Raw genomic sequence first — 56,531 nt, 5'->3', positions numbered from 1 at the left:
GCTTGCCGCCGACGAGATCACCTGCGCATGGGCGGCGTTGGCCGACGCATCGATGTCGACGCCAAGCCAGCCGAGAGAAGCGCAGATCCGCTCGCGCAATGCGGCCGAATGTTCGCCGATGCCGGCCGTGAACACGAGCATGTCGAGGCCGCCGAGTACGGCGGCCAGCGCCCCCGCTTCGCGCACGATGCGGTGGACGTACAGCGCCAGCGCCTCGCGCGCCAGCGTGTCGCCGTCCGCCTCGCGGGCGAGGAGCACGCGCGGATCGCCGGACGCACCCGAGACGCCCTTGAGCCCCGACTCGTGATACAGGATCCGGCCGAGCGCGTCGCGCGACAGATGCTCGACGTCGAGCAGGTGCAGCACGACGCCGGGATCGAGCGTGCCGCACCGGGTACTCATCATCAGGCCGTCGAGCGCCGAGAAGCCCATCGTCGTCGCGACGCTGCGCAGCTCGCGCAGCGCGCACAGGCTCGCGCCGCTGCCGAGATGCGCGGCGATCACGCGGCCCCGCGCCCGCGCGCCGAACGATTCGTCGAGCGCGACGGCCAGGTATTCGTATGACAGTCCGTGAAAGCCATAGCGGCGCACGCCCTTGTCGAACCACGCGTGGGGCAGCGGCAGCAACTGCTCGGTGCGTGGCAGCGTGCGATGAAACGCGGTATCGAATACGGCGACCTGCGGAATCGTCGGAAACGCGGCGCGCAGCACGTCGATCGCGTCCAGGCTGTGCGGCTGGTGCAGCGGCGCGAGCGGTGTCAGCGTCCGCAATGCATCCAGCACCGCGTCGTCGATCCGCACCGGTTCCTGGTAACGCGCGCCGCCGTGCACGACCCGGTGCGCGACGGCGCCCAGCGCAACATGCGGCAGTTGCTCGCGGATCCACAGCGCGATCCGCGACAGGACGGCGCGATAGGGGTCGCCCGGCGCCGCCGGCAACACGAGCGCGGGCTCGGCGTCGAAGCGGATCGACATGCCGTTGCCGGTATCGACCGCTTCGCCTTCGTGCAGCGGCCTGCGCGCGGGATCGTCGTGCGGCGGATACGCGAACACCGCGAACTTGACGCTCGACGAACCGGTATTGACGACGAGCAGCGCGAGCGTACGCATCGGCGCGCTCGGCTCAGTGCGACATCAGTACCGGCAGCGTCATCGACGCCAGCACCGTGCGCGTGGCGCCGCCCATCAGCAGTTCGTGCCAGCGCGGATGGCCGTACGCGCCCATCACGAGCAGGTCGCTGCCCGTTTCGTACGCGCGCGACAGCAGCGTGTCGCCGACGGACCCGCCGGCGCCGCTATCGATGTCGAGTACGTTGACGTCCGGCGCGTGGCGCGCAAGCATCAGCGCGGCATCCGCGGCCGGAACGCGGGTGGTCGCCGCTTCGGAATCGCCGGCGACCACCGCGACGACCGTCGTGCGTTTCGCGTGCTCGAGAAAGGGCAGCGCGTCGTGCGCGGCGCGCGTGGCCTCGCGGCTGCCGTCCCACGCCACCAGCGCGCGTTCGCCGATCGACGGGAATTCCCCCGCATACGGCACGAACAGCACCGGACGCCCCGCCGACATCACGAGCGTTTCCGCAAACTGGTCGTCGATATAGGTTTCGGGATCGTTCGGATCGCTCTGGCCCGCGATCACGAGATCCGCGAGACGCGCGAGACACGGCACCGCGACGTTGGCGCGCTCATCGGCGCGAATCCAGGCCGCCGATACGCCGGCCCGTGCCGTTTCGGCATGAAACAGGCGCTCGAGCGCGGCGAGACGTTCGTCGCGCTGGTCGCGCTGCTCGCGAAAGTAATCGGCGGAACCGGCCATCACGTAGAACGAAGTCGGCTCCGGTGTGTAGATCGCGAACACCCCGGTCAGGTGCGCCTTGAAGCGCCGCGCGAGACGCAACGCAAACTCGAGGCGCGAATGCGCGCGAACGCTCGTATCGAGATGCACGACCATGCTCTTGTAGCTCATCTGGATCGCTCCATCGACGGTGTATCCGCCATTGCAATTCAGTCTACGAAGCGGGCTTCCCGCGCGCTTGACGCAGATCAACGGCCTACGTGCCGCACAGCCGCACAGTGAGGCGGTCGCGGCCGGTACCGACCGGACAGGCGGCGCGAAATGGGTGCAGACCCGGGGGCACCCCGGCGGCAGCCTGGGTGCAGGCCCTTCGACCGAATCGACAGAGGGAAGACGATGACCACCGACGCTTTGACGACACCGAACGGCGCGTGCCGGGCAGCCTGCGACATCGCGCTGCGCCTGTTCGCGCTGAATCGCGACTGGCAGCACGAATGGCATGCGCTGACGGGTCGGCGCATCGAGCGGGATCGCGACGCGGCGCGGCAGTTGCAGCAGGCGCTCGCGGACACGCGGGAATGGGCCGAGTTCGGCGCGGCGGCACAGCGCGTGATGCGCGATTACGCGCTCGCGAGCGCCGCGATCTGGCAGGACACCATCGAATGGGGCATGCGCACGCAATACGAGGAGGCGGGCGTCTGGCGCACCTGGCTGCGCGAGTACGGCGCGGACATGCTGTCGCGCGGCCAGACCGACTGGCTGCCCGACGTGAGCCGGCTGGCCGCGGTCAACGAGGCGAGCATGCCGTGGCACGAATGGATGGCGGCGTTCGGACGCGGCATGACGGACATGGCCGGTGCGAATGCGACGCGGGAGCACGATCATGTGCGCTGACCGCGTCGCCTTCGTGACGGGCGGCACGGGCGGCCTGGGCGCCGCGATCAGCCGTCGCCTGCATGCCGCGGGCATGACCGTCGCCGTGTCGCACACGGAGCACAACGACCATATCGCGACCTGGCTGGCGCACGAACGCGAGGCAGGGCGCACCTTCCATGCGTTCGAGGTCGACGTCGCCGACTACGACTCGTGCCAGCACTGCGCGGCGCGCGTGCTCGCGCAGTTCGGGCATGTCGACGTGCTCGTCAACAACGCCGGCATCACGCGCGACGCCAGCTTCGTGAAGATGACCAAGAGCATGTGGGACGCGGTGCTGCGCACCAATCTCGACAGCATGTTCAACATGACGAAGCCGTTCGTGCCCGGCATGATCGAAGCCGGCTTCGGCCGCATCGTCAACGTCGGCTCGGTGAACGGCTCGAGAGGCGCGTACGGGCAGGCCAACTATGCGGCCGCCAAGGCGGGCATTCACGGTTTCACGAAGGCGCTCGCGCTCGAACTCGCGCGACACGGCGTGACGGTCAACACGGTGTCGCCCGGCTATCTCGCGACCGCGATGGTCGAGTCGGTGCCGAAGGACGTGCTCGACACGAAGATCCTGCCGCAGATTCCGCTGGGGCGCCTCGGCAATCCCGACGAGATCGCCGCGCTGGTCGCGTGGCTGTGCTCGGACGCGGGCGCATTCGCGACCGGCGCGGAATTCGACGTCAACGGCGGCATGCACATGCGATGAATGATTCCGTCATCCGCGTGCCGGTCACGCGCCGTCCGTCCGCCGCCGCCGGTGAGCTCGCGCAGGCCCCGCGTCCGTGCGCGGGCGCGCGGCCCGACGTGTCGCCGGCCGAACAATGGGATCGCGCGGCGCGGGCGAGCCTGGCCGCGATGACACTCGGCCTGTCGCCCGTGTCGCTGGCGCTGGCCATGATCGACTGGGGCGCGCATCTCGCCGTGTCGCCCGGAAAGTGCTTCGAACTGGCGTGGCAGGCGTGGCTCGCGGCCGGTCCGTTGCCGGCGGCGAACGGCGCGTCCGACGACACGGACGAGGACGGGCTGACGGTGCATGCCGGGCAGGCCGATCCGCGTTTCGCCGCACCGGCGTGGTCGAACTGGCCGTTTTGCGCGTATCGCGACGGCTTCCTGTCGATCCAGCGCTGGTGGCGCGATGCGACGCACGGCGTGCGGGGCGTCGGGCGGCATCACGAGGCACTCGTCGGGTTCGCCGCGCGGCAATGGCTCGACGCATGCTCGCCGGGCAATTTCATCGCGACCAATCCGGTCGTGCTCGACGCGACGATACGCAGCGGCGGTGCCAATCTCGCGGCCGGCGCGCGGCACTGGCTGGACGATCTCGGCGCGCTGATCGATCGTGCCGGCGGCGCCCGTCCGCGCGAGGCGCGGGCCTATCTGCCCGGGCACGACGTCGCGATCACGCCGGGTCGGGTCGTATGGCGCAACGCGCTGTGCGAATTGCTGCAGTACGAACCGACGACGGCCGGCGTCGCACGCGAGCCGATCCTGATCGTGCCGTCGTGGATCATGAAGTACTACATCCTCGACCTGCAGCCGCACAATTCGCTGATCCGCTTCCTGGTCGACGCGGGCTACACCGTGTTCGCGATCTCGTGGCGCAATCCGGGCGCGGAGTCGCGCGATCTCGGGCTCGACGATTACCTGCGCGACGGCTGCCTCGCCGCGCTCGACGCCGTTCGCGAGCGATGCGGCGAAGCCGTCCACGCGGTCGGGTACTGCCTCGGCGGCACGCTGCTGGCGATCGGCGCGGCGGCGCTCGCGCGCGACGGGCGGCAGCACGACACGTTGCGTTCCGTCACGCTGCTGGCGGCCCAGACCGATTTCAGCGAACCCGGCGAACTCGGCCTGTTCATCGACGCGAGCGAGCTGTCCGCGCTCGACGCGCTGATGTGGCGGCAAGGCTACCTGGACGGCTCGCAGATGTCCGCCGCGTTCGAGTTGCTGAATGCGCGCGACCTGATCTGGTCGCGCATGATGAGCGAGTATCTGCTCGGCAAGCGCACGAAGCCGAACGACCTGATGTCGTGGAACGCGGACGTCACGCGCATGCCGTACCGCATGCACACCGAATACCTGACGCGGCTGTTCCTCCACAACGACCTCGCGGCCGGCCGCTACTGCGTGGACGGCCGGCCGGTCGCGCTGTCGGATATCGACGTGCCGATGTTCGTGGTCGGGACCGAGCGCGATCACGTGTCGCCGTGGCGCTCGGTCTACAAGCTCCACCTGCTCACGCACAACGCGCTGACTTTCGTGCTGACCTCGGGCGGCCATAACGCAGGCATCGTGTCGGAACCCGGCCATCCGGGCCGCCACTATCGCTGCGCGAGCCGCGAACCGGGCGCGCCTTACCGCAGCCGGTACGACTTCGTGAACGAAACGCGCGCCGTCGACGGGTCGTGGTGGACGTGCTGGCGCGACTGGTTGCGCGCGCACGCGTCGGTCGACGTGCCGGCACGCACGCCGGACGCCGGCCTGGGGGCGGCACCCGGCACTTACGTGCTCGAAACATGAAGAACGTGACCGGCGACGCCCTCGATCGCGCGAACGACGGGGTTTGCCTGCCGGGCCTGCTGTCGCCGCCGGGCGGGGGATTGCCCGCGCTGATCGCGCGGGCGCGGGGCATGCCGCCGCTTGCCGTCGCCGTCGTCCATCCGTGCGATGCGGCAAGCCTGACCGCGCTCGCCGCGCTCCACGATTCGCCGCTGGGTGCGTCGATCGCGCCGCTCATCGTCGCGCCGCGCGCGAAGGTGCAGCGCGCGGCGGCCGAAGCGGGCGTCGATCTCGCCCGCTGGCCGATCGAGGACGTGCCGCACAGCCATGCGGCGGCGAGCCGGGCCGTCGAACTCGCGGCGGCCGGCCGCGTCGGTGCGCTGATGAAGGGCAGCCTGCACACCGACGAACTGATGGGCGCGGTCGTCGCGGCGGGGTCGGGCCTGCGTACCGACAAGCGCATCTCCCATTGCTTCCTGATCGAGACGCCGGCCTATCCGCGCCCGTTCCTGCTGACCGACGCGGCGATCAACATCGCGCCGGACCTCGCGCAGAAGGCGGCGATCACGCAGAACGCGATCGACGTCGCGCACGCGCTGGGCGTTGCGTGCCCGCGAGTCGCCGTGCTGTGCGCGGTCGAGACCGTCAATCCGGCGATGCGCTCGACGCTCGATGCGGCCGCGCTGGCAAAGATGGCCGAACGCGGCCAGATCGTGGGCGCCATCGTCGACGGCCCGCTCGCGTTCGACAACGCGGTGTCGCTGCGCGCCGCGCTCGACAAGGGCATCGATTCGCCGGTCGCGGGCCGCGCGGACATCCTGGTCGTGCCCGACATCGAGGCCGGCAACATGCTCGCCAAACAACTCGAATACCTGAGCGGCGCCGCCAGCGCGGGCGTCGTCGTGGGCGCGCGCGTGCCGGTCGTGCTGACGAGCCGCGCCGACAGCGTCGCCGTCCGGGTCGCCTCCTGCGCATTGGCCGCGCTGCTGGCGCACGCCGGCCATGCGCCGCTTGAACCGCTTGAACCGCTTGAGCCGGTTCCGCCAGGCGACGCACGCGACACCGGCCCGCAGCGCGCACGCCGGGCTTGAGCAACGCCAGAACATCCCTTTCGACGGAGATAACGCGATGAAAGCACTCGTATACCAGGGGCCGCGGCGCAGGGCGCTCGAACGGCGGCCGATGCCCGAACTGCAGGCGCCGACCGACGCGATCGTCCGCGTGACGCGCACGACGATCTGCGGCACCGACCTGCACATCCTGAAGGGCGACGTGCCGTCGTGCGAGCCCGGCCGCGTGCTCGGCCACGAAGGCGTGGGGATCGTCGAGCAGGTCGGCGCGGCGGTCGACACGCTGCAGCCGGGCGATCACGTGCTGATCTCGTGCATCACGTCGTGCGGCCGGTGCGAATACTGCCGGCGCGGCCTGTACTCGCATTGCACGACGGGCGGCTGGATCCTCGGCAACCGGATCGACGGCACGCAGGCCGAGTACGTGCGCATCCCGCACGCACAGACGAGCCTGTACCGGCTTCCGCCCGGCGCGGACGAGGATGCGCTCGTGATGCTGTCCGACATCCTGCCCACCGGATTCGAATGCGGCGTGCTGAACGGCAAGGTGCAGCCGGGCTGTACGGTCGCGATCGTCGGCGCGGGCCCGATCGGGCTGGCGGCGTTGCTGACCGCGCAGTTTTACTCGCCCGCGCAGATCATCATGATCGACCCGGACCGCAACCGGCTCGACGTCGCGCGGCGCTTCGGCGCGACCGACTGCTTCGACGGCGCCAGTGGCGACCCTGTCGCGGACGTGATGAAGCTGACCGACGGCGTCGGCGTCGATTGCGCGATCGAGGCGGTCGGGATTCCGGCGACGTTCGAGATGTGCACGTCGCTCGTCGCGCCGGGCGGCGTCGTCGCGAACGTCGGCGTGCACGGCGTGAAGGCCGACCTGCATCTCGAGAAGCTGTGGGATCGCAACATCGCGATCACGACCCGGCTCGTCGACACGGTCAGCACGCCGATGCTGCTGAAGACCGTGCGCGCGGGGCGGCTCGATCCGAAGCGTCTGATCACGCACCGTTTTTCGCTCGACGACGTCGAGCGCGCGTACGACACGTTCGGCCGCGCCGCGGAAACGCATGCGCTGAAGGTCATCATCGAAGTGGCGTGATGGCGGCGCGCGGCTCGGCGGGAGCGGGCGCCCGCCGAGCCGGATGACGCGGCAACGCGCGGCGTTCGTGCGCCGCGCGTTGCCGTCAGGATGACAGCGCCGCCGATTCGCGCGTGTCGCCGCGCTCGGCTTCGTCGAGATCGACGGTCTGCCCGTAGGTCGGCACCTCGCACGGCCAGTGCAGGGTCTCGGCGATGCGCCGCCGCAATGCATCGGCCGCCGCCGGCTCGCCGTGCGTGACGAAGGTCCGGAACGGCGCGCGCTGCATCGTGCCGAGCCACCGCAGGATTTCCTCGTAGTCGGCATGCGCGGACAACGACGCGATCGACTCGACCCGGGCACGCACGCGCACGTACTCCCCGTGAATCTTCAGCGTCGGCTCATGGGCCGCCAGCGCCGCGCCGCGCGTGCCCGCGGCCTGGTAGCCCACCAGCACGATCGTGTTGCGCGGATCGGGCGCATAGCGGGTCAGGTGATGCAGCACGCGTCCGCCCGTGGCCATGCCGCTTCCCGCAATGATGACCATCGGCCCCTGGTGGTCGGAGATCGCCTTCGACTGGTCGACCGTGCGGATCATCGTCGCCGCGTGGCCGAGCGCGTTCGCTTCCGACAGGGTCAGCCGGTGCTCGAGGATGTGATGGCGATAGATCTCCGTCACGTCCGTCGCCATCGGGCTGTCGAGAAACACCGGCACGCGCGCCATGCGGCCGGCCGCCTTCAGGCGCGCGATGTAGTGCAGGAGCTCCTGCGCGCGGCCGACGGTGAAGCTGGGGATCACCACCACGCCGCCGCGCGAGAAGGTGTTTTCGAACAGCTCCGCCAGCTCGGTCTCGGGGTCCGATGCCGGATGCAGCCGGTCGCCGTACGTCGACTCGACGACCAGGTAATCCGCATGCGCCGGCGGCGTCGGCGGCTGCATGATCGGGTCGTGATAGCGGCCGAGATCGCCGGAGAACGCCAGCACCTTGTGATCCCAGTGCATCACGGCACTGGCCGCGCCGAGGATGTGACCGGCCGGCAGCAGGCGGAACGACAGGCTGTCGCCCAGTGCGACGCATTCGTCGAATGCGGCGGGTTTCATCAGGTGCAGCGCGCGTTGCGCGTCGTCGGTCGTGTAGAGCGGCTGGGCCGGGTGGTGCTTCGAATAACCGTGCCGGTTCGCGAAATCGGCTTCTTCCTCCTGCAGCCGCGCGCTGTCGCGCAGCATGATGTCGCAGAGTTCGGCCGTGGCCTGCGTGCAGTACACCGGGCCGCGAAACCCGTCGCGCGCGAGCACCGGCAGGTAGCCGGTGTGGTCGAGGTGCGCATGCGTGAGGACCACCGCATCCAGCGTGTCGGGCGCGATCGGCAGCGGGTTCCAGTTGCGCAGCCGCAGGTTCTTCGTGCCCTGGAACAGGCCGCAATCGACCAGGATGCGCCGGTCGCGATGCTCGACCAGATACTTCGATCCGGTCACGGTTTCGGTCGCACCGAGAAAAGTCAGCTTCATGGCTTGCCTCGCCGGGAGTTGTGTAGTTCGGTGTTCCGATTACATCGCGTGTGCGCGCAATCGCGTTGATGGAAGTCAGGGATTGCCGTATCCGCATGCGAGCCGGTGGCGATTCGACGGACGAATGGCGGCGAGCGGCCGGTTGGCATGCGGGGCGCTCCGCTTCGCTTCGCGGGCTTGATGCCGGTCAACGTGCGGGCATGACGTCGGTACGATAGTGGTTTCATCCGCGATGGCGCCGCCGCGGCCCGGCAATCCGGGCGGGCGCCTCGCGCGAGGTGAGATGCGTGTCGGTACGACGAGATTTTCAGGACGAAACCCATCATGACGCTGATCGCGAATCTGGACGGCGCGCGGGCCGGCTACCGGCTGTGCTTCGTCCGCCGCCCGTGGGCGTGGTTCACCTGCCTGCCGCTTGACGAGCAATGCGGCGAAGGCTGGGCGGACGTACCGTATCAGGACTTTGCGAAACCGCCTTACAGCGATTCGCGCACCCAGCTGCTGCGGGTCGCGTTCGACGCACCGCGCCTGCTGGCGCCCGAGACGGGGCTGCATGCGCATGCCTGCAGCGTCGAGCAGATCAACCGCGGGGCCGCGCCCTGGCTGCGCAGCGAGGATTTCGTCGACGGCACGACGCTCGTCGTGCCGGGCTGGATCACGCTCGGCGCGTTCGTCGAGCGGATCGAGGCGGCCGGCGGCACCGTGTACGCGCCGCTCGGCTGGGCCGAACTGCCGCCGTGGCGCAGGCCCGACGTCGCGGCGCCCGCGGGCTGAACCGCCGCCGTGCCGCGTCAGCCCGCTTCCCCCCAGCCGCCGCCGAGCGCGACGTAGAACGCGACCGTATCCTGCAGCCGCTGCGCCACGGCCTGCAGCCACGCGAGGCGCGCCTGATGGTATTGCGTGTCGGCGACGAGCAGCGGGATGTAGCCGGTGATGCCGCCGTCGTAACCGGCCTGCGTGAGCGTCAGTGCGTCGCGGGCCGCCGCCATCGCGCGCGCCTGCGCATCGAGCGCCGCCGCATCGTTCGCCAGCGCACGCAGCGTGTCGGCGACCTGCGAAAACGCCGACAGCACGACCTGCCGATACGCGGCGTCCGCTTCGTCATACGCGTCCTGCGCGGCGCGCCGCTGGTTCAACAGCGTTCCGCCATGAAACAGCGGCGCGGTGAGCCCCGCGCCGACGCTCCACACGCGTCCGGCCGGAGCGAACAAGCGGCCGGCGACGACGCTGTCGAATCCGCTTGACGCAGACAGCGTGATGTTCGGGTACAGCGCCGCCGTCGCGACGCCGACCTGCGCGCTGGCGACATGCAATTGCGCTTGCGCCTGCAGGATGTCCGGCCGCCGCCGCACCAGCGACGACGGCGCCGTGTCCGGCAGGTTCGCGGGCAGCGCGATCGCGTCGAGCGACACGTCGGGCGCCGCCCCGTCGGCAGGGTAGCGGCCCGCCAGCAGCGCGAGCAAGTCGTCGGCCTGGCCGCGCTTCTGTTCGAGCGCGGGCAGCGTCGCCGCGAGCGACGCCCGCTGCGCTTCCAGCGTCAGCACCGCGACATAGGCGGTCGTGCCCGCCGTCACCTGCGCGCGGGTGAGGCGGATCTGCTCGTCGAGCAGGCCGATCATTTCACGCGTCGCGGCAGCCTCGTCGCGATACGCGGCACGCGCGATCATCGTATTGACGACGTTCGCCGTCAGCATCAGGTACGCGCCGGCGAGCGCCTGGCGCTGCGCATCGACATCGGCCGCCAGCGCCTCGACCTGGCGCCGTTCGCCGCCCCACAGGTCGAGCGTGTAGCTGACCGTCGCGGACAGCGTGTACAGGTTGAAGATCGTCGCCGGCAGCGCCTGGCCGGTGCGCAGCGGCGCATAGCGCTGGCGCGACGCGCCGGCCTGCGCGTCCGCCTGCGGGAAAAAGATCCCTTCTCCGGCCCGCAGCGCGTGCTCGCTGCGCCGCAGCGTCGCCTGCGCGCCCGCGAGCGTCGGGCTGCCGGTCAGCGCGTCGTCGACGGCCGAATCGATCGCGCGGCTGCCGAAGCGCGTCCACCAGTCGCGCGTGAGCGGTTCGCCGGCCGACAGCGCCTGCGTCTGGCCGCCGCCGGCCCAGGTGCCGGCCGCAGCGCCCGCGTCGTCGGGCGGCATGAAGCGCGCCACGCGCGGCGCGGGCGGGGGCACGAAGTTCGGCCCGACCGTGCATCCGGCCAGCAGCGCCGCGACGGCGAGCGTGCCCGTCGCGCGTCACGCTCGGTTATTTGCCGGCCACGTAGACATCGACGATCTGCCCGGGAAACAGCCGGACATCCTTGTTCGGCACGATACGGAAGATGATCGGCAGCACGCGCACGTCGACGCGTTCGGTGCGCTGGTCGGACAGTTCGATCTTCGGCGTCACGTACGGCTGGACGCGCACGAACTGGAGATCGGCCTCGACCGACGTGCCGCGCACGAACATGTGCGCCTTCAGCGCGTGCAGGTCGGGCAACTGGTGGATCAGGATCTCGTCGATATAACAACGCACCTGCAGGCGGTCGCTCGGCGTGCCGAGCACGACGACCGGCGAATTGCCCTGCGCGTAGGTGTTGTATAGCCCTTGCGACGTCAGGTAGGAGCCGACCGCCGCGTTCATCGCGAGCACCATCCCGTCGGCCGGCGCGCGCAGCGTGTAGCGCGCGAGCAGCGCGGCGGCCGCGTCCGCGGCGCGCCGCAGCGCGACCACCTGCGCTTCCTGGTTGAGCACGTCGTAGCGCCAGGCACCGGCTTTCGTCAGCCGAAACTGACGCGTGACGACATCGAGGTTCGCGACCGCGACGCGCACGCCGTTCGCGGCGGTGTCGAGTGCGTCGCGGCTGACGGCTTTCGGATCGATGTCGTATGCATGGCGCTGCTTGTCGTACTGGTCCTGCGCGAGCTTGAGGCTGGCCTGGGCGGCCGCCGCCTGCGCGCTGGCGACGTCGAGCACCTCGCGGCGCGGCTGCGCCTTCAATTCGTCGAGCAGCGCGGCGGCCGCGTCGGCCTGCGCGGCGAGCTGTGCGGCGGTCGCACGCTGCACCGAGTCGTCGATCGTCAGCAGCGGATCGCCGGCCTTCACCGGGTCGCCGTCATGCACCATCACGCGTGTCACGGCGCCCGATACGTCCGGATACACGTTCACGTTCGCGCCCGCGGGCTGCTCGCTTTCGACGATGCCGTTCGCGTAGACGCCTTGCGCATACGGGTTTGCGGCCGGCTTGAATACCGGCGGCTGCGGCGGTTCCTGGCGGCTGTACAGCCAGGCGGCGGTGACGCTCGCGAGAAAACCGAGCAGGGCGGCCGCGAACACGAACTTGTGCTTCATCGCGCGCCTCCGCGGTCGATGCCGTTCAGCCTGCCGTCCTCCATCCGCAGGATGCGATCCGCGTACTCGAAGATCCGCGCGTCGTGCGTGACGATCACGATGCAGCGCGTGTCGTTCAGCACCTTGTGCTTGACGAAGTCGATGATCATGCGCCCGGTGTCGCCGTCGAGCGATGCGGTCGGCTCGTCGAGAATCAGCAGGTCGGGCTGGCTGACGATCGCGCGCGCGATCGCGACGCGTTGCTGCTCGCCGCCGGACAGCTTGACGGGCGGCAGCTGCGCGCGATTTTTCAGCCCGACCACGTCGAGGTAGACGAGCGCTTCCTTCATCGCGTCATCCCACGGCCGACGTTTCAGGATCAGCGGGATCGCGACGTTCTCCGCCGTCGTGAGCCTCGGAAACAGGTGATAGTCCTGGAACACGAAGCCGATCCGGTTCAGCCGGAAATCGGCGATCGCGTCGTTCGGCTGCGTCCACAGGTCGACCCCGTCGATCGATACCGAGCCGCCTTCCGGCCGCAGGATCCCGGAGATCACGCTGAGCAGTGTCGTCTTGCCGCTGCCGGACGGCCCGACGATCAGCAGCATTTCGCCGAAGCGCGCCTGCATCGACACCTCGCGCAGTGCCTGCGTGCGGGCGTCGCCTTCGCCGAACCACTTGCTGACGCCGCGCGCGTCGATCGCGATGCCTGCCATCGTCAGCCCCGGAAGATGTCGAACGGCTCGATGCGCAGCACGCGCCGCACGCCGAGATAGCTCGAGATCGTCGCGATCACGACCACCATGCCGAACGCGAGCGCCAGGTTGCCGAACGTGACGAGCGCCGCATAGTCGGGGATCCGCAGCTTCGCGAGACTGATCAGCAGCACGCACAGGCCGACACCGATCCCGTAGCCGGTGAGCGCGGTGAAGGTCGCCTGGAACAGGATCATCGCGACGAGCTCGTGGCTCTTCGCGCCGATCGCCTTCAGCGCGCCGAATTTGTCCAGGTTCTCGAGGATGAACGCGTAGAAGGTCTGCCCGGAAATCGACAGCCCGATGATGAAGCTGATGATCGTCATCAGCATGATGTTGGTGCCGAGGCCCGTCTTGTATTTGTAGAAGCGGGAGATCTGCGCGATGAATTCGTCGCGCGTATACGCGAGGTAGCCGAGCGAGTGGACGACCGCCTTGATGTGTGCGATGTCCGCATCCGACTTCGGCTCGACGAGGATGTACGACGTCGTGAAGCGCGGCGATGGAATGTACTGGATCGCACGCGCGTATGTCGTGTACAGCGTGGGCGTGCCGAACAGCCCGCTCGCCGCGACCTTCGCGATGCCGACGATCACGCCGCGATGGTCGTTCAGTTCGAAATCGGTGCCGATCGACGGATTCTCGAGCTTGGGAAACTCCGGATCCTGGATCGCGATGAAGCCGTTCTCCGCGTAGATGTCCTCGATACGGCCCTTCAGCATCGTCGGGCGCCCCAGCAGGCTCGCGTCGTCGAGGCCGACGACCGTCACCGCCTGGTAGGTGCCCGAGCGCAGCCTGACGAGCGCCGCGCCGGAGTAGAGCGGCACCGCATACTTGACGCCGTCGATGCTGCGCACCGCGTCGAGCACGTAGCCGGGCATGCCGATGCTGTTCGCGATCGTCTGCACGGCCGGGTCCATCACCCACACCTTCGCACCGATGTTGATGACGGACGCCGACGACTTGTTCAGGATGCCGGCGAACAGCGACGTCATCTCGATCATCAGCAGTACCGAAAACGTGATGCCGACGGTCAGCGCGGTGAATTTCGCGCTGTCGTTGACGAGCAGCTTGAAGGCAAGGCGGAGGATGCCGTTCATGGTGCCGGATGCCGCGAGGCCCGAAGCGTCACGGCCGGTCGTTGACGGTGGGGTTCAGCAGCGCGACGAACGCGAGGATGCTCGAGACCAGCGCGACGATCGCATAGCGAAAGATCTGCCCGTCGTCGAACAGCAGCGCGTGCACCACGCCGGCGAGCGAAGCGAGCGTGATGAACACGCAGAGCGTCGCAAGAACGATCCGGTATTGCTTGCGAATCATGACGGTCTCCCGGGAAGCGGCCCGCGGCCGCACGCGCTCGGTCTTGCGGATTCGATCCACCCATGTCGCCAGGGCTGGCGCATGGCCAGGCTTCATGATCGCGTCGCGGGCGCCGGCGCGATTGATCTGCATCAACGGACAAATCGGCAGGCCACGCTAAACGGCACATTGCCGCGACGCGTTCCGATGCCGGGAGCTTGCACGGGGCATCGCCGCGTGCAGCTTGCCGGCCATGACGGTGGCGACCAGCAGCACGGCGACCGCTATCCCGTGCGCCGGGTTGCGCAGACAGGCTTCCACCTGTTCGCTGCGCGCCGCGCCGAACAGGCACCACCGGCAGAAGTGTTCGCAGTTGTTCGTGAGCAGCCGGTAACGGCATTCGCCGAGGCGCGACGCCGCGCGGCGGGCGACTTCCGATCCGCTGTACGCGGCGGCCGCATGCCGGATGATCGCCAGTTCGAAACCGGCCGCGAAACGGTCGACGGAGATGATTTCGACCGGGCCGCCGCTGAGCCGGCGTGACAGCCCCGCATAGTGGATCACCTGGCCGTCGCCGATGTAGATCCCGTGATGCGCATAACCTGGGCGCCGGGTCATGAGGTGCGCGCCGACGGGCCATTCGTTGCGAGCCGCGGTGCCGCCGGACTGCGCTGAAGTCGGGTTGTTCATTGGCTTCTCCTGAATCCCGCGGCGCAGGCCGGCCCGGAGCCGGCCCCGGCATGACGGAATGCGCCGCCCGGCCGCTGAATACGTGACGCCTTGTCACGCTTTCAGTATTGGCAGCGGGGCGGGATGCGGCAATCAGCGCGGTCTGAACTTGTTGTCCGACGTGCGGCCGTGATGTCGGAAATTTCCGACGCGGCAGCGGACGATGGCTGACAGGCGACACGGCCGGATGCCGACCGGGCGGCGCGTCCGGGCACGGCAAAGGCGGCAAGGGCAGGTACGACGGCGATGGCGGCCCGGGCCGGCAATCGGACGGTTGCGCGACGCAGATCGCCGAGATGGAGGAGGGCTTCCGCTCGCTCGACGATCCGTCGTCCGCGCCGCGCCGGAAACGCCCGCCCGGCCGGTGGCGCCGCCGCGATAGCGCGCCGCTCCGCTCGCCGGGCCGCTCACGTCATCTGGCCGATCGTCTTGCGGAACCGCATCAGCGACAGCAGGAACAGCGCGCATCCGATCGCGAACAGCACCGCGAACTGTATCCAGACCGCATCGAGGCCGGCGCCGCGATAGAGGATGCGCTGCGCGAGCTCGACGAAATGGGTGGTCGGCGCGGCCAGCATGATGTCCTGCACGGCCAGCGGCATGCTTTCGCGCGGCGTCAACCCGCCCGACAGCAACTGCAGCGGCAGCAACACGAGCACGAGCAGCATCCCGAACTGCGGCATGCTGCGCACGAGCGTCGCGAGAAAGATCCCCATCGACGTCGTCGCGAACAGGTGCAACGCCATCCCGGCGACGAACAGCGGCACGGAGCCCGGAATCGGTACGTGCAACGCGCCGCCCACCACGAACATCAGCGATGCGACGGCCGCAACCGTGACGACGAGCCCCATCGACCAGACCTTCGCGAGCATGATTTCCGCCGCGGTCACCGGCATGACCAGCAGATGCTCGATCGTGCCGTGCTCGCGCTCGCGGATCAGTGCCGCCCCGGTCAGGATCATCGACAGCATCGTCACGTTGTTGATCAGTTCCATCAGCGCGCCGAACCATACCTCGTCGAGATTCGGGTTGAAGCGCATCCGCATCGCGAGATCGACGGGCGGCAGCGGCGTGCCGCGATAGCGCCGCACGAACGCGTCGATCTCGCCGGACACGATCTGCTGCACATAGCCGCTGCCGGTGAATGCCTGGGTCATGCGCGTCGCATCGACGTTGAGCTGAATCGTCGCATGGCGGCCGGCCAGCACGTCGCGCTGGAAGTCCGGTGGAATGTCGAGCGAGAACGTGTAGTCGCCGTTGTCGAGACCGCGATCGGCCGCGACGGCGTCGATCATCGGCGGCGTTGCGAACTGCGGCGGGAAGAACGCCGCGGCGATGCGCGCCGACAGCGGCGACGCGTCCTCGTCGACGATCGCGATCGGCACCTTGTGCAGCGTTTCCGGGCGAGCGGTGGCGGCGACGTAGATCGACGCGCTGAACGTGTAGACGATCAGCGCGAGCAGGATCGGGTCGCGGGCGAGGCTCCAGAGTTCCTTGATGCCGAGCCGGTAGATGGCGAGCAGGCGCGACATGGTCAGCGCTCCTGTTTGCGCAGCAGCAGACCGGTCATGATCAGGATGACCGGTGCCGCCGCGAGCAACGGCCAGAACTGCGACGACAGGTCGGCCAGCCCGAGCGCCTTGTTGTAGACGCCGCGGCTGATCGCGAGCATGTAGGTGGCCGGGTAGACCGTACCGATCCACTTGCCGCTGCCTTCGAGCGACGACAGCGGCGTGAGCAGGCCCGAGAATTGCACGACGGGGATCAGCGTGCCGATGATCGTCATGAAGATCGCGGCGATCTGGCTGCGGGTGAAGGTCGACGCGAACAGCCCGATGCCCGTGGCCACGACGTTGAATATCAGCACCGCGGCCGCCAGCGTCGCGAAACTTCCCTTGATCCGCACGCCGAACACGACGTCGGCCAGCACGACCATCAGCAGGAAATTCAGCATCGCCAGCATCACGTAGGGCGCCTGCTTGCCGAGCAGGAATTCGGCCCGCGTGACCGGCGTCACGTACAGGTTGACGATCGACCCGAGCTCCCGTTCCCGCACGACCGCGAGCGCCGTGAGCATCGCGGGCAGCATCAGCAGCAGCATCGGCATGATCGCCGGGATCATCGCCGGCAGGCTCTTGACGTCCGGGTTGTAGCGATAACGAACGGCGACGTCGACCGCGGGGACGAGCGACGCGCCGAGCCGGCGCTTCGCCTGGTCGCGCAGCCAGTTCTCGTGCATGCCGGCGACATAACCGCGGATCGTCTCCGCGCGCATCGGCATCGCGCCGTCGATCCATGCGCCGATCTCGACGCGCCGGCCGCGCGCGACATCGCGTGCGAACCCGGGCGGGATCTCGATCGCGAGCGACAGGTGGCCGTTGCGCATGCGGCGATCGATGTCGCGATCGTCCGCCAGCGCTGCGCGCGGCACGAAATAGCGCGAGCCGGCAAGGTTCTGCGCATAGTCCTGGCTCAGGATCGACTGGTCGCGGTCGAGTACCGCGAACGTCAGGTTGTCGACGTCGAGGCTGATGCCGATGCTGATCACGCACATCAGCACGAGCGAACCGAACAGCGCGAGCGTCGCGCGCAGCGGGTCGCGGCGCAGCTCCAGCACCTCGCGCCACAGATAACTGCCGGCGCGCGCCGGGCTGAACCACGTGGCCCCGCGGCTTGTACCGGCCGCCTCGGGCGGCACGGCAAGCCAGCCGGCGTCGGACGGTGCCTCGGTCAACGCGCCGTCCGCTTGCTGCGCATCGGTCAGGTATCCGATGAACGCCTCCTCGAGCGTACCGGCGCCGCGCATGCGAACCAGCTCGTCGGGCGCGGCGCTCGCGAGCACGCGGCCCGCGTGCATCAGCGAGATGCGATCGCAGCGCTCGGCCTCGTTCATGAAGTGCGTCGAAATGAAGATCGTCACGCGATCGTGCCGCGCGAGCTCGATCATCAGTCGCCAGAAATCGTCCCGGGCGACGGGATCCACGCCCGACGTCGGCTCGTCGAGGATCAGCAGTTCGGGCTTGTGCACCATCGCCACCGCGAGGGACAGCCGCTGCCGCATGCCGAGCGGCAGGCGCTCGGGCAGCGCGTCGAGCGCGTCGGCGAGCCCGAAGCGTTCGACCATTTCGGCGACCCGTCCGGACACCCCCGGTTCCGGTACGCCGAACAGGCGCGCATGCAGCACGAGGTTCTGCCGGACGGTCAGCTCGCCGTACAGCGAAAACCCTTGCGACATGTAGCCGACTCGCCGACGGGTGTCGATGTCGTCCGCGGCGACCGGTCGGCCGAACAGCGTCGCGGTGCCTTCGGATGCCGGGAGCAGCCCCGTGAGCATCTTCATGGTCGTCGATTTGCCGCAGCCGTTCGAGCCGAGGAAACCGAAGATTTCGCCACGGCGGATTCGCAAGCTCACGTGATCGACCGCGACGAAATCGCCGAACCGCATCGTCAGCGCCTCGGCCTCGATTGCATAACCGGCGGAAGCATCGGGCTGAAAGGGCGCGATCCGGATCGGCTGGTGCCCGCGCCGGCGCGCGTCCGGGAGCAACGCGACGAACGCGGCCTCCAGCGTGTCGCAACCGGTATGCGCGAGCAGTTCGCCGGGGCTGCCCGTCGCCAGCACGCGGCCGGCGTCCATCGCGATCAGCCAGTCGAAACGGCGGGCCTCGTCCATGTACGCGGTGGCGACCAGTACGCTCATCGCCGGGCGAGCGGCGCGAATGCGCCCGATCAGGTCCCAGAACTGCGCGCGCGAGAGCGGATCCACGCCGGTCGTCGGCTCGTCGAGGATCAGCAGGTCCGGATCGTGGATCAACGCGCAGCACAGGCCGAGCTTCTGCTTCATGCCGCCGGACAGTTTGCCGGCGGGACGGTCGAGAAACGGGTGGAGGCCGGTGCTGTGCGTGAGCGCGTCGATCCGGCGGCGGCGCTCCGCCGCATCGTGGCCGAACAGTCTCGCGAAGAACTGCAGGTTTTCCTCGACCGACAGCGTCGCATACAGGTTCCGGCCGAGGCCTTGCGGCATGTACGCGATCCGCCGGCAGACGCGTTCGCGGTGGCGTCGCGACGACAGATCCCCGTCGAGGGTCCAGACCTGACCCTGCTGGACCTCGCGCGCGCCGGAAGCGAGCGCGAGCAGGCTCGACTTGCCGACGCCGTCCGGCCCGATCAGCCCGACCATGCGGCCGGCCGGGATCTCGAGCGTCACGTCGTCGAGCGCGTACTTGCCGCCGTATCGCAACGACACGCCCGACAGCCGTACGACCGTGCCGGGTGCGCCCGCAACAGGCGGGCCTTCGGTCGATCCCGCGTCGACGCCGGCCGGCGACATCGATTTCATTGCGGCACCCTGATCGCGAGGCGCTCGGGCCACGCCATGTTCGGATCGGCCTTCAGCCACGCGACACCCGGCAGCCCGGTCTTGACGAGCTTCAGATGGCGCTGCAGCAGGTCGCGGTCGATGCGCGCCTTCACGCGAAACATCAGCTTCTGCCGCTCGGTGGCCGTCTCGACCGTCTTCGGCGTGAACTGCGCGGTGCTCGATACGTACGACACGCGTGCCGGAATCACGTATTCCGGCGCGGCGTCGAGCACGATCCGCACGTCGGCGCCGAGCGGCACTCGGCCGACGACCGTTTCGGGCAGGAAGAACGTCATGTAGACGTCCGACAGGTCGACGACGTTGAGCACCTTGCCGCCTGCCGGCAGCACCTCGCCCGATTCGGCCACGCGATACTGGACGCGCCCGTCGCGCGGCGACGTCAGATCGCTGTCCGAGATGTCGGCCTGCACGCGTGCGACGGTCGCCTGCGCGGCCGTCACGGCGGAACGCGCTGCGACCAGCTGCGCCTTCGTGGCGTCGATCGCGGCCTGCGCGGCTTCCACCTGCGCGCGCGCGGCGCTCACGGTTGCCCGCAGGCTGCCGGCTCGTGCGCGATCGTCGTCGAGCTCCTGCAGCGACGACGCCCCGTCGCGCGACAGGGTTTCCGAACGCGCGAGCCGCCGCGTCGCCGCGTCGAGTTCGCTTTCCCGCTGCACGACCACGGCCGCCGCCGCAGCCTTGTCGCTGCGCCGCTGCGCGACCTGCGCGTCGACGCTCGCCGCGGTGTTCACCGCCTGCTGCTCCCTGGCGCGCGCCTCGTCGAGCTGCGCCTGCAGCACGACGACGTCCATGTGCGCGAGCGGCTGCCCGGCCTTCACGAAGTCGCCTTCGTCGACGAGCATCGCGGCGACGCGCCCCGGCAGCTTGGTCGCGACGTCGATCTCGGTCGCCTCGATCCGGCCGTTGCCGCTCACCAGGCCGGCATCCGCGTGTCCGTCGCGCCAGCGTGTCCACCCGTAGTACATCAGGCCGATCGCGAGCACGGCGGCGCCGGCACCGATCAGAAGAGGGCGCTTGATGGTTTTCATCGTGTGGAATCCGGATCGGTCGAAGTGTTGATCGGCGACGCGGCGGCCTCGTCGTCCTCATGCGTCGCGCCACCGAGCGCGCCGTACAGCGCGACGCGGCTCGACAGCAGCGCGCGGCGCGCCATCACCCATTGCTGCTCCGCGGTCATCAGGTCCCGTTGCGCGTCGAGCACTTCGAGAAACCGTGTGGCGCCGCTGTCGTAGCGCAGCTTCGCGAGGCGCGCCCGTTCGGCCTGGGAGGCCAGCGTGGCGCGCTCGATGCGTACCTGGTCGGCCAGCCAGTAGCGGGACGCGAGCGCGTCGGACACGTCGCGGAAGGCGCCTTGCAGCGTCTTTTCGTACTTCGCGAGCGCCTCGTCGCGCTGCGCATGCGCAAGGGCGAGATTCGAGCGATTTCGGCCACCGTCGAAAAGCGGCAGCGTCACGGTGGGGACGATCGACCATACGCCGGCGCCGGACGACAGCAGATCATGCAGCGCGCTGCTGCCCGAGCCGATGGAGCTCGTCAATGCGATGCGGGGAAAGAACGCGGCGCGCGCCGCGCCGATGTTCGCGCGCGTCGCCTGCAGCTCGTGCTCGGCCGCGATCACGTCCGGACGGTTGGCGAGCAGCGACGAGGGCAGGCCGGGGGCGAGCGACGGCGTCACGGCGCCGTCGTCGAGCGCGAGCGGCGCGTCGGGCAGATCCGGTGGCCCGCCGACGAGCAGCGCCAGCGCATCGGCCGCCGACGCGCGTGCCCGCTGCAACTGGACCCCGAGGGATTCCGCCTGCTGCAGCAGGATCTCCGATTGCGTCAGGTCGAGTCGCGAGATCGCGCCGGCCGCCTGGCGAAGCCGGAAAATCCGCAGCGATTCGCGCCGCGTGTCGATCGTCGCGCGGGTCAGCGCAATGCGTTCGTCGAGCTCGCACAGGGTCAGGTACGCGTCCGCGACCGCGGTGATCACGCTCAGCGTCGCGGCTCGCCGGGCCGCATCGCTCGCCAGGTAGCGCTGGAGCGCCGCGTCTTTCAGGTTGCGCACACGGCCCCAGAAATCGATCTCCCATTGCGTCTCGGCCAACCGAACCTCGTAGACCTGGCCGATCATCGGCGTCGGAGACAGGAAGCCGCCCGGTGTGCGAAACCGTGCGTAGGCCGCGCCCGCATCGATCGACGGCCACTGGTCCGCGCGGCGGATGCCGTAGACGGCGCGTGCCTGCTCGGCGCGCGCGACGGCCGCGCGCAGATCGCGATTGTCGGTCAGCGCCTGCGCGATCAGCGCGCGAAGACGCGCATCGACGAAGTACCGCTGCCACGCCGGCACCTGCGCCGCGGCGGTGGCCGTGGCCGTGGCGTTGGCGGAGGGATCCGGAAATGCGGCAGGAATCGGTGCGGCGGGGCGCTCGTCGGGCGGCGCAAGCGACAGGCATCCCGAAAGCAGTCCCGTGCCCGTTGTCAGCGCAACGAAACGCACGCACCGCGCAACGGCGATGTGGAAGTCAGCGGGAAGCGCGATGGCGCGCATGGAATGCCTCGGCGAATTCGGGAATACAGGATGGCGCCGCCTCATGGCGTCGCCGCTTCGGGGTCATTTATATCCGACGATTGCGGTTCTAACCCTTGATCTGAGTCACTTCGGCGGGGATGCGTTTCGAGCGGCGCCTCGCTTGACATCTGCGCCGGGCATGTATCAAACCCACGGGTCGCTGCGTGCGCCGGGTATAAGCAAGCCTCGCGGCAGCGGCGTGTGGGAAGCGATATCGGCAAACGTCCGATCTTCACGAAAGCCCAGCACACGCGCCGTGACGCGCGTCGGAAAGGTATGCAGCCTGGCGTTGTAGACGGCGACGGCGTTGTCGTATTGCTCACGGGCGATGCCGATCCGCAGCTCGATGGACCGGAGACGGACTTTCAATGCGCGGTAACGCTTGTCGGCCAGCATTTTGCGGTCTGAATCCGACACGGCCAGCAAACGCGAGACCGCGATTTCGAGTTTGAATTGCGCGTCGTCGTAGTAGCGCAGGGTGTCGCCCTGCCGAAGCGACGCAGCCGCGGCGGGCGTGGCTGCCACCGTCGCGTAAGCGTTGCGCACGGCTGCCAGCCGCGGATCCGGAGCCTTCGTTCCGCGCGATTCCACCTGCAGGAGATCGGCGACGATCGCGGCGCGCTCGTCGTACGTGCCGACGACGCCATTCAGCGCCAGCGCGACCTTGTTGTCGCCGTCTCGCAATAGCGACAGGCTGCCGCTGGTCGGCGCCAGCGCAAGGGCAATAAGCGCTACCGAAAGCGTCTTCATGTCGATTCCCGATGTACGGTCGCGTTTGTCTCGGACAGCTGGACTCGATTGTGGGTACCGAATGCCGGTTTTCGGTTGATTCCCGTCAACCCGGCCGTTCATGTCGGGAACCGGAAAGCCATGCTTGAGCGGCCGATCCGGCGACATGAGCCGCCCGATGCGCGATTTCGGTGCTGCACGCGGTTTCGAAAGCGTTCTCACGGCTTGCTTCTTGCGCGATGCGTCGGCGGTTTGTATATAGTGTCAGGCACCGTATGGCAGCCGAGAATTCGTATCCTGGCCGGCAGAATGCCGTCATCATTTCTCAGAAGACTGTGGACGTATCGGAACTGCCGGCCAACCCTGGCCCGGCCCCGGACGGTCCAACCAGGAAGGAGCATTGCGCGTGGAAACGATTGCTCGATTCTTTGTGGCTTCAGGCTTCGCCCCGCACGGTTATTGCCTCCAGTGGTCGCCCGGGCTGATCTGGACATACGTGGTTGCGGACGCAATCATCGCGCTTTCCTACTATTCGATACCCGTCGCGCTGTGGATATTCGCGCGTCGTCGCACGGACCTGCCGTTCAGCTGGCTGTTCCTGATGTTCGCCGTATTCATTCTGGCGTGCGGCACCACGCATCTGATTTCGATTCTCGATATCTGGCAGCCGGTGTACTGGCTGGACGCGAGCGTCAAGACCATCACCGCGGCGGCATCGCTCGCCACCGCCATCGTGATATGGCCCCTGATACCGAAGGCGCTCGCGCTGCCGAGCCCGATGCAGCTGGATCGGGCGAACCGCGACCTGGTGCGAGAGATCGCGGCCCGCCAGGCAGCCGAGAGCCAGCTGCGGGCGCTCACCCACGAGCTCGAACAACGGGTTGCGACGCGCACCGCGGAATTCGAAAGCGTCAACGAAGCGCTGCGTCGCAAGGTAGCCGAACACGAGCGCGCGGAGCTGGCGATACGCGATAGTCAACAGCAGCTGCAATCCATCGTCGACAATGCGACGACGGTAATCAGCGTCAAGCAAGCGGATCGTCGCTACGCACTGGTGAACCGGCGCTTTGAAGACCTATTTCATATCCGCCGGCAGGATGCATCCGGCAAGACCGACGATCAGCTTTTCCCGGCGGAGCGTGCGGCCAGGTATCGAGAAGCCGATGACCGGGTGCTGGCCGGCGAGGTCGTCTAAACCGAGGAAACCGTGATCGTCGACGGACAGCTGCATACGTTTCTGTCGGTCGGTTTTCCGATCAAGGATTCCGGCGGCAGGATCGTGTCGATCGGCGGCATTTCCACGGACATCAGCGAACGCAAGCGGGCGGAAGAACGCCTGCGGCTGGTCGTCGAGGCCGCTCCGAATGCGATGGTCATGGTGAACCGCGGCGGCCAGATCGTGCTCGTCAATTCGCAGACGGAGCGCGTATTCGGCTACTCGCGCGACGAGCTGGTCGGTCAGAGCATCGAGCGGCTGGTGCCGGCCCGGTTCCGCGACCAGCATCCCGGCCACCGCACGGCCTTCCTCGCCGCGCCGAAGAGTCGCCCCATGGGGGCGGGCAGGCATCTGACCGGGTTGCGCCGCGACGGTACCGAACTGCCGGTCGAGATCGGGCTCAATCCGATCGAAACGGACGAGGGCATGTTCGTGCTGGCGGCGATCGTCGACATTACGGAACGCATCCGTGCCGAACAAGCGTTGCGCGAACGCACCGACGAACTGGCCCGTTCCAATCGCGATCTGGAGCAGTTCGCGTACGTGGCGTCGCACGACCTGCAGGAACCGCTGCGCGCCGTGGCCGGGCCGCTGCAGTTGCTGCAGCGTCGCTACCAGGGGCAACTGGATGCGCGTGCCGACGAATACATCGGCCATGCCGTCGAAGGCGCCACCCGCATGCAGGCGCTGATCGAGGATCTTCTCGCGTATTCGCGCGTGGGCCGATCCGACAATCCGTTCCAGTCGATGCAGTGCGCCGCCGCGCTCGACAATGCGTTGAACAATCTCGCCGTGGCATTGGAGGAGGCCGGAGCCGAAGTTCACCGCGGTTTCCTCCCGACCGTGCAGGCCATTCCGTCGCAGCTCACGCTGCTGTTTCAGAATCTGGTGGGAAATGCGGTCAAGTTCCGCCGCAACGACGGGCCGCTGCAGATCCGGGTCGGTGCGGAACCGGGCGCCGATGGATGGCTGTTCCGTGTCGAGGACAACGGAATCGGGATCGATGCCCAGTATTTCGAGCGTATCTTCCTGATTTTCCAGCGCCTGCATACGCGTCGCGATTATCCCGGCACCGGCATCGGACTTGCGTTGTGCAAACGCATCGTGGAGCGTCACGGTGGCCGGATCTGGGTCGAGTCCGAGCCCGGAAAGGGCGCGACCTTTCTTTTCACGCTGCCTGACGGGGCGCGGACCGGTCCGAACGCTGAAGTCATTTGAGGAGAGAGCCAATGCCAATCGAATCGCTTGACGGTCTCGTCGATATCCTGCTCGTCGAGGACAGCCCCACCGACGTGATGATGACCCGCGAGGGGCTCGAGTACTACAAGGTCCTCAACCCGCTGAAGGTCGTCGAAGACGGCGTGGCCGCGATGTCGTACCTCCGCGGGGAAGGGCAGTACCGGGGCGCACGCCGGCCGGGCCTCATCATCCTGGACCTGAACCTCCCGAAGAAGAGCGGCCGCGAAGTCCTTCAGGAACTGAAGGACGACCCCGAACTGCGGAAGATTCCCGTCGTGATCCTGACGACCTCGAAATCGGAAGAGGACGTGGTGAAGTCCTACGGTCTGCACGCCAATTGCTACATCACCAAACCGGTCGACTTCGCGAAGTTCGCCGATGTGGTGCGCCGAATCAGCGACTTCTGGTTCGGCGTGGTCACGCTGCCGCCCGCCAGGCAATGAATACGCCGCTCAACGAGGTTCGGGTCCTGCTCGTCGAGGACAGTCCGACCGATGCATTCCTGATTCGGGAAACCCTCTCCGAAGTGCGGGACTTCGTGTCGGCGCTGCGTCATGTCGAGCGTTTGTCGCAGGCGGTCGATCATTTCCACGCAGAGCACTTCGACGTTGCGCTGCTCGATCTCGGCCTGCCGGATTCTCAAGGCCTCGACACGTTCAGCAGGCTTCATGCGGCAAAACCGGAAGTGCCCATTATCGTGCTCACCGGCCTTGACGATCTGTCGTCGGGATTGCTGGCGATCCAGGAGGGCGCACAGGACTATCTGCTCAAGAAAGACATTCAACCCGCTCTGCTGGGCCGCGCGATCCGTTACGCGATCGAGCGGCATCGCGTGTCGGTTGCGCTGGCCGCGAGCGAAGAGCGGTTTCAACTCGCGGTGAGCGGTGCCGCAGCCGGGCTGTGGGACTGGAACCTGCTCACCGGCGCCATGTATCTTTCGGCGCACTTCCACGAGATCATGGGTTACGACGATCGCGAATTGCCGAACGATGCGCGCGCGCATCTCGATGCAATCCATCCCGACGATATCGACCGCGTGATGTCGATCCTCGATCGGCATTTGTTGCACGAATGTACCTATGACGTGGAATACCGCGTCCGTACCAAGTCCGGCGAGTTCCGGTGGATCCAGTCCAGAGGGCAGGCGTTGTGGAACAGCACGGACGAGCCCTACCGGATGGTGGGCTGGATCATGGACATCTCGGATCGCAGGCACGCCGACGAGCAGTTGCGTGAATCGCGCGAGGAACTGAAGCGCCTGTCGGCCAGCATTCTGCTGGCGCGGGAAGAGGAAAAGGCGCGCATCGCACGCGAGCTGCACGACGACCTGGGGCAGCAGTTGACCGCACTCAAGATGGCGACCGCGGTTCTCGAAAACAAACTCAACGGTGCGGAAGCCGGATCGCCCGAGGCAATGGTCCGCAACCTGTATTCGATGATCGACCAGATCGTCGTTTCGGTGCGGCGCATCGCGGCGGATTTGCGACCGAGGATGCTCGACGATCTCGGGCTGGTGCCCGCCGTCGACTGGCTGATCGAGGATTTCTCGTCTCGGTATGGCGTTCGCGTAATCAGGCGCATCGATGCGAACCGGATCGCATTCAACCGCGAGAGTGCGACTGCCGTGTTCCGGATGGTGCAGGAGGCGCTGACGAACAGTGCGCGCCATTCGGGCGCGACCGAGGTCACGATCGGCATCTGGCGAGACGAACAGTACTGTTTCGTGACGATCGCGGACAACGGCCGCGGTGCCGCGAGCGACGTGCGCCCCGGATTGAAGTCGTATGGCTTGCTCGGCATGCGCGAGCGTGCCGAGCGGCTGGGCGGAGAAGTGCACATCGAGACTGCGCCCGGGCAAGGCTTCGCAGTCAGGATCAGGATGCCGCTGACAGCGGTGGAGGCCGACGAGCCCGATTGAACGGCCCGATGGAATCGGGCGCCCGAAGTCGACTCATCCGCCGATCCGCCGCCGACCGCTTGCGGGCTCCCCGCTCGTCCGCGTTGCCGCACCCTGGTTTCCCCTTGACATGAGTCAACCGACACCGGCGATTCGGTACCTACTATCGTCATTGGAATCGGTGGGCGCCACGATCCGCTCGCCGCACTCGCGAGGTCGGCGTTGCGTCTGCGCCGGCATACCCCGCTTGCCTGTCGAGTGATGCCGTCGATATCCGTTTTGCTTCGATCCTGGCCGCATCGATCGATATAAGTAGGACTCCAATTTTTCCTGATTGGACCACGGTTTGTTACCGACGCGTTTCCCGTTCGTTTTGACGAAAACGCATCGGCCGGTTGCGCTGCCCGCAGCCGGGAAGAGCGCCCGTTACGGTGCGACGTCGCAGCGATCCAGTCGCATTCCGTGGCCAGGCCAAGTCAACGCATTCGGAGAACCGGTATGAGCCAACCCGTAGTCGAAAAACCGCCGGTCGACGGCAAGCAGCAGTCGAAGCCGGCGACAGGCGGCCCGGAAACGCGCAAGCTCGGCCTGCTGCTGTTGAGCGGCATCGTCGTCGGCTCGATGATCGGCGGCGGTGCTTTCAACCTGCCGCAGAACATGGCCGCGGGCGCCGGCCTCGGCGCCATTGCGATCGCATGGGCCATCACGCTCGTCGGCATGTTCTTCATGGCCAACGCGTTCCGCACGCTGGCGGACCAGCGTCCCGACCTGACCGCCGGCATCTATTCCTATGCACGAGAAGGTTTCGGCAAGTTCGCCGGCTTCGAGATGGCGTGGGGGTATTGGCTCAGTTCCGCATTCGGCAACGTCGCGTTCGCGGTGCTGATCATGCAGACGCTGGGATATTTCTTTCCGGTTCTCGACGGCAAGAACTGGCAGTCGATCGTGGGCGGTTCGCTGTTGATCTGGGTGTTGCACTTCATGGTGCTCTCCGGCGTGAAGCGGGTGGCGATCCTCAACACGATGGCGAGCGTCGTCAACATCGTCACGCTGTCGATCGCGATCGTCGTGATCGCGCTGTTCTTCCAGAAAGGGCACTTCACGTTCGACGTCTGGGGGCAGCAGCAACACCTGGGCAGCACGCTCGCGCAGATCAAGAGCACGATGCTGGTCACGCTGTGGGTGTTCATCGGCATCGAGGGCGCCGTGGTCGTGTCCGATCGGGCGCGCAACCAGCACGAAGTGGGTACCGCGACGTTCATCGGGCTCGCGGTCTGCACGACGCTCTACTTCCTGCTTTCGGCGCTGCCGTTCAGCGTCATGTCCCAGCACCAGCTGGCCGGCCTGCAGAATCCGTCCTCCGCGTATGTGCTGGAGCAGCTCGTCGGGCACTGGGGCGCGATCTTCATCGTCGTCGCGTTGCTGTTTTCGGTATTGAGCTGCTGGCTCGCGTGGACGGTGCTCGTCGCCGAACTGCCCTTTGCGGCTGCCAAGGACAACATTTTCCCGCGCTTCCTGTCCCGCGAGAACCGGCATCACGCGGCCGCGCCGTCGTTATGGCTGTCGAGCGCGGTGATGCAGGTCATGATGTTCGTCGTGCTGTTCGCGCATGACGCGTGGATATGGCTCATCAGCGTGGCCGGGGTCATGATCCTGCCGCCGTATCTCGCGAGCACCGGCTTTCTGTGGAAGTGCGCCACGCAAAAGAGCTTTCACGAGCGGGCGGGCGAGGGCAAGCGCGCGTCGATCTGGACCGGCGTGCTGGGAACCGTGTATGCAGCCTGGCTGCTCTATGCGGCAGGCCCGACCTATCTGCTGATGTCCACGATCTTCTTCGTGGTCGGCATCCCGGTGTTCTGGTATGCGCAGCGCGAGAAGGACCCGCAGTCGAACGTCTTTACCGCTCGCGAACGCGTGGCGGCCGTCGTGCTGCTTGCGGTCGCGGTGAGCGCGGTCGTGCTGTTCGCGAAGGGCATCGTGTCGGTCGGCTGATGCGCGCGCCCGCCGGCTTCCGGGTCTCGACAGCGCGATCCGGAACCTCGACGGCGGGCATGGCCGCGACGGCAGCATGCGGCTCCCGACCGCCGTCGCGATCGAACCACTACTTCAGGATCAAGGACCATCAAACCATGACATTGGGCGTTCATTCCGAAGCCGGCAAGCTGCGCACCGTGATGGTGTGCGCGCCGGGCCTCGCTCATCGGCGGCTCACGCCGGCCAACTGCGGCTCCTTGCTGTTCGACGACGTGCTGTGGGTCGACAAGGCGATCGAGGATCACCAGACCTTCGTGCGCGTGCTGCGCGAACGGGACGTGGAAGTGCTGGAATTCCAGCACCTGCTGGCCGAAGTCTGCCTCGATACCAACGCGCGAGACTGGATCCTCGATCGCCGCATCACCGAGGAGGAGGTCGGCACCGGCATGCTGCGGGAGCTGCGGTTATGGCTCGAATCGATGCCGGCGCAGCGGCTTGCCGAAGCACTGATCGGCGGCGTCGCGAAATCGGAGCTGCCGTTCGACGCGCGCGGCCTGTTCGGCGGTTATCTGGAGCGGTCCGACTTCGTGATTCCGCCGCTCGTGAACCTGATCTTTCAGCGCGATCCGAGCGCGTGGATCTATGGCGGCGTGACGTTGCATCCGATGTTCTGGCCGGCGCGACGCAAGGAAACGCTGCTGCTCGCCGCGGTCTATGCATTCCATCCGCGTTTTGCCGGCCAGGTTCGCACCTGGTGGGGCAATCCCGACGTCGACCACGGCGCCCAGACGCTCGAAGGCGGCGACGTGATGGCGATCGGTAACGGCGTGGTGCTGATCGGCATGGGCGAGCGTTCGAGCCCGCAAGCCGTGACGCAGGTGGCGCGCGCACTGTTTGCCGGACACGGCGCGAAGCGCGTGATCGCCTGCCAGTTGCCGAAGTCGCGCGCGTCGATGCATCTGGACACGGTGTTCTCGTTCCTCGACGCGGACTTCGTCAGCATTTATCCGGACGTGGCCGACGAGATCCGCTGCACGAGCCTGTACCCCGGCGACGCGCTCGGGCAGGTGCGCTACGAGCGCCACGACGGCCGGTTCCTGGAAGTCGTGGCCAACGCGCTCGGCGTCGGCTCGCTGCGCGTGCTGACGACGGGGGGCGACCGCTACGAGAGCGAACGCGAGCAATGGGACGACGGCAATAACGTGCTCGCGCTGGATCGCCGCGTCGTGCTCGCGTACGACCGCAACACCTACACGAATCGCAAGATGCGCCAGGCGGGCGTCGAAGTCATCGAGCTGCCGGGCGGCGAACTCGGCCGCGGGCGCGGCGGCAGCCATTGCCTCAGCTGCCCGGTGGCGCGCGATCCGATCGCGCTCTGACCGCGCATTCGACCGCGCATTTTGCGCCGATATCGACAGACGGAATCTCATCATGTTCAACGTACACAACCGCAGCTACCTGACGCTGATCGACCACACGCCGCGCCAGATCCGCTATCTCCTCGACCTGTCCCGCGACCTGAAGCGGGCGAAATATGCGGGAACCGAGCAGCCGCGCCTGACCGGCAAGAACATCGCGCTGATCTTCGAGAAGACCTCCACGCGCACGCGCTGCGCGTTCGAGGTTGCCGCGCACGACCAGGGCGCGCACGTCACCTATATCGACCCGACCGGCTCGCAGATCGGCCACAAGGAATCGATGAAGGATACGGCGCGCGTGCTGGGCCGCATGTACGATGCGATCGAGTATCGCGGCTTCGGCCAGGCCATCGTCGAGGAACTCGCGCAGTATGCGGGCGTGCCGGTCTACAACGGGCTGACCGACGAATTCCATCCGACCCAGATGCTGGCCGACGTGCTGACCATGCACGAACACAGCGACAAGCCGCTGCACGAGATCGCGTATTGCTACATCGGCGACGCGCACAACAATACCGGCAATTCGCTGATGATCGTCGGCGCGAAGCTCGGCATGGACGTGCGCCTGTGCGCGCCGCGGCATCTGTGGCCGCATGACGAGCTGATCGCGCAATGCCGCGAGATCGCCGCGAAAACCGGCGCCCGGCTCACGCTGACCGAGCAGCCCGCGGAAGCCGTGAAGGGCGCGGACTTCATTTACACGGACGTGTGGGTGTCGATGGGCGAGCCCGAGGATGCCTGGGTCGAACGCATCCGCACGCTGCTGCCGTACCAGGTGAACGCCGCGCTCCTGGCGGCAGCCGGCAACCCGCGCGTGAAGTTCATGCATTGCCTGCCGGCGTTTCACGACGCTCATACGGTAGTGGGCAAGCAGCTCGCGGATCGCTTCGGCTTGACCGACGGCGTGGAGGTGACCGACGAGGTATTCGAGTCGGACGCGTCCATCGTCTTCGAGCAGGCCGAGAACCGGCTGCATACGATCAAGGCCGTGCTGGTCGCGACGCTGGCGAGCTAGGGGAGGGGAACCGATGCGTATCGTGGTCGCCCTGGGTGGCAACGCGCTGCTGCGACGCGGCGAGGCGATGACCGCCGCCGCGCAGCAGGAAAACGTGAGACTGGCTGCCGCCCAGCTCGCCGGCATCGCGCATGGCAACGAACTCGTGATCGTGCATGGCAACGGCCCGCAGGTCGGCATGCTCGCGGCATTGTCCGGGCAGGCGCCGGTTGCCGAACGTTTCCCGCTCGACGTGCTCGACGCCGAGACCGAAGGCATGATCGGTTACCTGATCGAACTCGAATTGCGCAACCGGCTGTCTGCATCGCGCCCCTGCGCGACGCTGCTGACGATGGTCGAGGTCAGCGCGTCCGATGCCGCCTTCGACCGGCCCGACAAGCCGGTCGGCCCGGTGCTGACGCAGACGGCTGCGACCGAAGCGGCGCGTTCGAACGGGTGGACGATCGTCGCCGACGGCAGCGGTTATCGTCGTGCCGTGCCGAGCCCTCGGCCGCTGCGTTTTCTGGAGATCGAACCGGTGCGCGCGCTGCTCGCGATCCGGACTATCGTGATCTGTGCGGGTGGAGGCGGCATTCCCGTCGTGAAAGCGAACGACGGTCGGCACCGGGGAATCGAGGCGGTGATCGACAAGGACCGCAGTGCGGCGCTCCTCGCGCGCGAACTCGACGCAGACCTGTTCGTGATCGCAACCGACGTGGCGGGCGTTTTCCTCGACTGGGGCACGCCCGACGCACGCATGGTCCGGCGCACGTCGCCGGAAGCGCTCGCGGCGCTGCAGTTCGCGGCGGGATCCATGGGGCCCAAGGTCGAGGCAGTCTGCGACTTTGCACGGACAACCGGGCGACGCGCGGTGATCGGCGCGCTCTCGGATATCGCGCGGCTTGTCGACGACACGGCGGGCACCTCGGTCCTGGCCAGCCAGGCCAGCATGCTCGTGGAGCGATGAGGCCACGCGCGACGCCGGTTGCCAACGTGCTCAGCCGAGCATTGCCGATGACGGAGTGACGAACCGGCGCTCCAATTCCGTCTGGCGCGTATCGAGAAGACCTGACGCCCGGAACCGACTTCGAGCCGAATCACAATCGCGGCGCGATCGTCGTCACAAAGGTCGCGATCAGCGCACTGTTCGGCACGCCGTCGGGCCAGCCGCAGGTGCGCTGCCATGTCGACAGGATCCTGATCAGCCGGCTGCGGGCCCCGCATCCGGCGCAGGCGCGCCTGCCGGTGCGCGGCTCCCCGGTCGAAGCCGACCTGACGTTCGTGCGGGTCCAACCCTGCATGTCGCCGAAGATGCAGTGGTCCGCCCCGCGCACCGAGCGGGCCGGCGTGCGCTTGAGCGCCCCGGCCTCGCCTGGCGCCGCCGGACCGAGCAATTGCGACGTCGCGGTTCCTGCGGCACTCCGGCCTGTCCGGTTTCACGGTGAAAGCGTGCGATCCGTTGCTTGACCACGGTCGACGCGAGCCGTCGGTTCGTTGCGCGACCGGCGCCGGTTGTCGGGCAGCGTGCGGTGATGTTCGTCGGTTGACGCACATCAACGAGGCAGCGCCGCCGCCATGGAAGATGGACCTACGAGTACGAAATCGAGTATTGCGCGCGCACCACACTGATGAACCGGCTCTCGCCATCAATCGGCGCAATCAACAGGAGCGGAACATGGGAATCTGGATGCAAATCGCTTACTTCGGCTTCGCCGGGTCGACTCAGTTGGAGGCGGAAGCGAGCATCCACCTGATGAGCCTCGAGCAGTTCAGCACGCACCTGGCCGGCTGCCATCTCGCGATCGAGGCCATGGACGCGTCGACTCGCCAGCCGAGGTACGACGTACGACTCGATCTGATCATGCGCAACGGGGAATTCCGTCCCGTTCCGCATATGACGGGCGCGGATCCGATGGACGCGCTGGAGCGGGCATTCGACCTTGCCGAGCGGCAACTCGCCACGACCGCGGGCACTGGAACCCACGAGAATCGTCGCTGACACGTCCCGCGCATCGGACGCGCTTCGCGATGGCCCGATGCACCGGCCCGCGGCGGTTTGCGGCGATTCGCCAGGCGTGTGTTGATCCGCCGCGTCGACGGAGCCGGCGCAGTCGGCAGCCTTGGTCCGACTAACTTTCCTCGTCGCCCGTGAATACCTCGTGTTCCGGCGTCTCCGCCGTATCGTCGACCCACTGCACCCGCCAGGTGCCTGTCACCGGCGCCTGCATGGCGTCGCGCAGCCAGCGTGCGCAGCCGGCCTGGCCTTCGAACGGCCCGGACGTTGCATCGAGATCGAGATCGTCGAGCCAGCAGAGGGTGCCGGCGTTGTCGGGCCCCGTCATCAGGGTGGCGCCGCCTTCGCGGACGAGTGCCCCCCAAGCGGGCAGGTCCATTCCGGCATGACCTTCGCGCGACCAGCGTCGCGTGGCCGTGTCGATCCAGAGAATGGCATAGGCCGTAGGGTTGTCGCAGGCGAAAGTATCGAGATGCAGGGTGATCCGCACAATGGGCTCCGAATCGATGAAGGAGGGCGGTCGCCGTCACCGGCGGTCGCGGCTTTTACTGGCTCATGACCCGGCGAATCAGCGTCTGCGCGTCCTCGGAGGACAGCGGGCCGCCGTGCTCGGCGGGCGGCGGCATCGCGGCGTCGCCCCGGTGCGCACGGCCGCCCGGTCTCGGCGTGTCATTGGAGCGGTAGTCGTCGCGCGCGTGTCCGGCAAGTAGTCCGGCTCAGTCTATGCGTGGCCCCGAGCCGGCGCTTGATGCAGGTCAAATGCGGGAACGCGCTCGCCGACCGGTTCTTCGCGATCTGGCGCGCGCGCCGGACTGGAATCGGCTGGGATGGAAAGTCAGGCAGGGTTTGAAGAACGGCCGCCGGGGGGAGGATGCCGACTGATCGGCTGGGATGGAAAGCCAGGCAAGTTTTGAGAACGGCCGCCGGGAAAGAATGCCGACTACGGCTGCGGCCGGCGAAAACCCTCGCGGGCGGCGCTCGGGTGCGCCGGCAGGCGCAAGCGCCAGCCGCCGGCTGTCAGATGTCGTCCTGGTCGTCGAACAGCTTGTGCTGAATCGCATAGCGCACGAGCGCCGCATCGTGCGGCATCTGCATCTTGTCGAGGATCCGTGCCTTGTAGGTGCTCACGGTCTTCGTGCTCACGCTTAGGGCCTGAGCGATCTCGGTAATCGTCTCGCCGGCGGCGATCCGCCGGAACACGTCGAACTCGCGGTCGGACAGGCGCTGATGCGGCAGCGAATCGGCGGGCTCGTTGAGGCTCTGCGCGAACTGCTCGGCCATCGCGAGGCTCACGTAGACGCCGCCCGACGCCACCTTGGCAACGGCGCCGACCAGCTCGGCGCTGGCGCTTTCCTTGGTCAGGTACCCCGAGGCGCCGGCGCGGAACGCGCGCGCCGCATATTGCTGTTCAGCGTGCATCGTCAGCACCAGCACGCGCAGCGCGGGCTTCTCGTCCTTGATCTGCTTGATCAGCTCGATACCGTTGCGGCCTGGCATCGACAGATCCAGCACCAGTACATGCGCTTCGGTCGAGCGGACGAGCGCGACGGTCGTGACGCTGTCCCACGCCTCGCCCGCGACCTCGAAGCCGCTGGCGCTCCGCAGGATGTGCCGCAGGCCGTCGCGCACGAGCGCATGATCGTCCGCGATGAGTACCTTGATCATGGCAGCGTGGCTCCTTGTTACGCCGCCTGAAGCGGCAACGCGCCCGCGTTCGTGAAACGGCCGGGTGCTTGCGCAACCGTCGACACGTCCATCGTGAGCGCCGTGAGTTGCTGGCCGAGATCGTCGTGCAGCTCTCGGGCAATCCGGGGGTTTTCCTGATCGCGAACGCTCCGCGGGTTCGCGGACGGATCACGCAGCGCCTCGCGTGATTGCTTCCGTGCGTGTTCGCTGCGCACGCGCCCGGCGACGTCGTGCTGCGTCACAGTGTACAGCCTGCGCGCGCCGTCGACCGCTCGGGCAAGCGCCGCGTCGATCGCGGCCATCGCCGCTATGCCGGACACGCCGCGCCGCGCGCTGCCTGCGACGCCCTCCGGCAGCGCCCCGCGGTGCGCTTGACATGTGTCAAGCGCACCGGTCGGCGGGGCAATACAGTCGAAACCAGGGCGCGTGCTGGTGGCGCGCGCAACCGCTCGTGGCGCGACTGCCCCGGGCCGGATCATTCAATCGAGGTCGAACGGGGCCGCGCGGCGTGTCCGGGCGCGCAACCCGCGACCGGACGGGGCGTGGGCGATGAAACAGGGATGGTTGGCGATGGGCGTGCTGTTGACGTTGGGCGCATGCGCCAGCGACGAGCGAATGGCCACGTTCAGGCAAAGCGAAACGCAGCTGCTAACGTTGCGGCAGGCGGCGTCGTTACCATGCGCGACGCAAGCGGCATGCGATCGTGCCTGGCAACTCACCCGACGCTATATCGAGAACCGTTCGTCCACCCCCGTCACCCGGTTCGACGCGGATGCGATCGAAACGGCTCAATCTCACGCGGCAGGCGATGTGTACCTCTGGGCGTCGCGCGCGGCATCGAGCGGAGGAGGCTGGGTGATCCGCATCAAGGCGATGTGCAAGGGCATGTACAGCAGCGACGGCGGCCCCGGCTGGCGATACGACGCGTGCGCGGCGCAGATCCGCGAGATCGAGAGCGGCTTCCGGTCGTTCGCCGACCCGAAGTCCGACCCGAAAGGGGCACGCATCCCGCCCGGATAGCACGGCCGGGCACGACATGCACCGGCCGCTGTCCGGCCGTCATCGCATCGATAAGTCCGACCCGAAGTCCGATTCGAAAGGGGCGCGCATCCCGCTCGGATAGCACGGCCGGGCACGACATGCACCGGCCGCTGTCCGGCCGTCATCGCATCGATTAGTCCTACCCGAAGTCCGACCCGAAAGGGGCGCGCATCCCGCCCGGATAGCGCGGCCGGGCCACGACATGTGCAGGCGGCTGTCCGGCCGTCATCGCATCGATACGCGCCGATGCCGGCCGGCGGGCGATTCGTCCGTGCACGCGTCGGCGGGGTAACGACGGGGCGCGCGGCCGCGGTTCGCGGTCGGCCCCGGGCCGTGGCCGCCTCCCGGCGGATACGCGCGGCTCACGGCATCGGGTTCCGGCTTCCCGGCGTCGCGGGCCAGCGCCAGTCGCGGATTTCCGGCAGGTCGTCGCCGTACCGGCCCACATGGCGGCGATGCTCGACCAGCCTGTCGCGCAGGTACTTCCTGAAAAGCGCGCCCGACTGCACGTGTTCGCCCGCATGATCGAGCACGGCCTCGCACAGATGGAACCGGTCGACCCGGTTGAGGACCGTCATGTCGAACGGCGTCGTGGTCGTTCCTTCCTCGATGAAACCGTGCACGTGGAAATTCGCGTGATTCGTGCGGCGATAGGTCAGCCGGTGAATCAGGGTGGGGTAGCTGTGATGCGCGAATATCACCGGCCGGTCGGTCGTGAACATCGCGTCGAAATCCGCGTCGCTCAGCCCGTGCGGATGAACGTCGGCGGGCTCCAGCGTCATCAGGTCGACGACGTTGACGACCCGGACGCGCAACGCCGGCAGATGGGTGCGCAGCAGGTCGACGGCCGCGAGCGTCTCGAGCGTCGGCACGTCGCCCGCGCAGGCCATCACGACATCCGGCTCGCCGTCGCTGCTCGCCCACTCCCAGATGCCCGCGCCGGTGCTGCAATGCCGGATCGCGGCATCCAGGTCGAGCCATTGCGGCGCCGGCTGCTTGCCGGCGACGATCACGTTGATCCGGTTCCAGGTGCGCAGCGCGTGATCCGTGACGACCAGCAGCGTGTTCGCGTCGGGCGGCAGATAGACGCGCACCGTGTCGGCCTTCTTGTTGACCGCGAAATCGATGAAGCCCGGGTCCTGGTGGCTGAAGCCGTTGTGGTCCTGCCGCCAGACGTGCGATGTCAGCAGGTAGTTGAGCGACGGCAGCGGCCGCCGCCAGCGGATCTCCCGGCAGGCCTTCAACCATTTCGCATGCTGGTTGAACATCGAATCGACGATATGAATGAACGCCTCGTAGCACGACATCAGCCCGTGTCGGCCTGTGAGCAGATAACCTTCGAGCCAGCCCTGGCAGGTGTGCTCGCTGAGCATCTCCATGACCCGGCCGTCGGGCGCGAGCTGGACGTCGTCCGGATCGGTCTCGGCCATCCAGGTGCGCGCGGTGACGTCGAACAGCGCCGACAAGCGGTTGGATTCCGTTTCGTCCGGGCCGAACACGCGAAACGTCCGGTCGGCCAGATTCGCGGACATCACGTCGCGCAGGAAGCCGCCCATCACGCGCGTGGCCTGCGCGTCGACCTGCCCGGGCGCGGGCACCGCCACCGCGTGGCGGGTGAAATCCGGCATCCGCAACTCGCGCGCTTCGCCGCCGCCGTTCGCCACCGGATTCGCGCTGATCCTGCGCGATCCGGCCGGCGACAGCGACCGGATCGCCTCGCACGGACGCCCGTCCGCGTCGAACAGTTCGTCGGGGCGATAGCTGCTCAGCCAGGCTTCCAGCAATTGCAGGTGTCCCGGTTGTTTCAGGTCGGCGATCGGCACCTGATGCGAACGGAAGTGCCCCTCCGTTTTCAGGCCGTCGACGCGCTTCGGGCCGGTCCAGCCCTTGGGCGTGCGCAGCACGATCATCGGCCAGCGAGGGCGGTCGAGCTCGCGTCCGCCGCGCGCCCGGTTCTGGATGCCGCGAATGTCGTCCAGCGCGTCGTCGAGCGCGGCCGCCATGCGCTGGTGCATGGCCATCGGCTCGTCGCCCGAGACGAACAGCGGCCGATAGCCATAACCGGTCAGCAGGCTCTCCAGTTCGTCCTGTCCGATGCGGCTCAGGATCGACGGACTGGCGATCTTGTAGCCGTTCAAATGCAGGATGGGCAGCACCGCGCCGTCCGATGCCGGGTTGAGGAACTTGTTCGAATGCCAGGCGGTGGCGAGCGGCCCGGTTTCCGCCTCGCCGTCGCCCACGACGCAGGCGACGATCAGCCCGGGATGATCGAACGCCGCGCCGAACGCATGCGACAGCGAGTAGCCCAGTTCGCCGCCTTCGTGAATGGAGCCCGGCGTCTGCGGCGCGACGTGGCTCGGTACGCCGCCGGGGAAGCTGAACTGGCGGAACAGCGCCGCCATGCCCTCGGCGTTTTGCGGCACGTTCGGATAGGTGTCGCTGTACGCCCCTTCGAGCCATGCGTTGGCAAGCACGCCGGGGCCGCCGTGGCCCGGCCCGGCGATGAACAGCATGTCCAGGTCGCGTGCGTTGATCACCCGGTTCAGATGCGCGTAGATGAAGTTCAGCCCCGGCGTCGTGCCCCAGTGACCGAGCAGACGAGGCTTGACGTGCGCGATCTGCAGGGGCTCGCGAAGGAGCGGATTGTCGAGCAGATAGATCTGCCCGACCGACAGATAGTTGGCGGCCCGCCACCACGCGTTCATGCGATGCAGCAGTGCGTCGGAAAGCGGGGCGGGGGAGGCCAGGTCGGCTTGGGTCATGCAACGCTCCTGAAGGCGGCCGTGCCGCATGGAAGACAGCACGATTCGCGGCGAATCGATCAGCGTCCACCGTACGGTGAGTCGCGGCGCGGCGCTTGATCGTCATCAAGCCGGTTCAACGGCCGGCAGGCGAATTCGTCATACGGCTTGCCGATCTTGCCGATCTTGCCGATCTGGCAGGGCCCACGCCGGACATGTCCGCCGCTGCCCGACCGCGGCCGGCGGCGGGATCGTCGGTAACGCGGATAGCGGCTCCGCAACGTGGAAAACGATGCGCGCCGCCTTCGGCGCACGTAGCACAGTTGCGCAGTTCTCGAATCAACCGGGAAAGGCCGGCGTCCCTGGAAACGAACCGACGCGCGGGCGCTTCGTCGCGTCTGCGGCGGCGCGCACCCGCGCCGCGTGCAACGCGGCCAGCAGCGGCCGCCAGTATCCCGCCGACCGGAACCGATCGATCGGCACCTCCGTGTCGAAGGAAAGCGAGATCGCCGCTTCGTCCGGCGTCAACGGCTCGGCGTCGCGCCACTGCGCGTCCAGCACCGCCGGCCCCGCATCGGACACGTCGTTTCCGGCCAGCCAGCGCCGCTTGACGCGTTCCGCCATGCAGGCCCGACCGGCGCGGAAATCGAGGATGAACACGGGTACGCCAAGCGCCTCGGCAAGCGCGATGAAGCGCGCCCGGCGGGCGTGGGCCAGGAAGGTGGCGTCGACGATCGTCGGGTAGCCGGCCCGCAGCGTGGTGTCCGAGATCGCGCGCAGCCGATCGTATTGGGCGTCGATCGCGTGCGCCGCATAGGCGCCGTCGGACAATGCGCCGCGCTCGACGGGAGCGAGCGGATGCGTGCGTTTGCGCTCGCTGTCGCTCGACACGCGGACCGCGCCGATCAGGTCGGCCAGCGCGCGGCTTGCGACGGATTTGCCGGAGCCGGACGCGCCGTGGCACAGCAGCAGATACGGCGGCGGCCGGTTTGCGACGCGCGCGGCGAGCGCGATGTAACGTCCGGCCGCGCGCAGGTCGTCGTGTTGCGCCGGTGTGCGCCGTGCGCCGCCCGAACCGGCGCGCAGCACGGCCACCTGCGCGCGCACCAGCGCGCGATAGCCGACGTACAGCGGCAGCGCCGCGAGGCCGGCGAAATCGCCGGTCGCCTCCAGCCAGCGATTGAGCAGGCGACGGGCGAGATCGGCGCGGCCGTGCGCGCACAGATCCATCGCCAGGAATGCCAGGTCGTTGACGACGTCGATCCAGCGGAGTGCGTCGCTGAATTCGATGCAGTCGAACATCAGCACGTCGGTGCCCCGGCGGACCAGATTGCCGAGGTGCAGGTCGCCATGGCAGGCGCGCACGAAGCCGTCCGCGCGGCGCGCGTCGAGATGACGGGCGAGTGCCGTGCAGCTGTGTCGGTAGCTGTCCCTCAGCGCGGCCGGCAGGGCCATGGGCCCGGCCGCGAGCGGCGCGAGCACGGCGTCGAGTTGCGCGTGCAGCAAGGCCGCGCTGCCGAACGCGGCGGACGGCACGCCCTTGCTGGCGCGTGCATGAAAGCTCGCGAGCCGGTCCGCGGCGCGGTCGATATCCGCGTTCGTGAGCGCCCCCGCCGCAAGCAGGCGGGAAAACAGCGCGGCCTGGTCGAAACGGCGCATCTTCACCAGATAATCGATGGCCGCCACCGCACGCGTATCGCAGCGGGCAAGCCGGCAACCGCGCCGCGTGCGTTCGAGCGGCATGACGGCCAGATAGAGTTCGCGCGCCAGCGGCCGGTTCAGGACCAGCTCGGCGGCACAGCTGCGGCGCCGCGCGGCGAGGGATCTGAAGTCGGCAAAGCCCAGGTCGAGCGGCTTGAGCCGCTTGTAGGCGAAACGTCCGGCCAGGTAGACCACCGACAGATGCGTCTCGATTCGTTCGATCCGGCCGGCGGGGTGCGGGTAGGCGGACGCGCGCCGCAGCGCCATGTCGATCCGCCGCGCGTGACGGCGGGCGGCCCGCAACTGGTTCTGCTTTCGCACCGGGCCCAAACGGCGGGGGATCACGGCAAGCGACATGATTTCGCTGGGATCCGACAATGAATCGCGCATGGCGGGCGTCCGGCCGCCGGATGCGGATGCCGCCCCGGTCCGGACGCGCCGCCGTGTCCGTGCGAGTCCGCGGACGGGCGCGCCGGCGCGGTTCCGGCGGGTTTCGCGCCTAGTCATCGCCGGCTCCGAACATGCGGGTCGCATCGTCGTAGGTGTAGAGCCCCGACGCGCGGCCCCAGTCGATGACGGTTCGCAGCGTATCCGTGGCGTCCTGCCGGTTCAGGTGATCTTCCAGTTCGAGCTCGAAACGCTCGCGCGGCGCCCGGTGCCCGTCACGCTCGTCGAGGATTGCCCGGATGTGGCTGGCAAGCGGGACGAAATGCTCGAGATGCTCGCGCAACAGCCGCTTGCGGTCGGCCGCATGTCCCTGCGCATAGACGCGGCCGGCGGCGGTCAGCCGTATCGCTCCGTCGTGCAGTTCCGCGAACGCCAGCAGATGCAGCGCGGCGGCGGCGGGCAGCAGTTCGTTCACCTTGAGCAGCGGCCCGGCGATCTTCGACAGTTCGGTGTAGCCGTTGGTCGAGCCGGCGGCGAGCGTCTCGATGAAGCCGTCGATGCGGTGGCTCGACACCATCGGCAGCCGCTGCGTGAAATCGGGCAGCCCCTTGCGCTGCGCATCGAGCGATTCGACGAGCCGCGCGGTCAGGATCGCGTAGATTTCGTTGGCGAGCGCCTGGAACTGGCTGTCGAGACGCTGGCGCGGATGCGGCAGCGGAATCTCGAGTTCGGCGACGATCTGGCCGGGATGCGCGCCCAGCACGAGCACGCGGTCGCACATCTGCACCGCTTCCTCGATGTTGTGCGTGACGAGCAATACCGCCTTGGTCGGCAACTGCCGCGCGGCCCAGAGATCCAGGAAATCCAGACGCAGCGTGTCGGCGGTCAGTACGTCGAGCGCCGAGAACGGCTCGTCCATCAACAGCAGCGCCGGTTCGCCGACCAGCGCGCGCGCAAACCCGACGCGCTGCCGCATGCCGCCCGAGAGTTCGCGTGGAAATGCGGATTCGAAGCCGTCGAGACCGATCAGCTCGATGACCGACAACGCGCGCCGGCGAACGACGTCGCGCGGCAAGCCGCTCGCGTCCAGTCCCAGCTCGACGTTGTCCAGCACGGTCAGCCACGGGTAGAGCGCGAACGTCTGGAACACGACCCCGATCCCTTCCGCGGGGCCCGCGAGCGGCGCGCCGCGATAAAGGACCTGGCCGGACGAGGGCTTGATGAGGCCGCCCGCGATGCGCAGCAGCGTGGATTTGCCGGACCCCGACCGCCCCAGCAAGCCAAGAATCTCGCCCTCGCGCAGCGTCAGGTCGACGCCGGCCAGTACCGGCAGCGGTGCACCCGAGGGCTTGGCGAACGACATGCAGATATCGTGCAGTTCGATCACGGGCGGCGCTTCGCGAATTGCCGGCGCGGCGTCGGGCTGGATGGAAGCAGGGGTAAGCTCGGACATGGGCGGATTCAATCCAGTCGGGCGCGGCGTTCCGCATACACATAGAGCGGACGCCACAGCAGGCGGTTGGTGGCGATCACCAGGATCGACATCATCGTGATGCCGAGCGCGATGCGCAGGTAGTCGCCCGCAACGGTCATGCGTGCGATATAGGCGCCGAGCCCGCCTCCATCGAGCGTGGTCGGCCCCCAGCTGACCGCTTCGGACACGATGCTGGCGTTCCACGCGCCACCCGATGCCGTGATCGCACCCGTGACGTAATAGGGAAAGATGCCGGGGAGCACCACCTTGCGCCACCACGCATGCGGCCGCAGGCGCAGGCTCGCGGCGGCTTCCCGCAGATCGTTCGGCAGCGCGGTCGTGCCCGCGATCACGTTGAACAGGATGTACCACTGCGTGCCCAGGATCATGAGCGGGCTCAACCAGATCTTCGGCGCGAGGCCGAAGCGCACGATCAGGAACACCGCCATCGGAAACAGCAGGTTGGCGGGAAATGCCGCGAGAAACTGCGCAATCGGCTGCACGCGCTCCGTCATCCTTGGCCGCAGTCCGATCAGCACCCCGAGCGGCACCCAGACGATCGACGCGATCGCGATCAGCACGACGACCCGCGCCAAGGTCAGCAGGCCGTCGTGCGCGACGACGGCGACATCGCTCCACACCAGGCGCGGCACGGCGACGCGCAGCAGGACCGAGACCAGCCAAGCGAGGCCGGCGGCGCACGAGGCCAGCCAGATCGCGTCGCCCGCGCGCCGGGACAACGGCAGACGCGGCGCGAGCGCATGCCGCGGCAACGCGAGGCGCGCGTGCGCGGCCCGCTGCAGGATCGAGCCGAGCGGCGCGCTGGCCCGCCGAATCAGGCTGGAGCGCCGCAGCAGATCGAGCACCCAGCTGTGCGGCGCGCTTCGGCCGGCCGTCTGCTCGAAGCGGAACTTGTCGGCCCAGGCGACCATCGGCCGAAACAGCAACTGGTCGTAGAGCAGGATGGCGACGGTCATCGCGAGAATCGCATAGCCGACCGCGCGGAGATCGCGCTGCTCGATCGCCCGCGCGACATACGAGCCGACGCCCGGCAGCGCGATCTGCAGGTTGCCGACCGAAATCGCTTCGGAGGCAACCACGAAGAACCAGCCGCCCGACATCGACATCATCGTGTTCCAGATCAGGCCGGGCATCGCGAACGGCACTTCGAGCCGCCAGAATCGTTGCCATGCCGACAGCCGCAGGCCGCGGCTCGCTTCGTCCAGATCGTGCGGCACCATCCGCAGCGACTGGTAGAAACTGAAAGCCATGTTCCATGCCTGGCTCGTGAAGATCGCGAAAATCGCCGCCAGTTCGGCGCCGAGCAGATTGCCGGGAAACAGCGACACGAAAAACACCACCGTAAACGACAGGTAACCGAGAATCGGCACCGATTGCAGGACGTCGAGCAGCGGAATCAGCACCATTTCCGCGCGGCGGCTCTTCGCCGCGAGCGTCGCATAGGTGAAGGTGAAACACAGCGACGCGAACAGCGCGGCCAGCATGCGCATCACCGTGCGCAGCGTGTATCCCGGCAGTGCATCGGGCGCGAGCGTGACGCTCGCGTGCTGCGCGATCGCGAGAGGGCCGACCATCTGCCGCGCGCCAGCGCCGACGAGCACCACCAGGCCGAGCACCAGCAGCACGGCAAGCGGGTCGCGCCAGTCGGGCGCGCGCGGGTGCCAGTGTCCGCCGTGCAGGATGTCCGCATGGTGCTCCAAAGTGGCTCCCTCCGTTCGGTTTCGTCACATCGTCGGCCACGCTGGCCGGCGGGCCGTTGACATGGGTCAAGCATGGCCTGGGCCGCTCGGGACGGCCGACGGCGCGGGGGGCCGGATCGGGTTCATGCGAGTGGATCAGGTATCGCCCCGGCAGGCGCGATCCGGCCGGTTGCACGCGCAGGCGCCCGGGTCATGCGCCGCTGCGGCGAATCCGCCCGGTCCGGGACCGGGTGCCCCCGGGCACCCGGCACCCGGCACCCGGGAAGCTTCGTCCACGCGCGCCGCGGGTCCGTCGCGACATCGGCGGGCGCGTTGAGATGGATCAATCCCCGTTGCAGGATCGCTGAATACGCTGCGAAGGAGGGTGCGTGAACGCGCGCGGACGGCGCGTTCGCACCGTCGTGCCGCGCCATGCCGGAATTCGCGGCACGGAGCGCCGCCTCGGCCAGGCTGCAGCGACGCATGCGCCGACCGGTCCATCGCTCTTACCGCCAGATCTTCCTCATGGAATACAAAGACTATTACGAAGTGCTGGGCCTGGCGCGCGACGCGACTCAGGACGACATCAAGCGGGCGTATCGCAAGCTCGCGCGCAAATATCACCCCGACATCAGCAAGCATCAGGATGCCGAAGCGAATTTCAAGGAAGTCGGGCAGGCCTACGAGGTGTTGAAGGACCCCGAGAAGCGGGCGGCCTACGACAGACTCGGCGCCGGCTGGCATGGCGGCGACGCATTTCGCCCGGAGCCGAACTGGGACGAAGGGTTCGAATTCAGCGGTGCCGGTGCGCCGCCCGACTTCGACGACTATCTGGCGTCGATCTTCGCCGCCGGGCGCGCCAGGCAGGATCGGCCGCTCAACGCCGGGCGCGATCACCATGCGAAGCTCGTCATCGATCTGGAAGACGCGTATCGCGGCGCGCAGCGCGTCATTTCGCTGAGCGTGCCGGGCGTCGACCCACAGGGTCACGTGCGGCTGCAACCGCGGACGCTGAATGTCGCCATCCCGAAAGGCATCCGGGCCGGACAGTTCATCCGGTTGGCGGGACAGGGCGGTGCAGCGCATGGCGGCGGCGCGCCCGGCGACCTGTATCTCGAGATCGTGTTTCGCGACCATCCGCGGTTTCAGGTGGACGACCGGGATGTGACGGTCGATCTCCCGGTCGCGCCGTGGGAAGCCGCACTCGGCGCAACGGTCACGACGCCGACGCCCGACGGCGAGGTCGCGGTGACCGTGCCCGGGAATTCGCCATCCGGAAGACGGCTGCGATTGAAAGGCAAGGGGATTCCCGGCGATCCGCCCGGCAACCTGTACGTGAAGCTGAATATCGTGCTGCCGCCCGCCGACAGCGAGCGGAGCAAGGCCGCCTACGACACCATGCGCCAGTCGTTCGATTTCGACCCGCGCGCGCATTTTTACGGGTGATGCATCATGAAAGAATCCGAAACCGCTTGTCTGCAAGGACAGGTCATCGACGAGTGTGTCGAACTGACGTTCGTCGAGCTGTGCCGGATGAGCGGCGCGTCCGAGGAGGAAGTGACGCTGTGGGTCGCGGAGGGCGCGCTCGATCCGATCGGCGCCGGTCCGCGAGAGTGGCGTTTCAGCGGCGCGGTGCTGCGCCGCGTCGCGATCGCGCAGCGCCTGTCCCGAGACCTGATGATCAACCCGCCCGGCATCGCGCTCGCGCTCGATCTGCTCGACGAGATCGATGCGCTGCGCGCTCGTACCCGGGCTGCCCCGGCCACGCATCGGGAATCGGGGCCGCCCGCGGGCCCCGCCTGATTCGACTGCCCGACGGGCGAGATTGATCACGGGGGCGGCCATGACGAAGCGCGGCCGCCACGATTGCGATCCGAGGAGACTTGATCATGGGAAACGACCTTCGCAAGGCAGCACGAGCGGAAGAATCGCAGCGCGTATGGGAGGGCGGCGAGGGCAGTGACGACGTCGGCCTTCGGCAGTATGTGCGGCGCGTCTACAACTATATGGCCGGAGGCCTGGCGCTGACGGGCGCCATTGCCTACATCGGCGCGTCGACGGGGTTTTACCGCTCGATCGCCGGAACGCCCCTTTTCTGGGTCGTGCTGCTCGCACCGCTGGCGCTGGTCATGTTCCTGAGCTTCCGCATCGAGCACATCAGTTTCGGCGCGGCGCAGATCAGTTTCTGGGCCTACGCAGCGCTGGTCGGGCTCTCCCTTTCCGGCATCTTCCTCGTGTATACGGGCGAGAGCATTGCGCGCGTATTCTTCATCAGCGCGGCCACCTTCGGCGCAACGAGCCTCTATGGCTACTCGACACGGGCCGATCTCTCGCGCTTCGGCTCCTTTCTGTTCATGGGGCTGATCGGCATCATCATCGCGGGGGTCGTGAATCTCTTCCTGGCTTCCTCGGCGCTGCAGTTCGTCGTTTCAGTGATCGGCGTGCTCGTGTTCACGGGGCTCACCGCATACGACACGCAACGCATCAAGCGCCTTTACATAGCCGGCGAGGAGGGCGAGATCGTCGGCAAAAAGGCGATCCTGGGGGCGCTTGCGCTCTATCTCGACTTTCTCAACCTCTTCCTGATGCTGATGCGGCTCCTCGGCAATCGCCGCAGCTAGGTGAACGGTTGCGGATCGGGACCGGGAGCGCCGCGGCAAAGCTGATCGGGACCCACGGAGGTTCTAGGCAAGAGGCGACCGCTACGGATGACGGATTGCGCCACAAGTTTTCACGAGTGTCGCTGATCGGAAACCATCTTGCGCTGATCGCCCACGACTTCCCGTCATTGCGGGAATACATCTTCGCGACCTGGCCAGCCGTCCGGGACTATGGAATCGATCATTAGATGTAAGACGTCAATTTGTTTTCGACCAACCGTAGAACGAGGACGCCACCTACATGATTCTCAACCGTGCCGCAATAGCCGCGAAAGGTTTCCTCTCTCCCGAAATCGACTCAGCCCGCTTGCAGTTGCGCTCCGAACTGGCCACACTCTTCGCAGATGCTGAGGCGGTTTCTGATCGCATCACCGCGTCCTTGTTTGCGGCCGACGTCTCGCACTATGGCGAACATGAGATCTCGGCGCTTTCTTTTTGGTTGAGGTGCCTCGGCGTATGTCAAGGCGGACTCCTACTCGCGGAGCGCGGCATGGCCGCCGAGGGTCTCACTCTGTTGCGGAGCGGCTTCGAGTTCCTCTTCTTCGGGGCTGCGTCGCTTGCAGACCCCAGCGTCTTCAAAAGCCTCACAAACGGCCATGATTTCGAGCGTCGCAAGCAGGCGCGTGAAATGATTCGAGAAGGTCGCGATGGAGGGCACCTGACCGAAGAGCAGATCGCATTGCTGGGCGGAGTTGAGGATGACGTCGACAACCCGAAGGCTGGGCTAAGCGCGTTTGACGCCGCAAAGATCGCAGGGCTGGGCTTCCTCTATGCCTCGGCTTATCGAGGACTCTCAATGATGGCCTCACACGCAACAATGGCCGGCGCCGATAGCGTGCTTGAAGGACAACCTGACGGGAGCGTCAAGGCAGTCTTCGGGCCATCGATGCGCAAAGTCGAGATCACGATCGGGCTGATCGCTCGTTGCCTCAAGATAGGCGAAGAACATTTCACGCCTCTCCTTGTCAGGCACACCTGATCCGCTATGCGTTATCCGCAGAAGCAGGCAGCTTGTCAACTCAAAAACGCGACATCTGTATATGGCTAGAGATCTGGCGCAGGCGCGTCGGCGTCCGCCCATCGGTCACCCAGCGCCGCGATCGCGAAGTAGACGGCACCCATCGCTTCGCAGGAAAGCAGCGCGCCGGCCAGTGCCGTTCGCGTGCCGGCCGAGATCGTTCGCCATGACGTGCCGGCGTCCCGCCGGCGCCCCACAGCGATGCCGATCCGAAGCAACCCCGACAGTACGGCGAATACGCCGAACGCCCGGGGAAGGCCGCTCGCCAACGCAACGATGAAGAGTTGACGTTCCGACATCGCGGTCGTTCTCCCGGTTCGGTCACTCGCGTGACGGTTGCCTATCCTGGCATCCGGTCGTTCGCGGGGGCCATCGGACAAATAACCGATGGAGCCGGCCAGAACTGAGGCATGGCGGCGCGCGACCGTCGTTACTGCGCGTACGAGACGACATCCGTGATGCGCCGATCGGGCGCGATATCGGTGAACGCGTCGATGTCGGCCATGACGTCCGCCGCCTCCGCTGATGCGAACGCGGCGTCCAGCGCGGCCCGGTCCGCGAAGCGGCACATCGCCACGACGATCAGCTCGCTGTCTTCTCGCGCGGGGAAGAAAGCATCGACATATTCGAGCCCGTACCGTTTCCAGGATTTTTCCACCAGCGGAATGTGTTGCTCGACGTAGTAACGGGAATCGAACCGCGTGCCCGCGGCTCGGCGATAGGAAACGACGAAATACATGAGGACCCTCCAGGTCGGACTGACGCAACGGTGAGTGTCGAGACGGGCGACTACGGCCGATTGCGTTCAGGGCCGAAGCCCGGCCGGGCGGCCGCCCGCACCGAGGTCGGCGCGGCGGGTGCGCGTGCGAGCGAGATGCCCAGCGCGGCGCCGGCGGCGAGGAACAACGAAATCGAGAGAAGCGCGACGATGAACGCGTGCGCGATGGCGGCCGGATCCTGGCGCGTGCCGAGGACCGTATAGAAAATTCCGCCGATGATCGCGACGCTGAGCGACGTGCTGACCTGCAGCGTCGAACTGGCGATGCCGGCGATCATGCCGGAAAGCGCCGGTGCGACGCGCCCGGTCACCATGCGCATCAGCGTGGGCAGCGCGAGCCCCTGTCCGAAACCGATGACGAACAGCGCGGCGGCGAGCGGGACGGACGCGAGCGGCATCCCGATCGGCGTGGCATCGATCAACCACGCGAGGCCGACGAGCCCGACGACCTCCAGCCCCATGCCGAACGGATTGACGTAAGCGCCGATGAGACGTGTGCAGAAAGGCGTCGACAACGGGCCGAGCAGGAACCCCACGCCGAACGGCAAGAACACGAGGCCCGCGCTCAGCGCGTCGACGTGCAACGCATTTTGCAGATACACCGAAAACAGCAGGAAAAACGCACCGATCGCGTACAGCAGCAGCGCGATCAGCAACGCCCGTCCCAGCCCTGGCGCGCGCAGCGCGGCCGGATCGAGCAGCGGTGCGCCGCCGCGGCTGCCCAGCCGGCGCTCGTAGCGCCAGAAGAACGCGGCGAGGGTCGGCACCGCGAGCAGCGACACCCATGCCCAGACGGGCCAGCCTGCTTCGCGTCCCTCGATCAGCGGCACGATCAGCGCGCCCAGCGTCAGCATCGACAGCGCGGTGCCGCCGAGGTCGAGCTTGCGCGCATGCTGCGCGCGCGTTTCCTTCAACAGCGGAATCCCGAACAGCACGACCAGAATCGCCAGCGGCAGATTGACGAGGAAGATCGTGCGCCAACCCAGGTTCAACAGGTTCAGTGAGATCAGGATCCCGCCCAGTGCCTGCCCGACCACGGCGGCGAGGCCGAACACCGCGCCATACAAGCTGAGCGCGAGCGGCTTCTCCGCTTCCGGGAAGATTGCCTGGATCGAGGCGAGCGCCTGCGGCGCCATGATCGCGGCCGTCACGCCCTGCAACGCGCGACCGACGATGAGTGTCCACGGCGAGCTAGCGAGGCCGCACAGCATCGAGGCCGTCGCAAATCCGATCAACCCGAGAAAGAACATGCGGCCGCGGCCGAACAGGTCGCCCAACCGCCCGCCGGTGATCAGCGTCACCGCGTACAGTCCGGCATACGACGAAATGACGAGTTGCTCGGCCGACGACGAGGCGCCCAGCTCCGCGCGGATCGACGGCAGCGCGACATTGATGATGAAGAAGTCCAGCGGCGGCAGGAACGCGCCGACGAGCAGGACCGAAAACATCGCCCAGCGACGCGGGTCGGGCAAGACGGGATCATTTTGTGACATCGACGGCTCTCCATACGGAACCAATCGGTTCCAAATTGGGTAAAAAAATTCAGTCGAAGAGGTGCATCGTGCGGTCGACCAGCGCGAGCATGTCGCGCTCGGGTACGCCGGTTTTCCCCAGCACGCGCATGCCTTCGACCTGGCAGACGAGCAAACGCGCCAGCACCTGTTCGTCCTGCTCGGCGATCTCGCCGCTCGCCTGGCCGCGGACGATCGCGCCCGCATAGAGCTGCTGCAGGCGCCGGAACATGCGCCCCGTGCGCTCCGCGATATCCGCGTCGCGCGCGGCCAGTTCGGTGGTCATCGCGATCGCGAGGCACCCCCGCCGACCCGCCTCGCCGACGGACAGGTGCGCATAGCGCAGCAGCGAGTCGCGAATCGCATCCTTCACGGGGCCGGGTTGCGACAGGATGTCCGCGGTCGCCTTGAGCCCGTCGGCCATGTACAGGTCGAGCGCCGCCAGCAGCAGCGCCTTCTTGTCGCCGAATGCCTTGTAGAGACTACCGCGCGACAAGCCGGTGCCGGCCATCAGGTCGGGCAGGGACGCGCCTTCATAGCCGTGGTCCCAGAAAACGTCCATCGCGTCGCGCGCGGCATCGCCAAGTTCGAATTCGCGGGGGCGGCCCACGCCAGCCGGATTTGCCATCGGTCAGTGTCGCAAACGATGCGGTGCTTGAAAGTGGAATTCATTATATGGACCGATCGGTTCCGATGTCAATGTGCATGTAACGGCAGGGCGCGGCGACGGCCGTCCTTCGCGGATGGCCCGGATACGCCCGATCCGTCGAGCCCGCCCTGGCACAGGAGAAGGAGCGGTCGCACATGAACTCGTGCGCTCGCATATGGCGGCCGCTGCGTTGCCCGTATGCATGGCGGGCCGGACGATGCCGCGTCATCCGTCGGACCTCGCGGAACTCGATGGCATTGCGTGCCGGTCGACACCGGCAGGGCGCCTGCGCGCGTGGACGCTGCGCACCGTCGCGGGTGACGAAGCGCCGCGTACATCGCATCGTAGGCCTCGCGTATGATCTGCGGTGACCTCCACGATTTTCCGTGTCCATGCCCACGTTCGACGTCGATGCAAACCAGAACACGCTGCGGGTGTTCGATTCGGTAAGAGCGCTCGCGTTCGTCGGCGACCTCAGCATGGGACAGCCGACCGACCATTCATTGCGCACCGGATGGCTGGCGGCACGACTCGCGCGCGCGGCCGGGCTTGATTCGCAGGCTTGCGATACGGTGCGCGAGGTGGCGCTGCTGCGCTGGTCGGGCTGCACCGCGAACGCGGCGGGCTTCGCCGAAGTGTTCGGCGACGACATCGCGATCAGGCTGGCGATGCTCGAGGGACGATCCGACTGGGCCGCGCCGCTGGAGGCGCTGGGTGGCGCAGCGTCCGTCATGCTGCCGCTCGCGCAGACTCACTGCGAGGTATCGGGAGAGATTGCGAGCATGTCGGGCCTGTCCAGCATGACGGCAACGTCGCTCCGTCACATCTTCGAAACATGGGATGGCGCGGGGTTTCCCGCGAACATGGCTCGCGACGCGGTGCCGATGCCCGTGTTTGTCGTCGCGCTGGCGGGCGATCTGGAGGTTTTCGATCGTACCTATGGCATCGAGCGGGCGCTCGAGCTCATCGAGCAGCGTTCCGACAGTCGATATCCGGCCCATCTCGTCGGAACGGCCGTCAGAAACGCAAACGGCTGGCTGGAGGAGGTCGGGCGCGCGACGCTCGACGATTTCGACGCCGCACTGATCACGCCCGACATGCAACGGACGACCTCGGCCGAACTGATCGCCGATGTGATCGATCTCAAGTTGCCTTGGATGACGGGCTTTTCGCGTGCGGTCGCGACGACTGCGGCAGCATGCTGCAAGCGGCTTGCACTCGATCGAACCGCGCAGGCGCGCGTCTACCAGGCTGCGTTGATTCACGGTATAGGCCGTGCCGCCGTCCCCAACGAGGTGTGGAATCAGCGCGAGACGCTGGCGGCCAGTGCATGGGAAAAGATTCGGCTGGTGCCGTACTGGACGGCGCGCGCCGGCAGGCAAACCGGGGCCCTCGCCGAGGCCGCCGAGCTCGCTTCCCACGCTTACGAGCGGCAGGACGGATCGGGATACTTCCGCGGGGCAGCCGGACGCGCGTTGACGCTCGAGGCGCGTGTGCTGGCAGCCTCGGTAACGTGGGTGGCGCTGCGTTCGCCACGGCCCTGGCGCGACGCGCTGCCGGCCGAAGCCGCCAGGCAGATATTGCGCGAAGAGGTCGAGCGCGGCAGGTTAAGCGACGAAGCGGTCGACGCGATCGTGGAGCCGGCGCCTGCGGGCGGACGGTTCGCGAAACGCGCTACGCAGGGGGCACGGCTGTCGGCGCGGGAGATGGACGTGCTGCGCGTGATCTCGCGCGGCGCGAGCAACAAGGAGGCCGCGCGCGAGCTCGCGATGAGCCCGAGCACCGTGCGCACCCACGTCGAGAGCATGTTTCGCAAGCTCGATTGCTCGACTCGCGCGGCAGCCACACTCAAGGCGTCGGCGATGGGGCTGCTGTAGCGATAAAGCCTTGCCCGTTCGCAACGTATCGTGATTCGGCGATGTCGCCGTCGCGCGAGCGGGCCGCCAGCGCCGGCCAGTCACTCGAACCTCGGTCACTCGACCGATACGCACGGCATGGGTCGTCGCGTAACCTGGGGCGCTTCGATTGCTTCCCGTTCGGTATGGATGCCGTGACGCGCGCGCTGCGACGGCACCGTCAAAACCCGCCATTCATGAATCTACTGTTGCGTTTGTGCCTAACGTTCCTGCTGAGCCGGCGACGTCAGCGACTGCATGTCCTCGACACCTGCGTCACGCCGTTCCGCGTGTGGCCCAACGACCTCGATGTGCTGCGCCACATGACCAATGGCCGCTACTTCGCCATTCTCGATCTGGGGCGGGTCGATCTGTTGCTGCGCTCGCGCGTCTGGCAACGCGTCAATGCGCAAAGGTGGTATCCCGTTGTCACGCTCGAGACGATACGATTTCATCGATCGCTGCAGCTGTGGGAGCGCTACGACGTCACGACGCATGTGATCGGTTGGGACGAAAAACATGTGTTTCTGGAGCAGGGGTTCAGCCGTGGCGGGACCAAGGTCGCGCTCGGCGTCGTGCGAACCCGGTTCCTGAAGCGCGGCGGCGGCACAGTGCCGACCAACGAACTACTGGCGTGGATCGGCGTGACCCAGCCATCGCCCGATCTGCCCGAATGGGTCGTGCAATGGAGCCGGGCCGAGGGCGGGATGGCGGTGCGTGCGGAATCTGTCCTGCAGACTTGACGCACCGCGATGCGTAGCCGGGCGCGGACATGCTGTCAGCGGTCGCCATGGTCTGCGTCCGCGCCGGCAGTATGGCGGTCGGCGTGGCCGACGACATGGACGACATGATCGTCCTGGGGGCAGGGCAGCTCGGCCGCGGCGCGGTGCATGCGCTCGGCAGCTGGGACACGAAGGTGACGGCCACTACCCCCAAAGACGTGGGCAAGCTGACTAGCCGGATCCTGCTCATGGAACCCCGAAGCGTCAACAAACTCGTCCATGTGCCGGCGATACCCTTTCCTATGCGCGCCTAGCCGAGCTCGTCGAGCGGCTCACCGGCTGCGTCTTCGTGAAGACGGCATGGAGTCTCGACAAACTGAACGCCGACCTGGCCGCCGCCCCGACGACGTGATGGCGCGCTATCGGGTCGCTTTCGGGCGCGGTGACGGCATGTGGCGGGATAAATCCGCCACCTTCAATGCGCGCGAAGGGCTGGGCGTGCTCGACGTCGAAGCGTACCTGCGGCTGGCCGGCCCGCGCTGACGCGTCGCTCGGCGGCCTACCGCCATTGTTCCGGCCGGCCGCCTATACATCCGCTCGACAGGAGTCCGACCGGGGTCGGTCGTTCGACCGATACCGGTGCGTCGCGGCAATTGCGATCCTTCTCGTCACGCCCATGTCACCACGGCATGGCGCGTGCACCATCCGCAAGGTTACGAGGAAGTTCGCTTTGAAACGCTCGACGATTCATCCGCTGTGGGTTCGTCTTTTCCACTGGCTCAATGCCGCCGCAGTCATCGCCCTGTGCCTGAGCGGCTGGCAGGTCTACAACGCATCGCCGATTTTCAGGACGGTTACGTTTCCACCTTCCATCACGCTTGGCGGCTGGCTGGGCGGTGCGCTCCTCTGGCACTTCGCGGCGATGTGGATCCTAGTCGGCAACCTGTTCGCCTATCTCGTGCTCGGCATTGCAACAGGGCGGTTGCGCAGGAAGCTGCTGCCGCTTGGCATGCGGGCGGTCCTTTCCGACCTTGCCGCCGCGCTGCGCCGAAAGCTGGGCCACGACGATCCGGCGCAGTACAACGCCGTGCAGAAGTTCGCGTATCTCGGCGCGCTCGTCGATATCGTGCTGCTCGTGCTGTCGGGGCTCACCATCTGGAAACCGGTGCAGTTCCCGGTCCTGCGGACATTGATGGGCGGATTCGACAACGCGCGCATCGTTCATTTCATCGCCATGAGCGTGCTCGTCGGTTTTCTTGCCGTTCACATCGTGATGGTCGCGCTCGTTCCGCGCTCACTGCTTACGATGATTCGAGGGCGTTGATCATGCATAAGCCAAGACGTTCCCCCCACGCCGATCGCGTCTCGCAGCTCGATTCGCATGCGATCGTCAAGGATGCGCGCAACGCACTCCAGTCTACGCACCGCCGCCTGTTCGGCAAGCGGATCCTCACGCTTGGCGGACTGATGCTGCTTTCCGGCTGCGAGCTGACCGACGACCAGTCGGTCAACACGATGCTGCGCCGCGTGTCGTCGTTCAACGACGACGTGCAGGCGTTGCTTTTCGATCCGCGCAAGCTTGCGCCGACCTATCCGGAGTCGATGATCGCGCGGCCCTTTCCGTTCAATGCGTACTACGACATCGACCAGGTGCCGGACGTGGATGCGGCGAGATATCGCCTCCAGCTCGGCGGGCTGGTCAAAGGCAAGCGTGCGTGGACGCTCGACGAGCTCCGTGCGCTGCCGCAGGAAAGCCAGGTCACGCGACATATCTGCATCGAAGGGTGGAGCGCGATCGGGAAGTGGGGCGGCGTGCGATTTTCGGACTTCCTGTTGCGCGCCGGCGCCGACACCACCGCGAAGTACGTCGCGCTGCATTGCGCAGACAACTACTGGACGAGCATCGACATGCCGACTGCGCTCCATCCGCAAACGCTGCTGACGCTCACCTATGACGGCAGCGTCTTGCCGGCGAAGTACGGCTTCCCGATGAAGCTGCGCATGCCGACCAAGCTCGGATACAAGAATCCCAAACATATCGTCGCCATTACGGTGACCAACGCATTCCCGGGTGGTTATTGGGAAAACCAGGGATACAACTGGTTTGGCGGTTCCTGAGCCCTTGGCCCTGGATACCGCGCCGGTGACATTCTCGATCGCAACCTCTTCAAAGGAGCATTCATGTCCATTCGACTCAAACTCGTCGCTTCCGTCGTCGCGGCTACGCTGGCCGGCAGCGCGCTCGCGCAATCCGCCGCGGGCAAGCCCGAGCGCATTCGCGGCGACATCGTCTCGTTTTCCGGCAACAGCCTGAAGGTACACCGCCGCAGCGGCGATACCGTGCTCATCAATATCGCATCGTCGGCCAACGTGAACGCGGTGAAAGCGATTCAGCTTTCCGATATCAAACCCGGTTCCTATGTCGGCGCGGCGGCCATGCCGGGCGAGAACGGCAAGTTGATCGCGAAGGAAGTGCTCGTGTTCCCCGAAGCCGCTCGCGGCATGGGTGAAGGCCACTATGCATGGGATCTCGCCGCGAACAGCACGATGACGAACGCCAACGTCGATACCGTCGTTCAGGGCACGAGCGGGCGTGACCTCAAGCTGTCGTACAAGGGCGGCAGTAACACGATCAACGTACCGTCCGACGCACCGGTCGTGACGCTCATCCCGGCGACGCGCGCCGATTTGTCGACGGGCAGGAAGATCTTCGTCGTGGCCACGCCGGGCAAGGACGGGGCATACGACGGACGCCAGATCGTGGTCGAGAAGGATGGCGTCGCACCTCCGATGTAAGCCGGCCGCCCGGCGGGCGACACGTCGTTCGCCGGCGTGCAACCAGATCAATTCGCGTTCGCGTGTAAATGACTGGCCGGCCACGGCGTGAGCTTGCCGTCCGCGACGTCCTGGATGACCTTAAACCTGTCCAGCTCGCGCATCGTCATGGTGATCGTCCCAGTCGCGTTCATCGCCGGCGCTCCCAAGGGTGCAGACGATCAACCTACAGGCCAAAACACGACATTTTTATTTAGCGGAAACGCGACATCTGAACTTGGGACCTACAAAACTTGTCGTAGCCATTTCAAGATGTCGTGGCGCCAGCTAAATAGAAATGTCCGGTTTTGAGGTTGGGGTTAGGGTTGGTTTTGCTGCCTGTTTGTCCTGGTTTATTCGTTACGCCGTGTCGAAGGCGGGC

At 67.2% G+C, this 56,531-nt stretch carries 53 protein-coding genes and 1 pseudogene (1 of these 54 running past the window's edge); 27 read left to right on the top strand and 27 right to left on the bottom strand.

The features are described 5' to 3' along the window. Positions 1-1,110, bottom strand: partial view of an acetate/propionate family kinase gene (locus GD429_RS26625; RefSeq protein WP_152861351.1) — the 5' portion only. Its footprint begins 90 nt before the window's first position; 1,110 of the gene's 1,200 nt are visible here — the first part of the coding sequence; it begins with the start codon at positions 1,108-1,110; its stop codon lies beyond the left edge, outside the window. 13 nt (positions 1,111-1,123) lie between these two features. Then, positions 1,124-1,963 (bottom strand): universal stress protein, encoded by an 840-nt coding sequence (locus GD429_RS26620; RefSeq protein WP_152861349.1) that lies wholly within the window; start codon positions 1,961-1,963, stop codon positions 1,124-1,126. Between the two features lie 225 nt (positions 1,964-2,188). Between GD429_RS26620 and GD429_RS26615 the strand changes: the two genes are divergently transcribed. The 5 genes from GD429_RS26615 to GD429_RS26595 are packed head-to-tail and all read left to right on the top strand — an operon-like array spanning position 2,189 to position 7,381. Continuing rightward, positions 2,189-2,686, top strand: a complete 498-nt coding sequence (locus GD429_RS26615; RefSeq protein WP_152861347.1) for a hypothetical protein — start codon at positions 2,189-2,191, stop codon at positions 2,684-2,686. Further along, on the top strand, positions 2,676-3,422 hold the full coding sequence (gene phbB, locus GD429_RS26610) for an acetoacetyl-CoA reductase (protein ID WP_152861345.1): 747 nt from the start codon (positions 2,676-2,678) through the stop codon (positions 3,420-3,422). The genes GD429_RS26615 and phbB overlap by 11 nt, the downstream gene beginning before the upstream one ends. Next, positions 3,419-5,233, top strand: coding sequence for a PHA/PHB synthase family protein (locus tag GD429_RS26605; protein WP_152861343.1), 1,815 nt, complete (start codon positions 3,419-3,421; stop codon positions 5,231-5,233). The genes phbB and GD429_RS26605 overlap by 4 nt, the downstream gene beginning before the upstream one ends. Beyond that, positions 5,230-6,303, top strand: coding sequence for a bifunctional enoyl-CoA hydratase/phosphate acetyltransferase (locus tag GD429_RS26600; protein ID WP_152861341.1), 1,074 nt, complete (start codon positions 5,230-5,232; stop codon positions 6,301-6,303). Before GD429_RS26605 ends, GD429_RS26600 begins: the two co-directional genes overlap by 4 nt. Positions 6,304-6,340: 37 nt before the next feature. Next, entirely contained in the window at positions 6,341-7,381 is a 1,041-nt protein-coding gene (locus GD429_RS26595) for a zinc-dependent alcohol dehydrogenase family protein (protein ID WP_152861339.1), read from the top strand. An 85-nt stretch (positions 7,382-7,466) separates the two neighbouring features. On the opposite strand, the gene GD429_RS26590 is transcribed toward GD429_RS26595, so the two are convergent. Next, positions 7,467-8,870 (bottom strand): MBL fold metallo-hydrolase RNA specificity domain-containing protein, encoded by a 1,404-nt coding sequence (locus GD429_RS26590; protein ID WP_152861337.1) that lies wholly within the window; start codon positions 8,868-8,870, stop codon positions 7,467-7,469. Positions 8,871-9,194: 324 nt separating this feature from the next. Between GD429_RS26590 and GD429_RS26585 the strand changes: the two genes are divergently transcribed. Further along, positions 9,195-9,644, top strand: coding sequence for a hypothetical protein (locus GD429_RS26585; RefSeq protein WP_152861335.1), 450 nt, complete (start codon positions 9,195-9,197; stop codon positions 9,642-9,644). Between the two features lie 17 nt (positions 9,645-9,661). Here the strand turns inward: GD429_RS26585 and GD429_RS26580 are convergent, their stop codons facing one another. The 11 genes from GD429_RS26580 to GD429_RS26530 form a co-directional block, all read right to left on the bottom strand. Further along, positions 9,662-11,071: an efflux transporter outer membrane subunit gene (locus GD429_RS26580; RefSeq protein ID WP_152861333.1), complete on the bottom strand. Its 1,410-nt coding sequence runs from the start codon at positions 11,069-11,071 to the stop codon at positions 9,662-9,664. A 40-nt stretch (positions 11,072-11,111) separates the two neighbouring features. Beyond that, on the bottom strand, positions 11,112-12,197 hold the full coding sequence (locus GD429_RS26575) for an HlyD family secretion protein (RefSeq protein WP_152861331.1): 1,086 nt from the start codon (positions 12,195-12,197) through the stop codon (positions 11,112-11,114). Beyond that, positions 12,194-12,898, bottom strand: a complete 705-nt coding sequence (locus tag GD429_RS26570) for an ABC transporter ATP-binding protein (RefSeq protein ID WP_193727203.1) — start codon at positions 12,896-12,898, stop codon at positions 12,194-12,196. Before GD429_RS26570 ends, GD429_RS26575 begins: the two co-directional genes overlap by 4 nt. After that, positions 12,895-14,031: an ABC transporter permease gene (locus GD429_RS26565; protein ID WP_152861327.1), complete on the bottom strand. Its 1,137-nt coding sequence runs from the start codon at positions 14,029-14,031 to the stop codon at positions 12,895-12,897. Before GD429_RS26565 ends, GD429_RS26570 begins: the two co-directional genes overlap by 4 nt. Before the next feature lie 28 nt (positions 14,032-14,059). After that, positions 14,060-14,251: a DUF2964 family protein gene (locus GD429_RS26560; RefSeq protein ID WP_152861325.1), complete on the bottom strand. Its 192-nt coding sequence runs from the start codon at positions 14,249-14,251 to the stop codon at positions 14,060-14,062. A 156-nt stretch (positions 14,252-14,407) separates the two neighbouring features. Beyond that, positions 14,408-14,920, bottom strand: coding sequence for a lecithin retinol acyltransferase family protein (locus GD429_RS26555; protein WP_152861323.1), 513 nt, complete (start codon positions 14,918-14,920; stop codon positions 14,408-14,410). 446 nt (positions 14,921-15,366) lie between these two features. After that, positions 15,367-16,491: an ABC transporter permease gene (locus GD429_RS26550; protein ID WP_152861321.1), complete on the bottom strand. Its 1,125-nt coding sequence runs from the start codon at positions 16,489-16,491 to the stop codon at positions 15,367-15,369. A 2-nt stretch (positions 16,492-16,493) separates the two neighbouring features. Then, positions 16,494-19,298, bottom strand: a complete 2,805-nt coding sequence (gene rbbA, locus GD429_RS26545; protein ID WP_152861319.1) for a ribosome-associated ATPase/putative transporter RbbA — start codon at positions 19,296-19,298, stop codon at positions 16,494-16,496. Next, positions 19,295-20,368: an HlyD family secretion protein gene (locus GD429_RS26540; RefSeq protein ID WP_152861317.1), complete on the bottom strand. Its 1,074-nt coding sequence runs from the start codon at positions 20,366-20,368 to the stop codon at positions 19,295-19,297. The genes rbbA and GD429_RS26540 overlap by 4 nt, the downstream gene beginning before the upstream one ends. Next, positions 20,365-21,870, bottom strand: a complete 1,506-nt coding sequence (locus tag GD429_RS26535; protein WP_152861315.1) for an efflux transporter outer membrane subunit — start codon at positions 21,868-21,870, stop codon at positions 20,365-20,367. Before GD429_RS26535 ends, GD429_RS26540 begins: the two co-directional genes overlap by 4 nt. Positions 21,871-22,035: 165 nt before the next feature. Further along, the gene (locus GD429_RS26530; protein ID WP_193727198.1) at positions 22,036-22,641 is read right to left on the bottom strand and encodes a LemA family protein; all 606 of its coding nucleotides are present in this window, start codon (positions 22,639-22,641) and stop codon (positions 22,036-22,038) included. 385 nt (positions 22,642-23,026) lie between these two features. Here GD429_RS26530 and GD429_RS41880 point away from each other — a divergent pair, with 385 nt between their 5' ends. The 8 genes and pseudogenes from GD429_RS41880 to GD429_RS26490 all read left to right on the top strand — a co-directional run bounded on the left by GD429_RS41880 (position 23,027) and on the right by GD429_RS26490 (position 32,325). Next, positions 23,027-23,815: a PAS domain-containing protein gene (locus GD429_RS41880; RefSeq protein WP_152861311.1), complete on the top strand. Its 789-nt coding sequence runs from the start codon at positions 23,027-23,029 to the stop codon at positions 23,813-23,815. A gap of 57 nt (positions 23,816-23,872) precedes the next feature. Beyond that, positions 23,873-25,054: pseudogene (locus GD429_RS26520) on the top strand (sensor histidine kinase); the annotation flags it as partial. 11 nt (positions 25,055-25,065) lie between these two features. Beyond that, positions 25,066-25,518 carry a response regulator gene (locus GD429_RS26515; protein ID WP_124625974.1) on the top strand — a complete coding sequence of 151 codons (453 nt, stop codon included), beginning with the start codon at positions 25,066-25,068 and terminating at the stop codon, positions 25,516-25,518. Further along, entirely contained in the window at positions 25,515-26,993 is a 1,479-nt protein-coding gene (locus GD429_RS26510; RefSeq protein WP_152861453.1) for a PAS domain-containing protein, read from the top strand. Before GD429_RS26515 ends, GD429_RS26510 begins: the two co-directional genes overlap by 4 nt. A 477-nt stretch (positions 26,994-27,470) precedes the next feature. Continuing rightward, positions 27,471-28,964, top strand: coding sequence for a basic amino acid/polyamine antiporter (locus GD429_RS26505; RefSeq protein WP_152861309.1), 1,494 nt, complete (start codon positions 27,471-27,473; stop codon positions 28,962-28,964). A 137-nt stretch (positions 28,965-29,101) separates the two neighbouring features. Beyond that, positions 29,102-30,325 carry an arginine deiminase gene (locus tag GD429_RS26500; RefSeq protein ID WP_152861307.1) on the top strand — a complete coding sequence of 408 codons (1,224 nt, stop codon included), beginning with the start codon at positions 29,102-29,104 and terminating at the stop codon, positions 30,323-30,325. Between the two features lie 49 nt (positions 30,326-30,374). After that, positions 30,375-31,379 (top strand): ornithine carbamoyltransferase, encoded by a 1,005-nt coding sequence (locus GD429_RS26495; protein ID WP_321574889.1) that lies wholly within the window; start codon positions 30,375-30,377, stop codon positions 31,377-31,379. A gap of 13 nt (positions 31,380-31,392) precedes the next feature. Then, complete coding sequence (locus tag GD429_RS26490; RefSeq protein ID WP_152861303.1) at positions 31,393-32,325, top strand: carbamate kinase; 933 nt, start codon at positions 31,393-31,395, stop codon at positions 32,323-32,325. Between the two features lie 130 nt (positions 32,326-32,455). Here GD429_RS26490 and GD429_RS26485 read toward each other — a convergent pair whose 3' ends face one another. Continuing rightward, the gene (locus GD429_RS26485) at positions 32,456-32,752 is read right to left on the bottom strand and encodes a hypothetical protein (protein WP_152861301.1); all 297 of its coding nucleotides are present in this window, start codon (positions 32,750-32,752) and stop codon (positions 32,456-32,458) included. Positions 32,753-33,045: 293 nt separating this feature from the next. On the opposite strand from GD429_RS26485, the gene GD429_RS26480 reads away from it, so the two are divergent. Further along, entirely contained in the window at positions 33,046-33,357 is a 312-nt protein-coding gene (locus tag GD429_RS26480) for a hypothetical protein (protein ID WP_193727201.1), read from the top strand. A 130-nt stretch (positions 33,358-33,487) separates the two neighbouring features. On the opposite strand, the gene GD429_RS26475 is transcribed toward GD429_RS26480, so the two are convergent. From GD429_RS26475 to GD429_RS41280, 3 genes are all read right to left on the bottom strand, one after another. Continuing rightward, positions 33,488-33,862, bottom strand: a complete 375-nt coding sequence (locus tag GD429_RS26475; protein ID WP_321574881.1) for a DUF3564 family protein — start codon at positions 33,860-33,862, stop codon at positions 33,488-33,490. Positions 33,863-34,389: 527 nt separating this feature from the next. Then, the gene (locus tag GD429_RS26465) at positions 34,390-35,037 is read right to left on the bottom strand and encodes a response regulator transcription factor (protein WP_152861297.1); all 648 of its coding nucleotides are present in this window, start codon (positions 35,035-35,037) and stop codon (positions 34,390-34,392) included. Between the two features lie 17 nt (positions 35,038-35,054). Continuing rightward, positions 35,055-35,360 (bottom strand): histidine kinase, encoded by a 306-nt coding sequence (locus GD429_RS41280; RefSeq protein ID WP_227791751.1) that lies wholly within the window; start codon positions 35,358-35,360, stop codon positions 35,055-35,057. 268 nt (positions 35,361-35,628) lie between these two features. Between GD429_RS41280 and GD429_RS26455 the strand changes: the two genes are divergently transcribed. Then, complete coding sequence (locus tag GD429_RS26455) at positions 35,629-36,078, top strand: hypothetical protein (RefSeq protein WP_227791755.1); 450 nt, start codon at positions 35,629-35,631, stop codon at positions 36,076-36,078. 383 nt (positions 36,079-36,461) lie between these two features. On the opposite strand, the gene GD429_RS26450 is transcribed toward GD429_RS26455, so the two are convergent. The 4 genes from GD429_RS26450 to GD429_RS26435 all read right to left on the bottom strand — a co-directional run bounded on the left by GD429_RS26450 (position 36,462) and on the right by GD429_RS26435 (position 44,123). After that, a complete protein-coding gene (locus GD429_RS26450) occupies positions 36,462-38,861 on the bottom strand; it encodes a phosphoketolase (RefSeq protein WP_152861292.1) in 2,400 nt (799 codons plus the stop codon). A gap of 318 nt (positions 38,862-39,179) precedes the next feature. Further along, a complete protein-coding gene (locus tag GD429_RS26445; RefSeq protein ID WP_227791754.1) occupies positions 39,180-40,898 on the bottom strand; it encodes an AAA family ATPase in 1,719 nt (572 codons plus the stop codon). A 142-nt stretch (positions 40,899-41,040) separates the two neighbouring features. Next, the gene (locus tag GD429_RS26440; protein WP_152861288.1) at positions 41,041-42,381 is read right to left on the bottom strand and encodes a nitrate/sulfonate/bicarbonate ABC transporter ATP-binding protein; all 1,341 of its coding nucleotides are present in this window, start codon (positions 42,379-42,381) and stop codon (positions 41,041-41,043) included. A gap of 8 nt (positions 42,382-42,389) precedes the next feature. Then, on the bottom strand, positions 42,390-44,123 hold the full coding sequence (locus GD429_RS26435) for an ABC transporter permease (RefSeq protein WP_152861286.1): 1,734 nt from the start codon (positions 44,121-44,123) through the stop codon (positions 42,390-42,392). Between the two features lie 504 nt (positions 44,124-44,627). Here GD429_RS26435 and GD429_RS26430 point away from each other — a divergent pair. The 4 genes from GD429_RS26430 (at position 44,628) to GD429_RS26415 (ending at position 47,741) form a co-directional block, all read left to right on the top strand. Further along, entirely contained in the window at positions 44,628-45,548 is a 921-nt protein-coding gene (locus GD429_RS26430) for a DnaJ C-terminal domain-containing protein (RefSeq protein ID WP_152861449.1), read from the top strand. A gap of 6 nt (positions 45,549-45,554) precedes the next feature. Continuing rightward, positions 45,555-45,905, top strand: a complete 351-nt coding sequence (locus GD429_RS26425) for a chaperone modulator CbpM (RefSeq protein ID WP_152861284.1) — start codon at positions 45,555-45,557, stop codon at positions 45,903-45,905. Positions 45,906-45,991: 86 nt separating this feature from the next. Then, positions 45,992-46,723, top strand: coding sequence for a Bax inhibitor-1/YccA family protein (locus GD429_RS26420; RefSeq protein WP_152861282.1), 732 nt, complete (start codon positions 45,992-45,994; stop codon positions 46,721-46,723). 280 nt (positions 46,724-47,003) lie between these two features. Beyond that, positions 47,004-47,741 (top strand): DUF5677 domain-containing protein, encoded by a 738-nt coding sequence (locus GD429_RS26415; protein WP_152861280.1) that lies wholly within the window; start codon positions 47,004-47,006, stop codon positions 47,739-47,741. A gap of 65 nt (positions 47,742-47,806) precedes the next feature. On the opposite strand, the gene GD429_RS26410 is transcribed toward GD429_RS26415, so the two are convergent. The 4 genes from GD429_RS26410 to GD429_RS26395 form a co-directional block, all read right to left on the bottom strand. Next, entirely contained in the window at positions 47,807-48,079 is a 273-nt protein-coding gene (locus GD429_RS26410) for a hypothetical protein (RefSeq protein WP_152861278.1), read from the bottom strand. A 131-nt stretch (positions 48,080-48,210) separates the two neighbouring features. Next, on the bottom strand, positions 48,211-48,519 hold the full coding sequence (locus GD429_RS26405; protein ID WP_152861276.1) for an EthD family reductase: 309 nt from the start codon (positions 48,517-48,519) through the stop codon (positions 48,211-48,213). Positions 48,520-48,569: 50 nt separating this feature from the next. Continuing rightward, positions 48,570-50,051 (bottom strand): MFS transporter, encoded by a 1,482-nt coding sequence (locus GD429_RS26400; protein WP_152861274.1) that lies wholly within the window; start codon positions 50,049-50,051, stop codon positions 48,570-48,572. A 49-nt stretch (positions 50,052-50,100) separates the two neighbouring features. Beyond that, positions 50,101-50,697: a TetR/AcrR family transcriptional regulator gene (locus GD429_RS26395; protein WP_152861272.1), complete on the bottom strand. Its 597-nt coding sequence runs from the start codon at positions 50,695-50,697 to the stop codon at positions 50,101-50,103. A gap of 413 nt (positions 50,698-51,110) precedes the next feature. Between GD429_RS26395 and GD429_RS26390 the strand changes: the two genes are divergently transcribed. The 7 genes from GD429_RS26390 (at position 51,111) to GD429_RS26360 (ending at position 56,131) form a co-directional block, all read left to right on the top strand. Beyond that, entirely contained in the window at positions 51,111-52,595 is a 1,485-nt protein-coding gene (locus tag GD429_RS26390; RefSeq protein ID WP_152861270.1) for an HD domain-containing phosphohydrolase, read from the top strand. 215 nt (positions 52,596-52,810) lie between these two features. Then, positions 52,811-53,356: a thioesterase family protein gene (locus tag GD429_RS26385; protein ID WP_152861268.1), complete on the top strand. Its 546-nt coding sequence runs from the start codon at positions 52,811-52,813 to the stop codon at positions 53,354-53,356. 29 nt (positions 53,357-53,385) lie between these two features. Continuing rightward, positions 53,386-53,649 (top strand): hypothetical protein, encoded by a 264-nt coding sequence (locus GD429_RS26380; RefSeq protein WP_152861266.1) that lies wholly within the window; start codon positions 53,386-53,388, stop codon positions 53,647-53,649. 46 nt (positions 53,650-53,695) lie between these two features. Then, the gene (locus tag GD429_RS26375) at positions 53,696-53,878 is read left to right on the top strand and encodes a hypothetical protein (RefSeq protein ID WP_152861264.1); all 183 of its coding nucleotides are present in this window, start codon (positions 53,696-53,698) and stop codon (positions 53,876-53,878) included. Positions 53,879-54,065: 187 nt separating this feature from the next. Beyond that, positions 54,066-54,659 carry a cytochrome b/b6 domain-containing protein gene (locus tag GD429_RS26370; RefSeq protein ID WP_152861262.1) on the top strand — a complete coding sequence of 198 codons (594 nt, stop codon included), beginning with the start codon at positions 54,066-54,068 and terminating at the stop codon, positions 54,657-54,659. 2 nt (positions 54,660-54,661) lie between these two features. After that, positions 54,662-55,453 (top strand): molybdopterin-dependent oxidoreductase, encoded by a 792-nt coding sequence (locus GD429_RS26365; RefSeq protein WP_152861260.1) that lies wholly within the window; start codon positions 54,662-54,664, stop codon positions 55,451-55,453. Positions 55,454-55,516: 63 nt separating this feature from the next. Further along, a complete protein-coding gene (locus tag GD429_RS26360; RefSeq protein WP_152861258.1) occupies positions 55,517-56,131 on the top strand; it encodes a hypothetical protein in 615 nt (204 codons plus the stop codon). Positions 56,132-56,178: 47 nt separating this feature from the next. Here GD429_RS26360 and GD429_RS41670 read toward each other — a convergent pair whose 3' ends face one another. Continuing rightward, positions 56,179-56,304: a hypothetical protein gene (locus GD429_RS41670; protein WP_265334692.1), complete on the bottom strand. Its 126-nt coding sequence runs from the start codon at positions 56,302-56,304 to the stop codon at positions 56,179-56,181. Between the last annotated feature and the right edge of the window lie 227 nt (positions 56,305-56,531).

This window comes from Burkholderia sp. BE17 (assembly GCF_009362305.1).
Taxonomy (GTDB): Bacteria; Pseudomonadota; Gammaproteobacteria; order Burkholderiales; family Burkholderiaceae; genus Burkholderia; species Burkholderia pyrrocinia_C.
This window is presented reverse-complemented; position numbering and strand designations above follow the sequence as displayed.

Excerpts from the sequence above, each read along its gene's own strand:
- GD429_RS26620 (WP_152861349.1), bottom strand. The coding sequence starts at position 1,963 with ATGAGCTACAAGAGCATGGTCGTGCATCTCGATACGAGCGTTCGCGCG.
- GD429_RS26615 (WP_152861347.1), top strand. The coding sequence starts at position 2,189 with ATGACCACCGACGCTTTGACGACACCGAACGGCGCGTGCCGGGCAGCC.
- phbB (WP_152861345.1), top strand. The coding sequence starts at position 2,676 with ATGTGCGCTGACCGCGTCGCCTTCGTGACGGGCGGCACGGGCGGCCTG.
- GD429_RS26605 (WP_152861343.1), top strand. The coding sequence starts at position 3,419 with ATGAATGATTCCGTCATCCGCGTGCCGGTCACGCGCCGTCCGTCCGCC.
- GD429_RS26600 (WP_152861341.1), top strand. The coding sequence starts at position 5,230 with ATGAAGAACGTGACCGGCGACGCCCTCGATCGCGCGAACGACGGGGTT.
- GD429_RS26595 (WP_152861339.1), top strand. The coding sequence starts at position 6,341 with ATGAAAGCACTCGTATACCAGGGGCCGCGGCGCAGGGCGCTCGAACGG.
- GD429_RS26590 (WP_152861337.1), bottom strand. The coding sequence starts at position 8,870 with ATGAAGCTGACTTTTCTCGGTGCGACCGAAACCGTGACCGGATCGAAG.
- GD429_RS26585 (WP_152861335.1), top strand. The coding sequence starts at position 9,195 with ATGACGCTGATCGCGAATCTGGACGGCGCGCGGGCCGGCTACCGGCTG.
- GD429_RS26575 (WP_152861331.1), bottom strand. The coding sequence starts at position 12,197 with ATGAAGCACAAGTTCGTGTTCGCGGCCGCCCTGCTCGGTTTTCTCGCG.
- GD429_RS26565 (WP_152861327.1), bottom strand. The coding sequence starts at position 14,031 with ATGAACGGCATCCTCCGCCTTGCCTTCAAGCTGCTCGTCAACGACAGC.
- GD429_RS26560 (WP_152861325.1), bottom strand. The coding sequence starts at position 14,251 with ATGATTCGCAAGCAATACCGGATCGTTCTTGCGACGCTCTGCGTGTTC.
- GD429_RS26555 (WP_152861323.1), bottom strand. The coding sequence starts at position 14,920 with ATGAACAACCCGACTTCAGCGCAGTCCGGCGGCACCGCGGCTCGCAAC.
- GD429_RS26550 (WP_152861321.1), bottom strand. The coding sequence starts at position 16,491 with ATGTCGCGCCTGCTCGCCATCTACCGGCTCGGCATCAAGGAACTCTGG.
- rbbA (WP_152861319.1), bottom strand. The coding sequence starts at position 19,298 with ATGAAATCGATGTCGCCGGCCGGCGTCGACGCGGGATCGACCGAAGGC.
- GD429_RS26540 (WP_152861317.1), bottom strand. The coding sequence starts at position 20,368 with ATGAAAACCATCAAGCGCCCTCTTCTGATCGGTGCCGGCGCCGCCGTG.
- GD429_RS26535 (WP_152861315.1), bottom strand. The coding sequence starts at position 21,870 with ATGCGCGCCATCGCGCTTCCCGCTGACTTCCACATCGCCGTTGCGCGG.
- GD429_RS26530 (WP_193727198.1), bottom strand. The coding sequence starts at position 22,641 with ATGAAGACGCTTTCGGTAGCGCTTATTGCCCTTGCGCTGGCGCCGACC.
- GD429_RS26515 (WP_124625974.1), top strand. The coding sequence starts at position 25,066 with ATGCCAATCGAATCGCTTGACGGTCTCGTCGATATCCTGCTCGTCGAG.
- GD429_RS26510 (WP_152861453.1), top strand. The coding sequence starts at position 25,515 with ATGAATACGCCGCTCAACGAGGTTCGGGTCCTGCTCGTCGAGGACAGT.
- GD429_RS26505 (WP_152861309.1), top strand. The coding sequence starts at position 27,471 with ATGAGCCAACCCGTAGTCGAAAAACCGCCGGTCGACGGCAAGCAGCAG.
- GD429_RS26500 (WP_152861307.1), top strand. The coding sequence starts at position 29,102 with ATGACATTGGGCGTTCATTCCGAAGCCGGCAAGCTGCGCACCGTGATG.
- GD429_RS26490 (WP_152861303.1), top strand. The coding sequence starts at position 31,393 with ATGCGTATCGTGGTCGCCCTGGGTGGCAACGCGCTGCTGCGACGCGGC.
- GD429_RS26480 (WP_193727201.1), top strand. The coding sequence starts at position 33,046 with ATGCAAATCGCTTACTTCGGCTTCGCCGGGTCGACTCAGTTGGAGGCG.
- GD429_RS26465 (WP_152861297.1), bottom strand. The coding sequence starts at position 35,037 with ATGATCAAGGTACTCATCGCGGACGATCATGCGCTCGTGCGCGACGGC.
- GD429_RS41280 (WP_227791751.1), bottom strand. The coding sequence starts at position 35,360 with ATGGCCGCGATCGACGCGGCGCTTGCCCGAGCGGTCGACGGCGCGCGC.
- GD429_RS26455 (WP_227791755.1), top strand. The coding sequence starts at position 35,629 with ATGGGCGTGCTGTTGACGTTGGGCGCATGCGCCAGCGACGAGCGAATG.
- GD429_RS26450 (WP_152861292.1), bottom strand. The coding sequence starts at position 38,861 with ATGACCCAAGCCGACCTGGCCTCCCCCGCCCCGCTTTCCGACGCACTG.
- GD429_RS26445 (WP_227791754.1), bottom strand. The coding sequence starts at position 40,898 with ATGTCGCTTGCCGTGATCCCCCGCCGTTTGGGCCCGGTGCGAAAGCAG.
- GD429_RS26440 (WP_152861288.1), bottom strand. The coding sequence starts at position 42,381 with ATGTCCGAGCTTACCCCTGCTTCCATCCAGCCCGACGCCGCGCCGGCA.
- GD429_RS26430 (WP_152861449.1), top strand. The coding sequence starts at position 44,628 with ATGGAATACAAAGACTATTACGAAGTGCTGGGCCTGGCGCGCGACGCG.
- GD429_RS26425 (WP_152861284.1), top strand. The coding sequence starts at position 45,555 with ATGAAAGAATCCGAAACCGCTTGTCTGCAAGGACAGGTCATCGACGAG.
- GD429_RS26420 (WP_152861282.1), top strand. The coding sequence starts at position 45,992 with ATGGGAAACGACCTTCGCAAGGCAGCACGAGCGGAAGAATCGCAGCGC.
- GD429_RS26415 (WP_152861280.1), top strand. The coding sequence starts at position 47,004 with ATGATTCTCAACCGTGCCGCAATAGCCGCGAAAGGTTTCCTCTCTCCC.
- GD429_RS26410 (WP_152861278.1), bottom strand. The coding sequence starts at position 48,079 with ATGTCGGAACGTCAACTCTTCATCGTTGCGTTGGCGAGCGGCCTTCCC.
- GD429_RS26405 (WP_152861276.1), bottom strand. The coding sequence starts at position 48,519 with ATGTATTTCGTCGTTTCCTATCGCCGAGCCGCGGGCACGCGGTTCGAT.
- GD429_RS26400 (WP_152861274.1), bottom strand. The coding sequence starts at position 50,051 with ATGTCACAAAATGATCCCGTCTTGCCCGACCCGCGTCGCTGGGCGATG.
- GD429_RS26395 (WP_152861272.1), bottom strand. The coding sequence starts at position 50,697 with ATGGCAAATCCGGCTGGCGTGGGCCGCCCCCGCGAATTCGAACTTGGC.
- GD429_RS26390 (WP_152861270.1), top strand. The coding sequence starts at position 51,111 with ATGCCCACGTTCGACGTCGATGCAAACCAGAACACGCTGCGGGTGTTC.
- GD429_RS26385 (WP_152861268.1), top strand. The coding sequence starts at position 52,811 with ATGAATCTACTGTTGCGTTTGTGCCTAACGTTCCTGCTGAGCCGGCGA.
- GD429_RS26380 (WP_152861266.1), top strand. The coding sequence starts at position 53,386 with ATGCTGTCAGCGGTCGCCATGGTCTGCGTCCGCGCCGGCAGTATGGCG.
- GD429_RS26375 (WP_152861264.1), top strand. The coding sequence starts at position 53,696 with ATGGAGTCTCGACAAACTGAACGCCGACCTGGCCGCCGCCCCGACGAC.
- GD429_RS26365 (WP_152861260.1), top strand. The coding sequence starts at position 54,662 with ATGCATAAGCCAAGACGTTCCCCCCACGCCGATCGCGTCTCGCAGCTC.
- GD429_RS26360 (WP_152861258.1), top strand. The coding sequence starts at position 55,517 with ATGTCCATTCGACTCAAACTCGTCGCTTCCGTCGTCGCGGCTACGCTG.
- GD429_RS41670 (WP_265334692.1), bottom strand. The coding sequence starts at position 56,304 with ATGAACGCGACTGGGACGATCACCATGACGATGCGCGAGCTGGACAGG.